The organism is Parabacteroides sp. APC149_11_2_Y6, from assembly GCF_054506995.1.
On sequence record NZ_CP173709.1, the window covers coordinates 346029 to 403699 of the forward strand.

Sequence of the window (57671 nt, forward strand, 5' to 3'; positions counted from 1 at the left end):
GAATAAATGTACGGTTTAAATAATATAATGTGCAACTAAAAAAGTAAGCTTATGAATAAGAATGATACCGGATAGTAAAAGTATATAAAGGAAAGACAGGAAAAAGCGCCAACTTTTTCCTGTCCAAGTCGAGCATCAAATCCGGCGCCAACCGAATTTGATTAATTTTAAAATTATAAATCCATACAAAGTTATGAAAAAAACAAATTGGAACAAAGTATATAAAACGGATTGCTCCTTTATTTATAAATCAATACATATTATGAGAGCTAGTATTGTATTTCTGCTTATTATGATTATGCAGCTCCACGCTGAAGAGTCTTATTCTCAAAAGACTGTTTTATCTTTATCGATGAATGGTGTTTCTGTAGAACAGGTGTTAGACCGGATTGAAAAGGATACGGATTATCGTTTCCTTTTTACAGACAGGTCTGTCGAAGTATCCCGTAAGGTGAGTGTTTCAGTGAATAGTTGCAAAATTACGGATGTGCTGGATTTGCTTTTTAAGGATACAGATGTGGCATATAAAATAGTGGATCGCCAGATTATACTATCCCGGGTTACTGCAGTAGACAAGGAAAGGATAATAACCGGAGTAATTAAAGACTCTAAAGGTGAAACGATTGCCGGAGCTAATGTAATTCAAAGAGGGACCACAAATGGGACTATTACCGATATGAACGGTATGTTTAGTATAAAAGTTCCTCGGAATTCCATATTGGTTGTTTCTTATATCGGCTATATTACAAGAGAAGTTCCTACCGGGAGCAAACAAGTTATGGATATTGTCTTACAGGATGATATGCAGGCTTTGGACGAGGTTGTTGTTGTCAGTTATGGTACACAGAAAAAACGGAATTTGACCGGTGCTGTTGCGAAAGTAAATGGAAAAGAGTTAGCGGACCTGCCAGTCGGACAAATCGGGCAAAAGTTGCAGGGGCAGGTTTCCGGTATTCAGATAAACCAGACAACCGGAACTCCAGGGCAAGGTATATCTTTCCGAATCCGTGGTGCAGCTTCTGTAAATGGAGGAAATGAACCGTTGTTTGTTGTCGACGGAATGCCTATCACAACAGGAATCAATAATATAAATCCGGATGAAATAGAGAGTTTTTCAGTTCTAAAGGATGCAGCAGCAACTTCTTTGTATGGTTCTCGGGCAGCAAGTGGGGTCATTTTGATTACAACCAAACGTGGTAAGTCAGGGCGTACGGAAGTAACTTTTAGTGCAAACTACGGTATTCAGGCTGTTCCTAAAAGTCGTCGTCCGGATGTGATGGATGCTCATTCTTTTGCCCGGTATCAGAAAGAATTTTATGAGGATAAGGCTAAATATGAGGGGTATGCCGATGGTGTTCCGGAACCTTATCAAAATCCTGAACAGTATGGAAAGGGTACAGATTGGTATGATGAAATGATACGTACAGCACCGACTCAGAATTATACCTTGAGTATTACAGCCGGTAAGGACCGATTTTCTTCAGCTATTGTAGCTAGTTATTATAATCAGAAGGGAGTAGTGGATAATACAAATTTTGAGCGCTTTTCATTACGTGCTAATAATGATTTCCAAGTAAATGATAAGATAAAAATAGGATTGAATCTGGCACCTACTTTGCAGCTTACCGATTTGCAAAACACGGATGGTCCTTGGTGTATTATGTCTTCCGGTTTGTTGGCTTCACCGATTTTGAGTCCGTATGAGGAAGATGGTAGCTATAAAATGGCATTGAATGCGCCGGGAATGTTCCCTCAGCCTAACTGGTTGAGAGTATTGAATGAAAGACAGGAAAAGTTTAAGGGGATAACATTATTAAGTAATGCCTTTGCTGAGGTGGAACTGTATAAAGGGTTGAAATATAAAATACAGGCGAATATAGAGTTGCAGGGTAATAACCACAGGCAGTTTATTCCTTCTACAGCCGCTGGTGCAATGTTTGTGGCACCTCCCCAGAAAGCGACCGGATATTATTTTAGTAAGTTCGTATATAACTGGAATGTCGAAAATATGTTGACTTATAACCAACGGTTTGGGCAACATTCGATTGATGCATTGATCGGTTATTCCGCACAGAAATTCCGTGAAGAATATAATGAATTATCTGGTACAGATTATCCAGACGATTCTATTTCGTGGTTGAATGTTGCTGCTACAAAAAATGGTTCGAATTATTTGGAAGAATGGGCTCTGGTGTCGTTAATCGGTCGTGTGAATTATAGTTTTAAAGACCGCTATTTGCTTCAGGCAACTTTCCGTCGTGATGGTTGTTCACGCTTCGGGTCCAGTAATAAATATGCTAATTTCCCTTCTATTTCTGCTGGATGGATTATCTCGGATGAACCGTTTATGGAAAAGGTAACGCCTGTGATGAATTACCTGAAATTGCGTGCCAGTTATGGTTTAACAGGTAATTATAATGTAGGTGGTAATTATAAATATATCCCTTCCATGGGAGATGCCAATTATATATTTGGGGATGCTTTAACACCGGGTAAGGCTCTGAATAGTTTAGGTAATAATAAGCTAACTTGGGAGACGACAAAGCAGTTTGACCTTGGGATTGATTTTAGTTTCCTGAATGACCGTATTTTTGTAATGTATGATTATTATTATAAGTATACGGATGGAATGCTGTTCCGGATTGATATTCCGGTAGGTTCCGGTTTTTCAAATGTAGATGCCAATATCGGAGATTATAAATCGTGGGGACATGAAATCACCATTAATACCAAAAATATGGTGAATGAGTTTAAATGGGATACCAATTTTAATATTTCGTTTAATAAGAATGAAATAATGAAACTGGGCACAAACGATACACCTGTTGGTGGATACACTGCAAACCAGGACTATAATCGCTTACAGGTAGGTCAGCCTATTGGCGTTTTCGTGGGATATGTATTTGATGGTGTTTATATGAATGAAGAAGAATTTGAGTCGCAACCAAAACATGTCACTTCAGAAGTAGGTTCAGTAAGAATGAGGGATGTAAGTGGTCCGAATGGTGTACCTGACGGCGTTATCGATACTAACGACCGTATAATAATCGGTGACCCGAATCCGGATTTTATTTTTGGTATGACGAATGAGTTTTCTTATAAAAACTTTGATTTGAGTATACTTTTGACAGGTTCTGTAGGGGGAGATATAATTGATGAAATGCGCCAGTTTACTGATAATTTGGATGGGGTATTTAATGTTCGCAATGAGGTGGCGGAACGTTGGCGTTCGCCAGAGAATCCTGGTAATGGATTAGTACCCAGAACAAAGTCAGGAACAACGGAATTATATCGTCTGACACATAGTGGGTGGGTGACAAAAAATTCTTATTTGTCTTTAAAGAATATTACGTTGGGGTATACAATCCCTTTCAAGCCGAACGCATATATTTCTAAAGCAAGAGTTTTCTTTAGCGGTCAGCAGTTGGCTGTATGGTCTAAATATAAAGGTATGAATCCAGAAGTTAGTGCCGGTGGTGCCAATTGGCAGTTTTTGGGGGTCGATCGTGTAGCCTATCCAGTACCTCGTACATTTAGCATTGGCTGTAATATTACTTTTTAATTTTAATTTGTAGTAGTTAAATAAGAGCATATTATGAAAAATATATTTGTTATTTTAGCGTTAAGCATGTTAACAGCATGTTCGAGTGATTTCCTTGACATAAAGCCGGAATATTATCCCAATGGCGGTGCTTTTTATGAAACGGAAAACCAGTTTGAGCAGGCAGTAGCGGGTATGTATTCTACCATGAGAGGGACAGTAGGTATTCCTGGATTTATAATGGGAGAGATGCGTTCCGATAATACTCATTACACCCGCTATGAAGCAAACCGGGCATGGGGAGATTATGAAGAAGTTGCAGATTTTACGGACGATAGTGAAGATGTCAATACGAATAGTATGTATACGACTTGTTATCAGGGGATTTCCCGTGCCAATACAATTCTGAACCGTATAGAAGGAAAACCTTTTTCGGAAAATTTTATTCGAGAGGTAACCGGACAGGCTTACTTTTTTAGGGCTTATTATTATTTTTGCCTGGTCCGCTTTTATGGTGGAGTCAGCCTGTATTTGGATGAAGTGAGCGATCCGGAAAGTTCTTTTCTTCCGCGTGCCAGTGTAGATGAGGTATATGAGGTTATTCTTGATGATGCAAAAAATGCTGTATCTTTATTAGATAAACCGGCTTTCCCTCAAAATGGAAAAATTAGTCAAGGAAGTGCACGTATGTTGTTAGCAAAGGTATTGATGACTAAACCTCAGCGGGATTATAGTGAAGCTATCCGTCAGTTGCAGGAAATTATGAAGATGGGATATGATTTGATGTCTACCTATGAAGACGTATTTGATACCAGTAAGAAAAACAATATAGAATCCTTGTTTGAAGTGCAATATCAGCAAGGAAATCAGGGACAGAATAGTGACTGGCTATATCGTTTCATTCCAAAAACAGCGGAGGCCGAATTGATTACCGGTGTTCCTAATTCTAATACAATAGGTGAAGGTGGTTGGAATGTCCCGACTCAGGAAATGGTAGATTCTTATGAATCGGGTGATGAACGATTGCTTTTCTCAATTAAATCTGCCGTGGGAAATACAAACAGTGATGGTTTGTTTGTTTTGGAGGCTGTTTTGAATGTTGATGATTCCCGGATTGGAAATTATAGTTCTTCCTATTATTTCATTAATAAATATCGGCATCCTCACTCAAGACTCATGAACACGGATGATAACTGGCCAATATATCGTTATTCGGATGTACTCCTTTCCTTAGCAGAATGTTATGTGGAGACAAATCAGGCCAACCTGGCGTTACCGTTGGTTAATCAAGTACGGAACAGGGCAGGACTTCCATCTGTATCGACTGTAACGGCAGATTTGGTTGCTGACGAGCGCCGGCATGAATTTGCATTTGAAAATCAGCGTTGGTTTGATTTGGTTCGTACAGGGAAAGCCATAGAGGTAATGACCGAACATGGTAAACGGATGAAGGCTCTTTATCCTTATATTCAGAAAAGAGCTTATAATGTTACAAAGGAGAGACTTGTTTATCCTATACCATATCGGGAGTTACAAATAAATACACAATTGAAACAGAATCAGGGATACAATTAATTTACAGGGAAATTTTTTGGTTAGTTTTTGATGGGCACAGATTTGTAAATAAAAAATCTGTGCCTGTTAATTTGAAGCCTTTAATATGTTTATGTTATGAGTGAAGTCCATAAAATAATATATATATGTTTGATTGTTCTGTCTCTTTCCGGATGTAAAAAAGTTGACAGGATAGAAGTTGTGAATTTACGTTGTGAATATCAAAAAGCACCTTTGGGTGTGGATACCCCTCGCCCCCGCTTTGTATGGAGTTTTGCTGGAAAGAATGGCTTATTTATACAACATGCTTATCAGATTCAGATAGCTTCATCGGTTGGTTTGTTGGAAAAAGGAAAGGCGGATATATGGATTTCCGGCAAAGTTCAGACTTCTGTAGCCAGATGTACATATGACAGTGGGATTTGTTTGGAATCCCATCAACGATATTATTGGAAGGTTATAATTTGGGATAAGCAGGGACAATCAATAGAATCTCCTGTAGATAGTTTTGAAATGGGGAAGATGGGTTTGGCGGATTGGCAGGCTATCTGGATAACTGATTGGCTGGATAAAGATTTCGCTTCGGCTCCTATGTTCAGAAAAGTCTTTGAAGTGAAAGAAAAGCCATTATCTGCCCGTGCCTATGTTTCTGGATTAGGATATTTTGAAATGTTCCTGAACGAAAAGCAAATAGGGAATTCTTATCTGGAACCGGGATATACGCATTTTGACAAACGGGTACTATATTCTGTATATGATATAACTTCGCAGGTTGTAGGAGGAAAGAATGTGGTGGCCGCCGTATTAGGTAACGGTTGGTTTAATATGCAATCCAAAGGTGTCTGGGATTTTGAAAAAGCACAATGGAGAGCGCGTCCACAGTTACTTTGTGAGATACATTTGTTGTATGCGGATGGTTCTACACAAGTTATTTCAACGGATACTGATTGGAAAACTGCAACAGGCCCTTATCTGTTCAATAGCCTTTATAGTGGGGACATATATGATGCAAGGGCTGAAATTGAAGATTGGAAAAAGGTGTCATGTGATGAGACGAACTGGAAACAGGCAAAAGCTGTGTCTGCGGATTTCCAGCCGGTATTACAATCGCAGAATATGCCTCCTGTTCGGATTAAAAAAGAGATTTGTCCGGTTAATATGCACAAGTTTAACGATACATTGTATGTATATGATTTTGGCGAGAATATTTCCGGGGTTTGCCGCCTAGAAGTAAAAGGCGAGCCGGATACTCATGTTTTTATAAAACATGGGGAAATGCTTGATGAAGAGGGACGGTTAGATCAGAGTAACATCGATATCTATTTTACTCCGATAGACTCGGTGGAAAGATTTCAACAGGATGTTTTTATATTGAAAGGGAAAGGGGAAAATGAAGTGTTTATTCCTTCTTTTACGTATCATGGTTTTCAATATGTAGAAATAGAAAGCGATAAGCCTGTTCTGTTGACCATTCAGTCGTTAACAGGGCTGTTTGTTCATACGGATGTTGAACCTGTGGGTATGTTCTGTTGTTCGGATACGGTTTTAAATCGTTTATGGGAAGCTACCAATCGTTCTTATCTGAGTAATTTGCATAGTATTCCTACGGATTGTCCGCAACGGGAAAAGAATGGTTGGACTGCCGATGCATATATTGCCATTGACCTGGCATTGTTGAATTATGACGGTATTTTATTTTATGAAAAATGGATGCGCGATTTTGTTGATAATCAGAGAAATAATGGACGTATTTCCGGAATCATACCAAGTTCTGGGTGGGGATATGACGATTGGATAGGGCCTGTATGGGATGCAGCTTTATTTGTTATACCCTATGCACTTTATATGTATTATGGTGATACCCGTTGTATAGAGCAAGTTTATGAGACTTGCCGGAATTATTTGGAATATCTACAGACTCGTGAAGTGGAGGGGTTACTGACCTACGGATTGGGAGACTGGGTATTTTATAGGGAACAAACGCTGGTAGAATATACTTCTTCCTGTTTTGCTTATCTGGATTATATACGGATGACACAGTTTGCTGAACTATTAGGATATGATTCTGCATATTATAAAGAAAAGGCGGCTGCTTTGAAAAATAGGATTAATGAGAAATTTTTTCATCCGGAAACAGGCATATATGCAAATGGTACACAAACGTCTCAGAGTTTGGCGTTGTATTTGGATATAGTTCCTGAAGAAAAACAATCATTAGTAGCTGAAAAATTGGCTGAGAAAGTGAGAAATAACGGAGGTTCTCTGGATTTTGGCTTACTGGGTAGTAAATATGTTCCGTCTGTGTTATCCCATTATGGCTATACAGAATTAGCTTATCATATGATCGTAAAAGATACACATCCGTCCTGGGGCTATTGGATAAAGAAAATGAATGCTACGACTTTATATGAAACATGGTTGATAGATGAGAATAGAAAGGATGCTTCATTGAATCACGCTTTTTTAGGGAATATAAGTGCCTGGATGTTTAATGTCATAGCTGGGATTAATTATGATGAAAATAATCCGGGGTTTGCACACTTTGTTATTAAACCGCATTTTATACAGGAACTTGATTGGGCTGAGGCTACATATAAGTCAGTTCGTGGACTTATTGTTTCCAAATGGAGACGGGAAGGCGAAACAATTGTGCTTAATGTGACTGTTCCGCCTAATACACAAGCAACTTTGTATACCGATTCTGCCACGGTATTAGGAGGTGGAGAGTATTGCTTCAGGATAAAGAGCAGGTAAGCGGACTGAAACGTGAAATGTAAGTTTATTGAACCTTTTAATGTATTGTTTTGTTTTCTTATAAAATGAAAAATAAAATAATATGTTGAAGATTTATAAATTTTTATTTCCCCAGAAGCCGGATGGAACGGCAATCTCTTTGTTGTTATTAGCTCTTCGTCTTCTTTTTGGAGGACTGTTGTTAAGTCATGGTCTACAGAAGTGGACTAATTATTCGGAAATGTCTGCCACATTTCCAGACCCGTTAGGTGTGGGTAATTCTGTATCTTTAGGCTTGGCTATTTTTGGAGAGATGTTATGTTCTGTAGGATTTATTTTCGGGGCGCTTTATCGTTTGGCTATGATACCGATGATATTTACAATGGGAATGGCTTTCTTTGTTATTCACGGGGCGGATCCGTTTGCCGTGAAGGAGTTAGCTTTCATTTATTTGGTAGTTTTTGTATTGATGTATATAGTGGGACCGGGAAAGTATTCGATAGACCGTATTATATCGGTGCCCTTACACCAAAGACGTTAAAAATAGGGCATAAAAAAAGGACGTGTTATAAAAACATGTCCTCTTTTTTTGTGGGCGTTGACGGATTCGAACCGCCGACCCTCTGCTTGTAAGGCAGATGCTCTGAACCAGCTGAGCTAAACGCCCGAATGTGAAATCCTTTTGGTTATCAGTGGGCGTTGACGGATTCGAACCGCCGACCCTCTGCTTGTAAGGCAGATGCTCTGAACCAGCTGAGCTAAACGCCCAAAAGTGAAATCAATTCGTTATGAAAGTGGGCGTTGACGGATTCGAACCGCCGACCCTCTGCTTGTAAGGCAGATGCTCTGAACCAGCTGAGCTAAACGCCCTTTCATTTTCAGTAAATTTATATGCTTTATCTCTCTAAAGCGCTGCAAAGATACGGCTTTTTTTATTCTCTCCAAATTTTTTGCGAAAAAAGTAGAAAAAAGTTCCAGCTCTGCCCTGTATGTTTAAGAATTATAGTACCTTTGCATCTCTATATTAATAATGTATATGAAATTTTCTACACTAACAGCAATATCACCTGTAGACGGGCGATATAGGAATAAGGCTGAAAATCTGGCTGCCTACTTCTCTGAATATGCACTCATTAAATACAGAGTGCAGGTTGAGATCGAGTATTTTATTACTTTGTCTGAATTTCTTCCGCAATTAAATGCTTTGGCAACAGCGGAAAATAAACAAGCTCTGCGGAAAATTTATCAGGACTTTTCTGTTGAAGATGCAACGCGTATAAAAGAGATAGAGAGCATAACAAATCATGATGTAAAAGCAGTAGAGTATTTTATCAAAGAAAAATTTGATTTACTGTCTTTGCAGGAGTATAAAGAATTTATTCATTTCGGGTTGACATCCCAGGATATAAACAATACATCCGTACCTTTGTCTATCAAAGATGCTTTGAACGAGGTGTATTATCCGGGACTTCAGGAAGTGATAGATCTGTTGAAGCAATATGCTGAAGCATGGGCCGAAATACCTATGCTGGCAAAAACTCATGGACAGCCGGCTTCTCCTACACGTTTGGGAAAAGAAATTATGGTATTTGTGTACCGCCTGGAACAGCAGGTGGCTTTGTTGAAAGCAGTTCCTGTCTCTGCCAAATTTGGTGGTGCGACAGGTAATTTCAATGCACATAACGTTGCCTATCCGGAATATGACTGGCGTGCATTTGGTAACAAATTTGTAAATGAAGTGTTGGGTCTTAGCCGTGAGGAATGGACTACACAGATTTCAAATTATGACAATCTTGCTGCAATTTTTGATGGCATGAAGAGAGTCGATACTATCCTGATTGACTTGTGCCGTGATTTCTGGCAATATGTTTCAATGGAATATTTCAAGCAAAAGATTAAGGCTGGTGAAGTCGGATCTTCTGCAATGCCTCATAAGGTAAACCCGATTGATTTTGAAAATGCAGAAGGTAATTTGGGAATGGCGAATGCCATCTTAACGCATTTGGCTATGAAATTGCCTATATCTCGTTTGCAGCGGGATTTAACAGACTCTACAGTGTTACGTAATGTGGGTGTCCCGATGGCTCATATTGAAATAGCATTCAAAAGCTTAACAAAAGGCCTGGGAAAATTGTTATTAAATGAGAAAGCTTTGTATCAGGACTTGGATCAATGTTGGGCTGTGGTAGCCGAAGGTATCCAAACTATTTTGCGCCGGGAAGGTTATCCGAAACCTTATGAAGCGTTAAAAGCTTTGACTCGTACAAATGAAGGAATTACATCTGAATCGATACGTAGTTTTATTGATACATTGCAGGTGAGTGATGCTGTTAAAGCTGAATTAAAGGCGATTACGCCTCATAATTATACAGGAATTTAGAGAGAAACAGGTGGTAGCCGTGAGGCTACCGAATTATTTAATTATCATTTAATTCGTAGCAAATGAGTACAGAAGAAAGAGATGAAACTCAACCGCGTCCAAGGAAAGTGATACCAAGTATCAGACGAGAAAACACAGACCAGGATTCTGAACGGAGACCTTACAACCAAGGTTATAACAGACCTGAAGGAAACAACTATGAACGGAGATCGTATAACCGTCCTAATTGGGAAGACCGTGGCGGTTATAATTCTTATGGTGACAGACCAAGTCGTCCGCGTACGTACGATAACAACCGTGAGGGTGGTTACAACAAACCTTATAACCGTGACAATGGCGGAAACCGTAATTATGGAAACCAGGGTGGTTATAACAATTCACGGTCGTCTTATGGAAACAACCGGTCGTATAATCAGGGGGGATATGGCAACAATAATGACCGTCCTCATGGTAATAATAATTATTATGGGAATGACCGTCCATCGTATAACCGTCCTTCCCGTCCGAATTATGAAGACCGTGGAAAAGCTTATTCTGCAACTCCTTCAGGTGAAGGTGTTTCAGGAGATGGCATGAAAAAAAGAAGACCTCGTGTTGGTGATGCTCGTGTAACATCATTCGATCGTAATGAACATCGCGATAACAACAGAGGCTATGGGAATAATAACCGTTATGGTAATAGTGGAGGTTATGGCAATAGCGGAGGCTATGGTAATCACAGAGGCTATGGCAATAATGGTGGTGGCTATGGAAATCGTCGTCCGAGCAATAATAATCGTTCCGGAGACTATAATCCAAATGCCAAATATAATTTCCAGAAACAGTTAAAGTATAAGGAAGTCTTGGCAGATCCGAACGAACCAATTCGTTTGAACAAATTTTTGTCAAATGCCGGTGTTTGTTCACGTCGTGAAGCTGATGAATTTATCCAGTCGGGGGTAGTTAAAGTTAACGATGCAGTAGTAACTGAATTGGGAACAAAGATTACGCGTCAGGATAAGGTTACATTCCAGGATCGTCCTGTCCAGATTGAAAGCAAGATCTATATCGTCTTGAATAAGCCGAAGAATTGTGTAACAACATCTGATGATCCTCAGGAACGTTTGACGGTAATGGATTTAGTAAAAAATGCATGTCAGGAACGTATTTATCCGGTAGGACGTTTAGACCGTAATACAACAGGTGTCCTGTTATTGACTAATGATGGAGATTTGGCTTCTAAATTGACTCATCCGTCTTATAAGAAGAAAAAGATTTATCATGTATGGTTGGATAAGAATGTAACGGTTGAAGATATGGAAAAGATTGCAAATGGATTGGAACTTGAAGATGGTGAAATCCACGCAGATGCAATTAGTTATGCCAGCGAAGAGGATAAAAGCCAGGTGGGTATTGAAATCCATTCCGGTCGTAATCGTATCGTTCGTCGTATTTTCGAATCATTGGGCTATCACGTGATTAAACTTGATCGTGTATACTTTGCCGGACTGACTAAAAAGAACCTGGGACGCGGAAAATGGCGTTATCTGAATGAAAGAGAGGTTAATACTCTCCGAATGGGAGCTTTTGAATAAGAAATATAGAGTTAGCCGGTTGAGATGCCGGCTAACTTGTTTTGATTATCTAAGATTAAAAATATAAACATGGAAGCAATTAAAAGAACAAAAATTGTAGATGTACTGAAGAGTGAGGCTTACGGTACGACCGTTAATGTTAAGGGATGGGTTCGTACCCGTCGTGGTAGCAAACAAGTTAGCTTTATAGCTTTGAATGACGGTTCTACAATTAATAATGTTCAGATCGTTGTAGACGTGGAAAAATTAGGGGAGGAATACCTTAAGCCTATTACAACGGGTGCCAGCATAAATGTAAACGGAATATTGGTACAATCTCAGGGAAAGGGACAGAATGTAGAAATTCAGGCTACCGAGATTGAAATTTATGGGACTGCCGATGTGAATACATATCCTTTGCAGAAGAAGGGGCACTCTATGGAGTTCTTGCGTGAGATAGCTCATTTGCGTCCCCGTACGAATACATTTGGTGCAGTATTCCGTATCCGTCATAATATGGCTTATGCAATTCATAAATTTTTCCATGACAGAGGTTTCTTTTATTTCCATACACCTATTGTTACAGCATCCGATTGCGAAGGTGCCGGACAGATGTTTCAGGTAACAACAATGAACTTATATGATCTGAAGAAGGATGAAAACGGCTCAATTATTTATGATGACGACTTCTTTGGAAAACAGGCAAGTTTAACAGTTTCCGGACAGCTTGAAGGTGAATTGGCAGCAACAGCATTGGGACAGATTTATACATTTGGGCCGACTTTCCGTGCTGAAAACTCAAATACTCCGCGGCACTTGGCTGAGTTTTGGATGATTGAACCGGAAGTTGCATTCAATGATATCCTTGATAACATGGATCTGGCAGAAGACTTTATTAAATATTGTGTTCGCTGGGCGTTGGATAATTGTATGGATGATATTAAGTTCTTGAACGACATGTTCGATAAGGAATTAATAGCACGTCTGGAAGGTGTATTAAAAGATGAATTTGTACGTTTGCCATATACCGAGGGTATTAAGATTCTTGAAGAGGCAGTAGCTAAGGGGCATAAATTCGAATTCCCTGTTTATTGGGGTGTTGATTTGGCTTCTGAGCATGAGCGTTTCTTGGTCGAAGACCATTTTAAACGTCCGGTTATCCTGACAGATTATCCGAAAGAAATCAAAGCGTTCTATATGAAGCAGAACGAAGATGGAAAGACTGTCCGTGCAATGGATGTTCTATTCCCGAAAATCGGAGAAATTATTGGTGGATCTGAGCGTGAAGCTGATTATGATAAGCTGCAAAACCGCATCAATGAATTGGGCATACCCATGAAGGATATGTGGTGGTATTTGGATACCCGCCGTTTCGGTACAGTTCCTCATTCAGGGTTTGGCCTGGGATTTGAACGTTTGCTGTTATTCGTAACAGGAATGACAAATATCCGCGACGTCATACCGTTCCCGCGTACCCCGAAAAATGCAGATTTCTAAAATAGAACTGTATAGAATAAAACTTTAGTTGAAAAAGAGGATAGTGGAGTGAATTATATTTACTTTACTTTCCTCTTTTCTGTTTTATTTTTTCCTGACTTCGTCAATGTATGCCCCGGAACTTTTCATCGAACGCTTGTTCAATCTTTTGATGGCGTTTCATGACTATTATTCTGGTCACGTACTTTTATTGGCATAAAGCTTCGTGTTACAAATTTATCTGTCATAACTATCATAATGCATGGTAAAATGCTGTATACAAGATGGTTGTAGTTATGATAGTTCAAAAATCAACTATCATAATTGTCATCATACTATCATAAGGGGAAAATATCAAAATATTGTTTGTCAGGTGTTTATCTGTTCTTCATAAGAACAAGAACCTCGCGTGATCTGCTTATTAGATACCTTATTTCGCTTCAAAAGTTTACTAAAATTGAATATCATCTTCCGTCTCCGCCTTGCCTGATATTTCATGAACAACATAGAAATGTACCATAAATAGTCTGTTTTTTACATTAAATCACTACATATTCATCCCCAAATGCCCATTTAGAGCCAGTTTATACCCAGGTCTGAACGATGCCGACACCTGGGCCTCCAGTAGCTCGACACCCGGGTGCCGAGCACTTTTTAGTACTGCTAATGCAAGAAAAATATACTGCTAATACAAAGATTATCAATGCTTTTTATCAAATGGTGCAGTGATTTATTCTCCCTTGTATTTTGGTTCATTCTTTTACATGAATTTTTACATTATAATGGACTCCATAGCCCCCCTTTTCATATGTGCTTCCTTTTTTGACATAGAGATTGTAGGTGCCATCAATTCCATAATAAAGATCACTTAATTTGGGATTATTTGTAATGTCTAATTCTTTTAAGTACATGTTTCGGCAATGTAATGTTTCCAGATTTTTCGCATTTGTAATATTCAATGATTTGATAAGTGTATTTTCACATTCTAAATAGATTAATTGAGTTGCAGAACTTATATCCAGAGTGTCAATATAATTAACGCCGCATTCAATTGCTTTTAAATTCGTGCATTTTCCAATATTTAAATACTTCATTTTATTGGCACGGCAATCCAGCCATTCCATATTTGTACAATTACTTAAATCTAAAGAATCAGTTCCGATACCACTACAGGATAAGTAACGTAGATTGTTGCAGTTTTTTAGTTCCAGATTTCCTCTTGTAGAAGCAAGTGCGAAGTCTAAAGACATTAATGTCGGACTCTCTATAGTGAAGGTCTTAATCCAATTCATTGCAGAATAATGCCCTTGTGGCCAATCTAATTTTAATCTGTATAAATTCTTGGCTGTTACAGTAACTGCATAGGTCCCTTGCTGTTTATAATTATGTTTGTTTGTAGTGCTGTCTTGTGTCCCGTCTCCCCAGTCTATATATAGAGTCTCAGGTTCAGGACAAGTGTCGTACTGGGTTAAGATTTTATCCCATAAATTAGTTGGGGAATGAGCTGCATTCCATATTTTCTCTGTTTTGAGCAGTAGGGGAGATCTGGGGTTGGCAATGTCTACAGTCATCTTAATAGTTGTAATGTCTTTGTTTATCGCTTGATTTCCAAACTGTGAACAAGCGGTAATCAGCATAAATAATAGCATTAAATAGATAGGCGTCTTTTTCATTTTCATTTATTTTTGTTATTCGTAATAAGTAATTACTTTTCTGTACCGAATCAATAAGTAGCCTTACCGTGATGTCATGTAATATTGTGTTCTTGTTCTACGTCGTGAGAGCTTTCTTTAATGTTAAGTAGGGTTTTGCTAATTCTGCTTTATATCCCGCTTTTATCTGTTTTTAATTAGCAAATTGGTGTAATTTATTTCTATCACTTACTCTCTTTGTTGTGATGTGAGGCAGAGAGTAAGTGATGGTTTTTTATTCTTCATCTTCCAGATTAATCGGAATTTGTTTTTTAAATGCTTCTTTAAAGGATATCAGCGACTCTGTCCGTGCTAATCCTAATGGTTGTAATTTTTTATGGATAATGCTGAGCAGGTGCTGGTTGTTTTTTGCATATATCTTGATAAATAAATCATATTGTCCTGTAGTATAATGGCATTCCACTACTTCCGGTATTTGCCTCAATGCCTCTGTCACAGAGGGAAATTGTCCCGGTGATTTGAGGAATAATCCCATATAGGCACATGTCTCATAGCCTACTTTCGTATTATCGACAATAAATTCGGAACCTTTTATTACTCCCAGATTAGTCAACTTTTGTATGCGTTGATGAATAGCGGCCCCCGATACATTACATTCTCTTGCCACTTCGAGGAAAGGCATGCGGGCATTTCCGATAATTAGTTTTAGTATCTTTTCGTCTAATTCATCCAGTTGATGATGTGCCATAATTTCTGTATATTTGTATATATGTAGTATAGAATCTTACATTCTAAATACAAATATAACTAATCTCTAATGATTAATGGATATTGTTTGGATAAATATTTTAGTTTGTAAGTTTCTTTTTTAGTAATCATTAAAATTGACGTTTTATGAGTTTGAAGCCATCAGTTGTTTGTGTACCGGTGAAGGATGTATCGGATCCGTTGTTGAATCGGATAGAGAAGACTTATAATGATTCTTTTCCGGAAGTAGAGCGCCGTGATTTTGCTCTTGTGCGTGATCTGTTGTCGGACGAACCCCGTTTTGTAATATATGCATTGTTAAGAGGCGATGAATATGTAGGTTTTATCACCAAATGGACTTTTGATGATTTTGCTTATATCGAACATTTTGCTATTGATGCGGCAGCCCGTAATGGAGGTATTGGTGCTAAGGCTATGGAGCAATTTCTTGCCATCTGTGGTTCTCCTATAGTTATAGAGGTAGAAATCCCCGAAGATGAAATGAGTAAGCGTAGAATTGGCTTTTATGAGCGTTTAGACTTTGTTTTGGATTCTCATGTATATTATCAGCCTCCATATCGTCAGGGAGAAGATGGGCTTGAAATGCGCCTGATGAGTTATGGCCAAATAGATCTGTCGGATTCTTTTGATGGAGTCAAGCAAATTATTTACAAACATGTATATGGTGTCAATATATAAAATAAAAAAGGCGGGATCTAAAATCCCGCCTTTTTTAGTAAGTATTTCTCCGGTTAATCAACACGTTGACGTGCAGAATAACTGATCTTCAATGCGTATGCTTCACGAAGAGCCTGTTTTACGTCCGTAATAATACCCATCTTAGTTTCTTTATCAGCTTTGATAGATACAGTCATGAACGGCTGGTCTTCTTCTTTCATACTGGACTTTTCCTGAGCGATGTAATCCTGAATTTCTGATATTTCAGCGAAATTATCATTCAACTGCAAACGAGTTTCAGAACCCATCTTAGCTCTCATTTCCTGAGTCGGTTTACCTACATAGATGAATGTAACCAATGATTTCTTTTCCAACTTCTGAAGTTCAGTTGCTTCCGGAGCACGAAATTCTACTTTCAAAGTTACTTCACGCATTGTTGTAACCATCATGATGAAGAACAAGAAGGCGAACACCAAGTCAGGTAATGAAGAGGTATTTAATTCGGGCATTTCCCTTCCGCCCGCTTTACTAAACTTTCCCATTACTTTTTATCTCCTCCATAATTTTTAGGTTCTGCTTCTGATATCTTCTGCGGATAAATCATCTGCACAGCCTTTTGTTGTTCATCATTCAAATCAGCAAATGCCTTTCCGAATTTTTCTTTAGAAACATCATCTCTCAGTTCGTTATAAGCCTTAGCCAATTCGTTCTGAACGCTGATGTATGACTGGTATTCAGTACCACGGTCATTCTGTAAAGAAATTACGTGATTCTTAGTAACCATTCTTTTTCCGTAAAAAGGAACGTCTACTTCAACCTTTTCAGGTTTATGTTCGTCGTTATAAGGATTTTCAATAAAATCTTTAACCTTATCTTTCAATTGCTTGATGTCGGTGTATTCTCCACCGCAAGAGATTTGGTTACTACTGTTGATCAGTACAACCAGCATATTTCTCTTTTTAACATCAATTTCTTCATTCTTTTTCTGGTCTTTAGGTACAGGAGGCGGCAAACGTCTAGCCAAACCTTTATCTGTGTCCATTGATGTAGTAATAAGGAAGAAGATAAGCAACATGAAAGCAATATCGGCTGAAGAAGTCGCGTTCATAGCGGGTACTTTTCTCTTTTTTCCCATATAGCTTCTTGTTTTATCGATTCGTTATTACTAGATTATTTACCTAAAGCTTTTTTTACAGTTCCTGCAATAACAGCAATGACGATCAAAAAGAACAATACGATTGTTGAGTTGATCCACATATCTGTTACTTTCAGCCAAAATGAAGTATTGTAACTCTGAGAATCAGCATTTAATCCCTGTAAAGGAGTGCCATCACCCATAGAATAAGTAACAAACAGCATGACTGCGAATAAGGCTACTACACCCAGTGACATAAGGGCTGATTTAGGATTAGACTTCAGCACTGTAACAAATTGCCATAATGCGAAGGCTATCATACAAACGACTGTAACAACAAAGATTACATATGTCCAGTCAAGCAAGAGTCCTGTATTTACATACTCTTTATTTTCAGCAGAAGGATCTACGACCCCTCCTCCGAAGAACATACCCAGAACTATGATGGTAATGATAGATGTTACCAATAATGTCCAGCTGGATATTTTTCTTATCTTAGTAACTGCCATAATTCTAAACTATTTTTTGAATTTAAGGTTGTATTTGATAACCAAATCAAGCAATGTAATAGAAGCGTCTTCCATCTGGTTCAGGATAGCTTCCAGTTTGCTCAACAAATAGTTATAGAATATCTGAAGAAGTAATGCTACGATCAAACCACCTACAGTTGTGATCAAGGCCACTTTCATACCACCTGCTACAACCGTCGGGCTGATATCACCAACCTGTTCGATTTTATCGAACGCCATAACCATACCTACTACAGTACCCAAGAATCCCAGAGACGGTGCCATAGCGATAAACAATGTAATCCATGACATGTTCTTTTCCAAAAGACCACCCTGAACACCACCGTAAGAAATGATAGATTTTTCAACCACGTCCAAACCCTGGTCAATTCTCATTAAACCTTGATAAGCGATAGAAGCGATAGGACCTCTTGTGTCGCGAGCGATAGCTTTTGCACCTTCTACATCCCCTTTATCCAAAGCATCTTCTATACCAGACAATAATTTTTTAGTGTTAGTTTCTGCTAAGTTAAGATAAATAATTCTTTCAAGACAGAATGCCAAACCTAAGATCAAAGCGATAGCAATTGTACTCATGAAGTCGGCACCACCTTCGATGAACTTAACTTTCAAAGCTTGGTACAGACCACTTTCAACAACTTGTCCCGCTCCAGCGGCAGCGTCCTGTGCGAATGCTACAGAAGAGATTCCAAGGGCACATAAACCCATGAATGTTTTTGCAAAATACTTTTTCATTGTGTGTTTAATTTTTAAGATTAATAATTCTCTTATTTATTTTATTTTTTGTTATTAATAATATCCATGGTATCAATTGAATATGCGGAGAAAGCGGGATTCGAACCCGCGAAACCCTTTAGGGGTTTACACGCTTTCCAGGCGTGCCTCTTCAACCACTCGAGCATCTCTCCAAAAATCAATCTTAGTCTCCTCTAAAACGAGTGCAAAATACGAAAAAAATCGCATATGCAAACGTTTCAGTGCACAAATCTATAGTTTTTGCCCGACATATGCACAATATCTGGCGCAATAAATTCTACCATACTTAAGAAATTCTTAAACTACATGGGTTTATTGACCTTTTTGAACAAATTCAAGGCGTTATTGCGAGTTTTTTTTACTGTTTCTTCGAGTGCCAATCCGTATGTTTCAGCTACCTTTTCGGCTGTTTTCCAAATGTAGGTCGGTTCATTCCTTTTTCCTCTGTAAGGCACGGGAGCTAAGTAAGGTGCATCAGTCTCTAAAACAATTTTATGTATACCGGTATATCGGATTGTTTCGGATAATTTGGAATTTTTAAATGTAATCACTCCGTTTATACCGATTTTGAAATTTTCCAGTTTGTCTATTTCTTTTAAATCTTCTTCAGTTCCGGTGAAGCTATGGAATACCCCTTTTAAATCGGGTGAATAAACTTTATAAATAGAGTCAAAAACTTCAGCAAAAGCATCCCGGGTATGGATAGCGACCGGAAGGTCCAAGGCAATACTCCATTTCAACTGTTCTTCAAATACAATTTTTTGCTCTTTCAAGTAGGTTTTATCCCAATATAAATCGATACCGATTTCACCAATTCCGCAGTAGGACCTTTTATCTAGGTAAGACTCGATCTGTTTAAGTTGTTCCGTATAGTGTCCGTCCACACTGGTCGGATGCAGTCCCATCATCGGATAGGCAAAATCTGGATAACGGTCGCAAAGATTATGCATTCTTTCAACTGTAGTAAGGTCTACATTCGGAAGAAGCAGGGTATCTATACCGGATTCTTTGGCTTTGATTACCAATTCATCCTGTTCTGGATCGAAATCCTCCAAGTACAGATGGTTATGTGTATCTATGAGTTTCATTTCAGGATTGCCGGTTCATTAAATGAGAGCAGACCTCTTTCAATATATTCAGTTTTTCCGGTTTCACCTGCAATGCTTGAATATGTTCCATTGCACAATTGTAATAATTCTGCATTTTGGCTTCGGAAACCGATTTGAGATTCAATTCGTTATAAATGGCTGTAACAGCTTTGATTTTCTCTTCAGGATTGAATGTCTTTTTGCCGATCCAGGTATCCAGTTCCGTTCTTTGAGACGGATTTGCCATTTTTAATGCATTGATCAGCATAAATGTTTTTTTGTTGCATAATATGTCACCACCTATATTTTTGCCGAAAGTAGCGGTGTTCCCGTAAACATCCAGTAGATCGTCCTGTAGCTGGAAGGCTAGCCCGATATTGATACCAAACTGGTATAGATGTTCTGCATCATCTCTGGAAGCCTCTGCAAGGATTGCACCCATTTTTAATGCGCATGCCAGTAAAACTGCCGTTTTTAGACGGATCATTTCAATGTATTCTTCTTCCGTTACATCGGAACGTGTTTCGAATTCCATATCGTATTGTTGTCCGCCGCAAATTTCAAGTGCAGTAACGGTGAACAGGTCCAAAGCTTCTTTTAATGCATTAGCTTGTGTTTCTCCGATTAGCTGATAGGCAACAATGAGCATAGCATCACCGGATAGGATCGCTGTATTGTCGTTCCATACTTTATGAACTGTCGGTTTGTTTCTTCTTTTATCCGCTTCATCCATCAGGTCATCGTGGAGAAGGGTGAAGTTGTGAAATACTTCCAATCCCAATGCAGGCTTTAATGCTTTTTCGACATCGTCTTTGTATAGGTTATAAGCCATTAAAACTAATGCCGGACGGATCCTTTTTCCCCCTAAAGAGAGAATATATTCAATGGGGTCGTACAAGCTTTTGGGAGGGCAAGTAAATTGAAGCTGGGCAATTTCATGTTCAAGCTTCTGTAAAATCTCATTAAAAGATAACATAGGATTGATTGTATAAATGGAAATAAAAATGGGATAAATAAAAAAAGGCTGCTAATGAAAACAGCCTTTTTATAAATATTTACATGTTATTATTGTAATCTGAATGTTACAGGCACAGTATATTTAACACGTACCGGTTTACCTCTTTGTTTTCCAGGACTCCATTTAGGCATGGTGTTGATCACACGAAGAGCTTCTTTGTCCAGTGATGGGTCTACACCACGGATAACTTCTGCATCAACAATGGAACCGTCTTTATTTACCACGAAAGTACAGGTTACACGACCTTGGATACCGTTTTCCTGTGCAATAACCGGATATTTGATGGATTTGGCAAGGTATTGCAACAAAGCTCCTTGTCCACCCGGGAATTCCGGCATTGTTTCTACTACGGTAAAGATCTGTTGTGAGGATTCTTCTTCTTCTTCAACTACTGCTGGAGGAGTATAAGTCTGAGCCTGTGCAGCCGCCTGGTCATCTTCAGAAGAGAGGATGTCTACATCGTCCAATTGCACATTATCGTCTACTACGTTTAATACTTCGGCAGCAGCCGGTGCTGGAGGAGGTGGAGGAGGTGGAGGAGTGTTCTCCTGTCTTGTAATTTCCACTTCTTCTTCCGCGATGATGTCAGCAACGCCGTCGTCGGTGACAACTTTAATATCACGGTTGCTCCATTCGAAGCCTACGAACAGGATTGCAAGACCCACAATAACTCCCATTAGGAGGCTGGTGAGCTTACCTTTTTCCAGGTCCGCTTTTGGTGATTTCTTAATTTCCATATATTATAATGTTATAAAAATGTGTTTCCCAATGCCGCAAAAATACGAATTATTTTCAATCTCATCCTATGGCAGTGAAAAAATACGTACTTTTTTTTACTTTTTTTGTTGTTATGTGAAGAATATAAGGATATGCAGACTTTTTCATGGCTTTTAATTTCTTTGTTCTGATTACTTGGCGTAATTTTTTGTAGAATTTCCTTTATATCACGCAAAAACGTATAGACTAATATGGTTTGTGTGGTATATTTGCAGGAAAATGATGTTTTATATTAAGAGAAAATCAGAATGAAAAAGATTATAATTGCAATAGATGGCGTTTCGTCGACAGGAAAAAGTACGATGGCGAAAGATTTAGCAAAGGAACTTAGTTATACTTATATCGATACGGGAGCTATGTATCGGGCTGTTACATTATATTGCATACAACATGATTTCTTTAAAAACGGGCAAATTGATGAAGATAAGCTGAAAATGGCGATAGGGGATATTCGTATCTCTTTCCAATTTAATGCGGAAACCGGACGTCCGGATACTTATTTGAATGGTGTGAAAGTCGAAAAGGAAATCCGCGGTATGGAGGTTGCCAATTGGGTGAGTCCCGTGGCTGCATTGGGTTTTGTCCGTCAGGCTATGGTTGCACAGCAGCAGGAAATGGGAAAATCCAAAGGGATAGTAATGGACGGGCGAGATATCGGGACCGTGGTGTTTCCTGATGCTGAACTTAAAATTTATGTAACAGCAAGCCCTGAAGTCCGTGCCCAGCGTCGACTGGATGAGTTAAAAGCAAAAGGGGATACAGTTTCTTTCGAAGAGGTATTAGAGAATGTGAAAAAGCGTGATTATATAGATATGAATCGCGAAGAAAGTCCGCTTCGTAAAGCAGATGATGCGTTGGAATTGGATAATTCCCATATGACAATACCTGAACAAAAAGCATGGCTTTTAGAACAATATAAGAGAGTTGTTTTTGATTAGATTATGATGGAAATAGAAATAGATAAGGGTTCTGGTTTTTGTTTCGGTGTGGTTACTGCTATCGAAAGTGCCGAACGTGAACTGAAAAGTACGGATGCATTATATTGCCTGGGTGATATCGTACATAATAGTCTTGAGGTAGAACGTCTGGAAGCTTCAGGGTTGCGTACCATCGGTCATAAGGAATTAGCTCAACTCCGAAATGAAAAAGTATTGCTTCGTGCTCATGGGGAACCTCCTTCCACATATGAGATAGCAAAGCGGAATAATATAACGATTGTAGATGCGACCTGTCCGGTCGTCTTGCAATTACAAAGAAAGATACATAAATGGTATGAGTCGACCCGTGACAGCAATACTCAAGTAGTTATTTATGGGAAAAAAGGTCATGCAGAGGTTAACGGATTGGTAGGCCAAACGGAAGGTACTGCTATCGTGATAGAGAAAATAGAAGATTTGAGCAAGTTGGACTTTAATCGGAATATCTGTCTGTTTTCCCAAACAACCAAGTCGTTGGAAGGTTTCAGGGCGGTCGTTGCAGAGATACAAAAGCGGATAACAGATGGTATAAAATTTGAATATTTTGATACAATCTGTCGCCAGGTAGCAAGCCGTTTACCCAATATTCAGGCATTTGCTTTGAAACATGATTGGATTTATTTTGTGGCAGGGAAGAAAAGTTCCAATGGAAAGATGCTTTTTGATATTTGCCGGAAGACAAATCCAAATAGTATTTTTATTTCAGACGTGGAAGAAATAACAGAGCCTTTGCCTCCGGGAGTTAAAAGTGTCGGAGTATGTGGAGCGACCTCTACACCCAAATGGTTGATGGAAAAAGTTGCAGTGCGTATACGGGAACTGAATGCATTATCATAATTATGATTTTTCAAAACCATAGTTATGAATTGGGAAAATGATAACTATGAAATATTTTGAAGATGGATACATTTAGTTTTAATACTGCCTTTACTTATGACGAACTGTTGAATATTATGTGAAGTTCTGATAAAAAAGGAATACGTTGACAAATAATTATTACATTTGCTTCGAAAATAAAATTTAGACCGTTATGTCTGCAGTTAAATGTATTGGTATATTGACTTCCGGAGGTGATGCTCCGGGAATGAACGCAGCTATTCGCGCGGTGACGCGTTCTGCTATTTATAACGGGATGTCCGTAAAAGGGATTTACCGTGGTTATAAAGGTTTAATCACTAATGAGATTGAGGAATTTAAGACTCAGAATGTAAGTAATATAATCCAGCGTGGCGGAACAATTCTGAAAACGGCACGTTCCATGGAATTTAAAACTCCGGAAGGCCGCAAACAGGCACACGATAGATTGGTAGAGCATGGTATCGATGCATTGGTTGCCATAGGTGGTGACGGGACATTGACCGGTGCGCGTATTTTTGCCCAGGAGTTTAATATCCCTATTGTAGGACTTCCCGGAACAATCGACAACGACCTGTTTGGCACGGATGTTACGATTGGTTATGATACGGCCTTGAACACCATTATGGAATGTGTGGATAAAATCCGTGATACGGCGACTTCACACGACCGTCTTTTCTTTATAGAAGTAATGGGACGTGATGCCGGTTTCCTTGCCTTGAACGGAGCGATCGCTTCCGGTGCTGAAGCAGCTATTATTCCTGAAATCTCGATGGAAAAAGACCAGTTGGCAGAAATGATAGAGAATGGTTTCCGCAAATCCAAAAACAGCAGTATCGTGTTGGTAGCCGAAAGCGAAGTTACCGGTGGTGCTATGGGGGTTGCCGAACGTGTGAAAAAAGAATATCCTCAGTTCGATGTCCGTGTATCCATTCTTGGTCACTTGCAGCGCGGTGGTTCTCCTACGGCGCAGGATCGTATTCTTGCTACCCGTATGGGAGTTGCAGCAATCGATGCTCTGTTGGATGACCAGCGTAATGTAATGATGGGCATTCAGGATGATAAAATCGTTTATGTGCCTTTCTCAAAAGCAATTAAGAACGATAAGCCGATAAACCGTGATTTATTGGATACATTGCGAGTATCTTCTATTTGATTTGAAGTAGAATTGTTTATTTATAGGGGCTTGATTCTGTACTATATCAGAGTCAAGCTTTTTTTGTGTTAAATTAACAGCTTTCGTGTCAACATTTCTGCCCTTAGATGCGTCTTATTAATATAGAAGTAGATATTAGTATTGTAAGTGTTTAGTTTTAAGATTATATGAAGAACGTCAGATTATTAATTCTAATGGGTATTGTCCTTCTATTTGGAGGGCAATCCCTTTTTGCTCAGAATAATAAGAGCGGAAAAGAGCAATTGGGAGCGGAAGTAAAAGAGATGATAGATAGTAAGCAATTCACTATTGATGTGAATCGTGCCTTGCCGATGGGTGGCAACTCGGTCAACCTGACCAGCAGCTATTCATTTGAGTTGAAGGGCGATTCTGCAATCTCTTACCTGCCTTATTACGGAAGGGCATATTCGGTTCCTTATGGTGGTGGAGACGGGTTACGTTTTGAAAAACCAATTGCAGAGTACGAATGTACTTACGACAAAAAAGGAGTTGCAAATATCAAGTTTGTTACCCGGACTGATGATGACCGGTACCGTTTCAGTATACAGATATACCCGGGTGGTTCCGCTTACATCAATGTTTCACCGACGAATAAGCAGAGCATTTCTTTTCAGGGCGAGTTAGCTCCTAAGAAAGAAGAGAAGAAGTGAATAAGCGTCCTTGTCGGGCGTTCCTTTCGAAAATGCGCTTGTTTACCTTGGCAGTGAACTCGTAATTCTTAAGCCCCCAGTCCGGTGCTATCAGCAACTCTTTGGGGGATTGCGATACAAACCTCTCTACCACAATGGAGGGGTTTAATCGTTCTATAAAGTCAATAACTAATTCAATATATTCATCTGCCGTGTAAAGATGGAACCATTCCGGGTGCTCTGTCTGCTCTTTTGCCATACGGGTGTTCTTTATCAGTTGCAACTGATGCAGTTTTAATGTAGTTAGAGGCAAAGTGGATAATATGTCTGCATGGTGTAATATTTCTTCGCGGCTTTCTCCCGGAAGGCCTAAGATAAGATGGGCACCGGTATAAATACCCTTTCCGGCTGTCCGCCGGATAGCATCTTCCGATTCAGCATGTGTATGCCCTCTGTTAATGCGTTCCAATGTACGGTCGAGTGTGCTTTCTAATCCGTATTCTATCAGAACGAATTTCTTCTCGGCCAGCTTGGCGAAATAATCCAATAAATCGTCAGGCATGCAGTCCGGGCGGGTACCTACTATCAAACCGGCAATATCCTGATAAGAGAGGGCTTCTTCATATTTGGCAATGAGCTTTTCAAGTTCATCATACGTATTAGTGTACGCCTGGAAGTATGCAAGATATTTCATGTCCGGATATTTTTGGGAGAAGAAACGGACGCCTTCTTCCAGTTGCTCCGTTACGCTTTTCTCCGTATGGCAATATTCGGGGCTGAATGTCTGGTTATTGCAATAGGTGCATCCGCCAAAGCCTTTCGTACCGTCCCGGTTGGGGCAGGTAAAGCCGGCATTGATTGATATTTTCTGGACTTTAAAAGGAAACAGTTCTTTTAAAAAGTTCCCGAAATCCCGGTATGGTTTGTTGTTTTGCATATATGCAAAGGTAATTTATAATGGTTAAAGCCCAAGGTGTGGTGGTTAATAATTTGATAAAATGCTATGTGTCTTCCTGTAAACTACACAAATATCCTTTAATAGTAAGCATATTGCTACTGAATAAAGCAAGAAAATACTACCTTTGTATCCTATTCAACACAGAAGTATTAAGATAAATAAAAGTATACATGAGACGATTGGGGTTTGGTGTTTTGCTTTCGTGTTTGCTGGTTGGCGGTCTTTCCGCTCAGAACGGAAGTAAACGTGTTAATTTAAAGGAGATAACAGACGGGCAATTCCGTCAGGTGACAGATGTTGGCGAGATGCGTTCTTTACCGGATGGCGAGCATTATACAGCCATGAATAAAGAGCGGAATATGATTATCAAGTATTCTTACCGTACCGGAAATCCTGTAGATACATTGTTTAATGCCTCCAAAGCACGTGAATGTACGTTTGATGATTTCGAAGGGTATGAAATCAGCAGTACCGGGCATCATATTCTGGTGTGGCGCGATACGGAACCTATCTACCGCCGTTCATTTAAAGCAAATGTATATGATTATGATGTACGTCGTAATTATGTAAAACCGATATCCGATTCCAAAAGTAAACAGATGATACCGACGTTCTCGCCGGACGGGCGTATGTGTGCTTATGTGGCAGACAATAATATCTGGATACGTAAGTTCGATTATGACACGGAAGTCCAGGTCACTAAAGATGGGGAATTGAATAAGATATTAAACGGTATTACGGACTGGGTATATGAAGAAGAATTTGCCGTAACCAACCTGATGTCATGGTCACCAGACAGTGAATATCTGGCATTTGTACGCTTCGATGAGTCGGAAGTGCCCGTATATCATATGCAAACGTTTGGCAGTGGGTTGTATCCAGGATTTTATGATTATAAATATCCGAAAGCCGGTCAGAAAAACTCGGCGGTAACCCTACATTCGTATAGTGTTGCAACTAAAGATACCAAAACATTGAAGATACCTTCCCCGGAAGATTGTTATATCCCGAGAATCGTATTTACCAATAATCCGGACCAGTTGGCTGTAATGACATTGAACCGTCACCAGAATATATTCAATATGTATTATGCAAATCCGAAGAGCGGTGTATTCCGTTTAATTCTTCGTGATGAAAATAAAGCATATATTGAACCGGATTGGTTGAACTCTATCCATTTTACAAATTCCGGATTTACTTATGTGAGTGAGCAGGATGGGTATTCCCATGTATACCTGTATTCTCCGACAGGAGTAATGCAGCGTCAGGTAACTAAGGGTAACTGGGATGTGACGAATTTATTGGGCTACGATGAGGCGACAAAAACTGTTTATTATGAATCAGCTGAAGAGAGCCCGATGCGTCGTGCTATCTACAAAATAGATGCTAAAGGCGTAAAAACGAAGCTTTCTAAGCAGGAAGGAACGAACAATGCCACATTTAGCAGCAATTTCGCTTATTATGTAAATAATTATTCGAATGCCAATACTCCGGTAAAGATTACGGTAAATGAAACCAAATCGAATAAAGTATTACGGGTATTACAGGATAATGCCCGTTTGATAGAAAAGTTGGCTGGTTATTCATATGGGAAAAAAGAGTTTTTTACTGTTCATACGGCATCAGATATCGAACTGAATGCATGGATTGTTAAACCTGCCAATTTTGACCCGTCTAAAAAGTATCCGGTGCTGATGGTGCAATATAGTGGCCCTAATTCACAACAGGTATTGGATAAATATGGATTTGATTGGGAACATTATCTGGCAGCTAATGGCATCTTGGTCGTTAGTGTGGACGGTCGTGGTACCGGTGCACGTGGAGAAGCTTTCCGTAAATGTACTTATCTGCGGATGGGAGACCTCGAATCCAGAGACCAGGTGGAAGCGGCACAGGCATTGGGTAAATTACCCTATGTAGACAAAAACAATATTGCTATCTGGGGATGGAGTTTCGGTGGATATAACACATTAATGGCTTTAAGTGTAGGCAACGGCACTTTTAAGGCAGGTATTGCCGTCGCACCGCCGACCGATTGGAAATATTATGATTCGGTATATACGGAACGTTATATGCGTACTCCGCAGGAAAACTTTGAAGGGTATGCAGCAACCTCTCCGATTCGCCTGGCAAAGAATTTACAGGGAGAATTGCTGATTGTTCATGGAACTGCCGATGATAATGTTCATTTCCAACAGACAATGGATTATGTAGCTTCACTGGTTGAGGCTAACAAACAATATCAAATGTTGGTTTATAAGGACAAGAATCACAGTATCTACGGTGGCAATACCCGCTATCATTTATATACTGCAATGTCTAATTTCTTATTTAAAAATTTATAATGTCAGAACACTTGAGAAAGCCGGATTGGCTGAAAATCCGGCTTGGTGGTAATGAGCAGTTTACAAAGACGAAAAGTATTGTAGAGTCTCATTGCCTGCATACAATATGTACCAGTGGAAAATGCCCGAATATGGGTGAATGCTGGAGCCGGGGAACGGCAACATTTATGATTGGGGGTGATATATGTACACGCTCATGCCGTTTTTGTAATACATTAACGGGTAAGCCGCTTCCATTGGACCCCAAGGAGCCGGCGAATGTGGCAGAAAGTATCCGTCTGATGAATTTGAAACATGCAGTAATCACTTCTGTAGACAGGGATGATTTGCCGGATTTGGGTGCACAGCACTGGGTGGATACGATCCGTTCCATAAAAGAAGTAAATCCGGGAACAACAGTGGAAGTCCTGATTCCTGATTTTCAGGGGCGGCTGGAACTGGTGGATAAAGTAGTAAATGCCGCACCGGAAATTATTTCGCATAATATGGAAACGGTTCGCCGTATTACACCTTTAGTTCGTAGTGCAGCAAAATACGATGTTAGCCTATCGGTTTTGAAACGTATCGCGGAAGGTGGTGTTACTGCCAAAACCGGTATCATGGTCGGTTTGGGGGAAACTCCGGAAGAAGTACATGAACTAATGGATGATGTATTGGCAGCAGGAGTATCGGTATTGACTATCGGACAGTATTTACAACCCAGCCGGAAAAATATTCCGGTATCTGCATATATTACGCCTGAACAGTTTGAAATCTATAGAATAGAAGCATTGGAGAAAGGGTTTAAGAAAGTGGAAAGCGCCCCTTTGGTTCGCTCATCCTATCATGCGGAGAAACATGTATAAATTAGGTAAGAACATTTCCCTCTTATGTATTGTTATGTAGTAAAGGGAAAAACGGGGAATGGAAATGAATAAAGTTAAAAGAAGCCTGGATAATCAAGCCGTGGGGCTGGTGCCATTGCTGCTTTTTATGTTTCTGGATAATTATATCTCTTATTTATTATCCTTTATCATCGGAGTAGCATTTTGTTTCGTTTGTATTTTTTTATTTCAGGTGTTGAAGAAGGACAAGGTCTATCAGTTTTTGTTGTTGCCGTCGGCTGCAACATTAGTGCTCTATTCTATATTTTTGTGTCTTCGGCTCGAACCGGTATTATTTATATACTCTCCGTTGATTACGGAAGTATTGCTGGTTTTTGTGTTGGCTATTTTGGGATTTGCCAAAAGGAGTGTTTTGCGGGCTATCCGGACATCCGAACATCCGAACTACAAGCGTACTTTGATGCGTACAACGTTAAATGAATTTTTCTTTGTCGCGCAGTTGGTGCAGAATCTCTATACTCTTCATCTATTTATTATATTGGTATATAGTATTTTGCCGGAAACAATGCAAAGTGTCCGTATGGACCGCTTTTTGTATAGGGAATTGGGTGTCTTGATCGGTTTGCTTCTTATTATATATGAACAGATACGTATTTATATGATGAGAGGCAGTCTGCGGAAGGAGATGTGGTTGCCTGTTTTAAATGACGGAGGAAAAGTGATAGGATGCATAGCACGTTCGGTAAGCCGTTCTCTGCCTAAAAAATATTATCATCCTGTAGTACGCATCGCTGTGGTTTATGAAGGGAAACTGTATCTGGTAAAGCGTAACAAGGCTGCTTTTGTATCGCCGGATATGATAGACTATCCTTTTACAAGTTATGTCCTGTTTCGTCATACATTAGAAAGTACGGTACGTGAGGCTATAGGCGATCCGGATGGAAAGAAAGAGGTAAATCCCCGGTTTCTGGTCCGGTATACATTCGAGAATGAAAAGGTAAAACATCTGGTTAGCCTTTATGTAATCTGTATTCGTACGGAAGAAGATATGGAGCGCTTTAAACAGCCGGAAGGAAAATTGTGGACTTCAAAGCAGATAGAGGAAAATATGGATTCCGGTATTTTTAGTGAGTATTTTGAGCAGGAATTTCCTTATCTCCAAAATACAATATTACTTGCTGAGAATTTCTGCTGTGTGGATTGTTCTTAGAAATAAATACCGGAAAATGCGCCTATCTGTGTCCTAATTCAATAACCTCCAGGTCCTTTATCTGTTGTCCGTCGATAACAAAACGTAGCAAGGTACGGACCTGGTGGAATCCGCTTTTTCCTGCTGCTCCCGGATTCATATATAAGCAATTCAGGCTCCTGTCATAACAAACTTTCAGTATATGTGAATGTCCCGCTATGAAAAGATTGGGACGTGTATTATACAGGTCTTCCCTGATTGCCGGATTATAACGTCCCGGATAACCTCCTATATGTGCCATCATAACCTCTACCTCTTCCACTTTGAAATGGGCAATCTCCGGATATTGGATACGGAGGGATTGTCCGTCGATATTTCCATATACGGCGCGAAGCGGTTTCAGTGCTGCTAATTTGGCTGCAACCAAGTCGGAACCGATATCTCCGGCATGCCATATTTCGTCACATGTTGAAAAGTATTCCGCATATTTATCATCCCACCAGGCGTGGGTATCCGAAAGAAGTCCTATTTTAAGCATAACAATTTTTTTATTCTGCAAAAGTATTTATATTTACGCACCTAAGTGAAAAATACGATGAATAATTCGCATAAATACTTTAAGCGTGATATAAGTTGGCTCTCCTTTAATTATCGTGTTCTGCTGGAAGCTGAAGATGATACATTGCCTGTGTACGAACGGATAAAATTCCTTTCTATCTATTCATCAAATCTTGAAGAGTTTTATGAAATACGGGTGGCTGAGCATCGTGGAGTCATTATGAAAAAGAATTATACCGACGAGAGTGGGGCGGAGGCGGAACAAACTTTGGCCGAAATAACCCATGAGGTGAACCGGCAACAAAGGGAATATTATCGTATTTTTTCAGAAAAAGTTTTACCGGAATTAAACCGGCAGAATATTTATCTTTATCAGGATAGTGCACCGGAACCATTCCATGAAGAGTTTGTCCGTAATTATTTTAATGAAGAGATTTTTCCTTTCCTTTCTCCCGTGATGATACAGGCGGGCGATATCCGGACTTTCATACGCGATCGCCGCCTATATCTGGTTATTCGCATGATAAAGAAAAGCAAACACTTGTCGGAACCCGGTTTTGTCCCGGAATATCATTATGCATTGATGAAGATACCTTATGCGAAGGTGCCTCGTTTTATCGAGCTGCCGCCTCATGAAGGTAAGTTTTATATTATGTTTATAGATGATATGATACGTGCCAACTTATCCAGCGTTTTTCCGGGGTATATAGTCAAAGGTTGCTACAGTATAAAAATATCCAGGGATGCTGATATCTATTTAGACGATGAGAAGCGTGAAAATATTGTGGAGAATATCCGCAAGAAGGTAAAGAAGCGGAAAATAGGCGCACTCAGCCGTTTCATGTATGATAGCTCCATGCCGGAAGATTTTCTTGCTTTTGTATGCAGTGCATTCGGCATTACATCGGACGATTTGGTGTTGGGGGGAAGATATAATAATTTGCAGGACTTGATAAAATTGCCAAATCCGAAAGGAAAGGAATTGGAACGTCCTGTACCTTCACCGATGCGTATTCCGTATCTGGATGAAATGGGTTCCATGTTCCGTGCCATAAAGAAAAGGGATGTATTCCTGCATTTCCCTTATCATTCGTTTGACTATTTACTTCGTTTGCTGATGGAGGCAGCTTTCGATCCGAAGGTGGCTGAAATAAAGATTACCCAATATCGTGTAGCAGAAAATTCAGCAGTTATTAATACACTTGTCAGCGCTGCCCAAAATGGAAAGAAAGTAACGGTTTTCGTGGAGTTGAAAGCCCGTTTTGACGAAGAAAATAATATGAGTACGGCAGAGCGGATGGAACAGGCTGGTATACGGATTATTTACAGTATTCCGGGCTTAAAGGTACATGCCAAAGTAGCTGTTATACTTCGTAAAGATACGGAAGAGGGGGCAAAGCGGCGTGATTTTGCATATCTCAGCACCGGCAATTTTAATGAGAAGACTGCGCGTATTTATTCGGATATGGCACTTCTTACTTCAAATGCTGAAATAATAACAGATATAAACAAAGTGTTTGCCGTATTGGAAGGAAAGATGTCGGAGCCGACATTCCATCATCTGTTAGTTGCCCGTTTCAACATGGTACCGGAACTGATTCGCATGATACGCCGGGAAATCGAACATGTAAAAGCAGGAAAGAAAGGACGTATCATTCTGAAGATGAACGGACTTCACGATCAGAATATGATAGAAGAATTATATAATGCCAGTGAGAACGGAGTGGAAATAGATTTGATTGTACGAGGTATTTGTTGTCTGGTACCGGATCAGCCTTATAGTGCCAATATCCGTATTACCCGTATTGTGGATATGTTTCTGGAGCATTCCCGTATCTGGTATTTTTATAATGACGGAGCGGAAGATTTATATCTGACTTCTGCCGACTGGATGAGGCGCAACCTGAGCCGGCGCATTGAAACGGCATTTCCTATTCTTGTTCCGGAGATCAAACAGGATATTGTCCATATTCTGAACCTGCAATTGCAGGATAATGTGAAAGCTTGCCGGATAGACGAGAACCTGCATAATAATTTCAAATCTGATAATAATCCTGTAAAAGTACGTGCCCAGTTGGAAATTTATGAATATTTGAAGAAGAAAACGGAGGCTATAAAGTGATTTGGTTTTCAGTAAGTTAATTTAGTTAAGGCTTGTGTGCATTTATTTTGTCCTTTTTAGAAAGAGAATGTCATTGTTAAGAAATAGATAAAAATGTTTTTTTGTTTGTTGGAAAACCATATCTTTGCGCCCGTTTAAAATAGAGATATATAAAATGAGGAAAATTTTAGCTTTAGTAGCTCTATGTATTGTTACATGGACAACTACAAGTGCCCAGGAATTAATTAAGGGCAGCAAGTTTACAGACAATTGGTCTGTTGGTATCAACGCAGGTGCAGTATCTCCTTTAAGTGTCCACACTTCTTTTTTCAAGGACATGCGTACTACAATGGGGGTTGAAGTAAGCAAGCAATTGACACCGGTGTTCGGTTTAGGTTTACAAGGTATGTGGAGTGTTAACACAAGTTCAAGTAGTACAGCTTTTGACCATTCAAATGTAAGTGTCCTCGGTAGAGTAAATATGAACAACTTGATTTGTGGCTATAAAGGTGCTCCCCGTTTATTCGAGGTAGAAACTGTGTTGGGTGCAGGTTGGCTTCATTCTTATGTAAATGGTATTGGCGATGGTAACTTCATTTCCAGTAAATTCGGTTTCAATTTCAACTTCAATTTGGGTGAGCAGAAAGCATGGACTGTTGCTTTTAAACCTGCTTTCTTATACAAATTAGAGGATGACAGACATGTCGGTGGTTATTTTAACTCTAACAATGGTGCAGTGGAATTATTAGCCGGAGTTACTTATCACTTTAAAGGCAGTAATGGTTCTCGCTACATGACATTAGGCAGAGAGTACGATCAGGCTGAAGTTGATGGATTAAACGGTAAGATTAATTCATTGCGTTCAGAACTGGATCAAGAAAAAAACAACGTAAATGCTGCCAACGATAGAATCAATGAACTGGAAGCTGCATTGAACGACTGTCGTAACCGTGAGCCGGAAGTGAAAACTGTGACAACAACTGTAACAAAGACGAGCCAGACCCTGGAATCTGTCGTTACTTTTGGTCAGGGAAGAACTACTGTAGATGCATCACAGTTGCCTAACGTAGAACGTATTGCTACTTATATGAAGAGCCATCCGGAATCTACTGTTTCCATCAGAGGCTTTGCTTCACCGGAAGGTAATGCTGATGTAAATGCCAGAATTGCACAGCAACGTGCCGATGCGGTTAAAAATTTGTTGACGAAAAAGTATCGTATCGCAGCAACACGTATCACAGCAGAAGGCCAGGGCGTGGGTGACATGTTCTCTGAACCGGATTGGAACCGTGTCAGCATCTGTACATTAAATGAAGAAGGAACAAAATAATAGTAATCTTCTATAATTAAAAACGAATAGCCCCGGTCATGATTTAGTACCTAACCGGGGCTATTTTTATGTATATACAGTTACTTTTTATTCGAATAACCGGATGGTTTCCGGTAGATACCCACTTCGTATCCGCCATTCCTGAGGGTATAAATTGTTTGCCCGGTTTCCCAGATTTTTCACAAAGCCTAAAGGAAAACCTTTATAGCGAAGCAATACATATCCTTTTCTTGTGTTTTCGTGTAAAGGAAAGGCTTCTTTTCTCAGATATTTGATAGCATCTTCCCATTCAAGTTCTATAGAAGGAAATACATCCGGATTAAGTTCGGTACTTAAGGCAAGTCCCTGGGTTGGAACTAAATCTTTTCCTTTGAGCTCTCCAAGGCAGATACCGGAGGAGAGAACCTTTAGCCGTTCTTCACATAAGGCAAATACTTCCGGGTAAATCTTCGGATATGCCTGAATAAAATTCTCTTTCCATCCGAGCGTAAATGAATTTATATCCGAAAGAAATCCGAATGCTTCTTGGGGAATAGGAAGGGCTGTTTTCCCTTTTTCTTTTTTCCCTTTGGATTTGATACGTATTTCTTCCACTTCCCCTTCTTCTTTACGGAGGACTGCAAGAAAAAAACCTTCTCCTTTGGTTTTATGAGGAAAGAATCGATAGACCGGAAAATCGAAGCGTAAAGCTCCGGTGATTTGCCATTCGTCTTTTATAGAGACCGGCAATACTTCTGCTCCCAGTTCTTCTGTAATATAATGTATGTTTTCTTCGTCTTCTTCTGTATTGTAAGTACAAGTACTGTATATCAGTATGCCGCCTGGTTTGAGCGCATTCCATATATCATGGATGATACGGCGGCTTCGGGCGGCGCATAAATTTACATTTGCAATACTCCACTCTCCTGTGCTGTCAGTATCTTTACGGAACATTCCTTCACCGGAGCAGGGGACGTCGGTGACGATTACATCAAACATATGGGTCAGGCCTCCGATTTCTTCCGGATCGTTGTTGACAACGATATGGTTCGGATTTCCCCATTTGGCAATATTTTCCGATAAGATGTAACTGCGGCTACGAATGACTTCGTTGCTAACCAAAAGACTGTCTTTAGGAAGTAAGCTTAACAAATGGGTGGATTTTCCTCCGGGAGCTGCACATAAATCGAGACATTTCACCGGGGCAGAAACGTATTGTTGTATAGCCTGTTCTAAAAACATGGAAGATGCTTCCTGTACATAATAGGCCCCGGCATGAAACAGGGGGTCGAAAGTGAAGGACAAACGTTCAGGAAGATAATAACCTGTATGGCTCCATGCTACCGGCTTGCCATTTGCAGGAGGAATTGTCCCTTTAGCCTGGTTAATACGGACACTTACAGGCACATCTGCCTGTAAAGCTGTTTCAAATTGTTCATATTCCGAACCTAACAAGGCGCGTGTACGGGTGATAAAATCTGTAGGAAGTGCCATCTGTTTTTGTTTTCTGTCTGCAAAAATACATAATCCCGGCCTGTAAAGTTGAATAGTATAGTACAAATTTATCATTCCGGATGGTTTAAATAATGAATATCTTGATGATAATCAGGTTTTAACACGATGTTCTTATTCTTAATGTTCAAGTTTCGGAGCTTTTTTATATATTTGCGGAAACACCCGGTTTTGAATATTTATTTAAAATAACAACTATATGAAAACGAAGTTGATTTCTATTGTAGGATTGTGTCTGATGGCGATTCTTACGCTTAATGGATGTAGTAAAGATGATCCCCAGGAAAATCCGGTGAAAGTGACAATATCCGGTACCTCTTTTACTTTTGATGACAAGTACGAATTGGAAATACCTTTTCTGGTATCTCCTTCTGATTATGATGCTTCTTCTGCCGTATTGGTGTATTCGGGGAATGTTAATTTTGTTGGAAGTGGATCGATTGAAAATACTCTTTTTATGCCACCATCAGTGGCAACATCAGTAAAAAGGGATACTTCTGCTGACGGGAAATGGATTATGTCTTGTAAGTTGAAAGATGGCGTAACGGGGAAAGATTTTGCTCCGGGAGATTCTAAATTCTCATACTCTGCAACGGTTTTTTTACGTATCGATGGGGTTGATTACGGTTCGTTTGGTATTTCTGCTTCGAAAAAATAAGCAATGAAAAATCTTTTAGGTCTATTTTTATTTATAATGGTTGTCTTGGCATCCTGTACAAAAGGATTGAAAGACGATGTGGATGCTTTGCAGAAACCGGTACCGTCGGGATTGGTTCTGTTGGAAGATTCAGTCCATAAGGTGGTTAAAGGAGAGGAGTTTGAAATCTATTTCCGAATTAACCCGACCGGCATTGAATTGACAAAAGAGAATATCGAATTGGATTTTATTGAAAGCGATACGTATTTGCAATATACGCCGGAGTTTGGTGAACTGATACCAATTTCCAAAGCCTCTTATGTAACTCCTTCCGGATATTACGAATGTGTAGCATTGGAAGCCGATAAGAATGAAGCAGGAGAAGTTCTGGACGGACAGTGGGTCCTGACTGTTAAAACAAAAGGGGAAGCGAACTTTATGAATAAGTCGAGCTTTTTCCTTGTCTTGAACTATACGGATGCAACCGGACAGAAAAGGCTTATTTCTTCTTCAACAAAGGTAAATGCGCAGATTTTTCCAACGATAGATGAAGGCCTGGTTATTGGTTATTCAAAAGGACAGACCTATCGTGGTGCTGCATCTGGGGACATATTACCCTATCAGATATTGCTGGATGCCAATTATTATAAGAACGATGCCGGGAAATTCTGGGAATACGACCGGAGTTTGATAGCTCAGGTAGATGTAACTCCCGGTGAGCCTGATATATTCGCAGTAGAAAGTGGTTCGACCAGAGCTTACATCACATTAACACCTACTACCCATGATAAATGGACTACTTTTGAGCAATCGGAAGATTTTTCTGTTTCTTCGTCCGTGGGAGTAAAATTAACCGATGTGGCAGGGACAACTAAAGAGGAGGATGTGGAAATTAGTTATTATAAGTCGGAAATTGTGGAACCGCTGGTTGTATCGGCTTCTGAATTAAAGGCTAATGGAAACTTATTGCAGAAAAATCTGAAGGAATGGTTGGATAAATTAGGTATAACGGAGGATTTTAACAAGAATTTGCATCGGACTATATGGGGAAAGCGCATAGATTCTCCGGATTTGATACTTTATTTAACTATGAATATTGATGAAGATGCTAAGCCGTTGTTTAAATGTATTATGAATATTCGTGGTATAGGAATCAAACCTGGCGAAGAAACAGAAGAGGGTAAAGAGACGATGTTGTTTATGACGTGGAATACAACTCCTCAAGAAGACAATGGAAAAGGATTGTATCTTTATGATGTAAAAATTAAAGTACCGATTAAGATAGTAGAGTAACAGTTTAGAGGGTTTTTAATGGAATTGTCCAGATAAGGTTGCGTTAACAGGAATATAATCCGGTGTTGGCGCAACCTTTATTTTATGTCCTTTCCGGTAAAAGTATTACTTTTGCCGGAAACTTAATCAAATGCAAGCATCTTTATACCTTATACCGGTAACCTTGGGCGAAACCGAACATCGGAGAGTACTTCCGGAATATAACCGTGAAGTCATATTATCTATCAAGCATTTCATTGTAGAGAATGTGCGTACTGCACGCCGTTTCCTGAAAAAGACGGAACCTTCTATTGTGATAGATGAACTTACCTTTTATGAATTGAATAAACATACCTCTCCGGAAATGGTTGCCGGTTACTTGCAGCCGTTGGCAAAAGGAGAAAGTGTCGGTGTTATTTCAGAAGCCGGTTGTCCGGCAGTTGCCGACCCGGGAGCTGATGTTGTAGCTATCGCACAAAAGAAGAACTATCCGGTAGTTCCGTTGGTCGGACCTTCATCTATATTGATGTCGGTAATGGCTTCTGGTTTCAACGGACAGAGCTTTGCTTTCCACGGTTACTTGCCAATAGATGCTTCAGAGCGAACGAATGTAATAAAGAAGCTGGAGGGACGTATCTATTCGGAAAACCAGACACAGCTTTTTATAGAAACTCCTTACCGGAATAATAAGTTGGCAGAAGAATTAATTCGTACCTGCCGCCCTTCAACAAAGATGTGTATAGCTTCAAATATAACCTGTGAAGATGAATATATCCATACCCGTCCGGTGAAAGAATGGGCGGGGAAAGTGCCCGACTTGGGAAAGAAACCCACGATATTTCTGATTTACAAGTAAGAAACGAAACAGGTGACAAGTGACAGTTGACAGGTGACAATTGGTGGGATTTTGTCATTTTGACAAAATGACAAAATAACCTGCCGATATGCGGCTTGTATGGGTATAGGCACGGGATGCGTTGCAAATATGCGATTCTCGTGAGGTTTGTATTTGTCGATTTGTAGATGTGGAAGGTAAAATGCTTGCTAATTGATATAGGATGAAAATTGATTTATTAGGCACGGATTTCACGGATGACACGGATTAATAAAGATAGAAAATGTATTAATCCGTGTCATCCGTGAAATCCGTGCCTAATAATATTGTTGCGTTTTTCGAAAAATAACAATCTATTTGATATCTGTGTAAGGTTCGGTTTTCTAACCATTCTGGATCTGCGTCCCTGCCAAATAGCGTCTAAAAATGAAACATATATGCTTTGAAATCGAAACATATATGTTTTAAAGTTAAAATACAGGTGTTTTGCCGCGCAGATTATTGGATTTTTATGCGCAGATAGTTGGAATTAGTACCGCTACTAATTGAAATTACCCTCCGAGTAAATGTAAAAAGTTACCGGATTTTCCCATAAAAGTCCTTTTTACTCCGATAAAGCAGCCCTATTTATCCTAAAAAGCCTTTTATGCTGATTGCTTAGGTCAGCATAAAAGGCTTTATTTTGTAAATTTGTTATGTCTTTTCCTTAAAGACGAACATTTTGTAATATTATAGCCCGGCCATATCTTCCAGCCTAACTGTCAACTGTCACTTGTCAACTGTCACCTGTTTCAACACGCCTTTAAGCTCATGTCCAAGCTCTTAACCGAATGAGTCAGTGCACCTACCGAAATGTAGTCAACTCCACATTCAGCATAATCGCGTAAGGTGTCGAAAGTGATACCGCCGGATGATTCTGTTTCAAAACGTCCACCAATCATCTCGACTGCTTTCTTTGTATTTTCGACATTGAAGTTATCTAACATGATGCGGTCGATACCTCCCACATTCATGGCTTGCTGTAACTCATCGAAGTTGCGGACTTCAATTTCTATTTTCAGGTTTTTACCTTTTTCTTTCAGGTAGTTCTGAGCACGTGTAATCGCCTGTTCGATACCTCCGGCAAAATCAACGTGATTATCTTTCAGCAAAATCATATCGAAAAGACCGATGCGATGGTTCACTCCTCCGCCAATCTTAACCGCTTCTTTTTCGAGCATACGCATGCCCGGAGTCGTCTTACGGGTATCTAAAACATGCGTTTTTGTACCTTCCAGCGCTTTCACATATTTGCGGGTAGTTGTAGCAATACCGCTCATGCGCTGCATGACATTCAGCATCAAACGTTCGGTCTGTAATAATGATTGGACTTTTCCTTCTACGGTGAAAGCAATATCGCCTTTTTTAACTTCAGTTCCGTCATGGATGAAAATGTTCATTTTCAGTTCCGGGTCGAAGTAATGGAAAATACGTTTTGCCATTTCCACACCAGCCAATACGCCATCTTCCTTGATGATTAACTGGCTTTTACCCATAGCTGTTTCAGGAATACAACACAAAGTTGTATGGTCGCCGTCACCTATGTCTTCTGCAAATGCTAATTTAATTAAGTCGTCGATTAGTTGATCCATTTTTTTATTCTATTCTGATTGATTGTATGATTGCTTTGTTTCCGTCTGCCCGGTAAGTAATGTTTACACGGTATTCACCCGAAGCTGTAGGCAACTTTCCTACAAAGAAACCACTATCGTTCTTATCTGCATGATGAACAACCGTAAACCCGGTGGGTTTATTTTTATTGAAAAATGCATTTAAAATCGAAACAGCTTCGTTACCATCACATTTTTTTGATGTACCCGGGAGAGCTACATCCACTTCTGTATCCATTGATCCGTTAAGCGAAGAGGCATTACCTCCTTTGAAAGCATTCGATATCGGGATAATATCAGCTGCCATTACACTAAGGAATGAAAGAAACAATGCCAACGTGAGAAATAATCGTTTCATAAGTTTTCTCCTCTTTTTGTTAGTATTATGATGCAAAGGTATGTATTTTTTCCTGTAACTTAGCGCTTTCAATCTCTAAATGTGAATGGATGAAGATAGCACTGATTGTAATAGGAAAGACGGACGCCGGTTATTTTGTGGATGCCATTAATGAATATAAGAAACGTTTGGTTCATTATATACCTTTCGAAATGGAGGTAATTCCGGACATAAAGAACGTAAAGAATATGTCGGAAATCCAGCAAAAAGAGAAAGAGGGGGAGTTGATTCTCAAATTTTTGCAACCGGGGGATTATCTGGTTTTACTGGACGAGAAAGGCAAAGACTTTACTTCCCTCCAATTTGCCGCTTATCTTGAAAAGAAGATGCATACAATACCAAAAAGGCTTGTCTTCATCATTGGTGGCCCTTATGGGTTTAGTGAGGCTGTTTATGGTGCCGCTTCCGAAAAAATATCGTTAAGTAAGATGACTTTTTCCCATCAAATGGTGCGCTTGATTTTTATAGAGCAGATTTACAGGGCAATGACGATACTGAATAATGAGCCTTACCATCATGAGTGAATCTATAGAGGAATAAGCCAAACAAAAAGAAACCTTTATTTGTTTCTCTCCTGAAACTGAATAAATTAAACAAAGAAACACGTATGGCTTTTTTTACTATTATCTCAATTATTTCTTTGGGACTGGCATTATTAAGTGCTGTGATAGTACTGTTCCACGTCAGTCGCCACAGCCAACCGATGGTTATAATGAATGTGGTCTGGCCTTTGACTGCTTTATGGAGCGGCTTGGCTGGTTTATGGTGTTATTTCTCTTTTGGCAAAACATCTAAAGGCATGGCAAAACAAATGGATATGCCGGAGGATGATATGTCTGCGATGGATATGCCGGATATGAATATGTCTGGTAATATGAAAAGTATGGATATGGAGCCGACTGGTTTTAGGCAAAAGGTAATGTTATCTACTTTTCATTGTGGAGCAGGGTGTACTTTAGCTGATATTTTTGGAGAGAGCTTTGGACATCGTGTTTTAGAAGCGGCAGGTTTATCGGGTATAGGGTGGAACTGGGGGCTGGATTATTTGCTGGCTTTAATTATCGGAGCTTTTTTTCAATATGCGGCAATTCGTCCGATGATGAAGCAGCAATCAGTACCCAAGGTGTTTATAAAAGCGTTTCGGATTGATTTTTTGTCGCTGACCGTGTGGCAAATCGGTATGTACCTGTTTACTTCATTCATATTCTTTGTCGTATTGCCACAACCTTTAGTTTGTAATGATTGGAGATTTTGGTTTGTTATGCAATTGGCAATGTGCGCAGGTTTTATCCTTGCTTATCCGATGAATGGATATTTGATAAGGAAAGGGATAAAACCTGCGATGTAATATCTTTTAGAATAAGCTCCATGCAACCGTAAGTCCTGCCATTACGATGGCAACCATACTCATCAGCTTGATCAGGATGTTGAGGCTCGGGCCGGAAGTATCTTTAAACGGATCGCCAACGGTATCGCCGACAACCGTTGCTTTGTGGGTTTCACTTCCTTTTCCTCCATGGTTACCTTCTTCTACATGTTTCTTAGCGTTATCCCATGCGCCACCGGCATTCGCCATAAAAATAGCAAGGACAAATCCGGTGCTTAAACCACCGATTAACAGACCGACAACTCCCGGTACACCGAATATCAGTCCGGTAACGATCGGGGCGATAATAGCAAGAAGGGATGGTACGATCATTTCCTTTTGGGCTCCTTTGGTGGAGATACCTACGCAGCGTGCATAGTCCGGCTCTGCTTTTCCTGTCAGGATACCGGGGATTTCTTTAAATTGACGGCGTACTTCTTCTACCATATGGCCTGCCGCGCGTCCTACTGCATTCATGGTAAGCCCGCAGAACATAAAAGCCATCATGGAACCGAGGAACATGCCGGAAAGGACTTTCGGATTCATAAGTGTTACATCATAGTAAATCATGAAATCCGGGAAAGAAGCTTTGCTTATGTCGATAGTCCGTCCATCGGCGAAGGATAAAACCGTTTCACCCAAGCGGATTAGTCCTATTTTTATTTCTTCTATATAAGAAGCTAATAAAGCAAGTCCGGTGAGGGCTGCTGAACCGATGGCGAAGCCTTTGCCTGTTGCTGCCGTTGTGTTACCCAGCGAATCGAGGGCATCCGTACGTTTACGTACTTCTTTGCCTAATCCGCTCATTTCTGCATTACCTCCGGCATTATCGGCTATAGGCCCGTAAGCATCGGTAGCCAAAGTAATACCTAAGGTAGAAAGCATGCCGACTGCTGCAATACCAATTCCGTAAAGTCCCATACCAACATTTCCGAAATCAAATCCGGAAGCAAACAGGAATGAACAGATGATTCCGAGAACAACAGCAATAACGGGGATTGCCGTAGACAGCATACCTAATCCGAGTCCGGAAATGATTACGGTAGCAGGGCCTGTAAGCCCGGCTGCTGATACACGCTGAGTCGGTTTATAAGATTGTGAAGTATAATATTCCGTAGCTTGTCCGATTATAATGCCGACTATTAATCCGGTAATAACGGAACAGCTGATCCAGAACCAGTTGTCCAGTCCTAATAAATAAAGGATACCGAATGTGCAGATAGCTATCAATACCGAACTAAGGTTTGTTCCGATAGAAAGAGCTTTCAATAATTGCTTGATTGTGGCATTTTCATTTGTACGGACGGCAAATATACCGATGACTGAGAGTATAATACCAACGGCTGCAATCAACATGGGTGCGATAACGGCCTTGTACTGCATTTCCACATTCCCGGAGGATACGAATGCCGCAGCTCCCAATGCAGCGGTAGCAAGAATAGAACCGCAATACGATTCGTATAAGTCGGCTCCCATGCCGGCTACATCACCTACATTATCACCTACGTTGTCGGCTATGGTTGCCGGGTTGCGAGGGTCGTCTTCCGGAATACCGGCTTCAACTTTACCAACGAGGTCTGCTCCGACATCCGCCGCTTTTGTATAGATGCCACCACCTACACGGGCGAAGAGCGCTTGTGTGGATGCTCCCATACCGAAAGTAAGCATGGTTGTCGTTATGATAGTCAGTTTATGTGTAGGGTCCATGGCTTCCGGAGGAATGCAGGCATTCAATAAAAGATACCAGAACGAAATATCCAGTAATCCGAGTCCTACTACTACCAATCCCATAACAGCACCGCTACGGAATGCAATTTGTAGTCCGCTGTTTAGGGAATTACGTGCGGCATTTGCTGTGCGTGCCGAAGCATAAGTAGCCGTTTTCATGCCTAAAAAACCTGCTAATCCCGAGAAGAAACCACCGGTTAGAAATGCGACGGGCACCCACTCGTTTTGGACTTTAAAACCATATGCCATGATTGAAAACAGGATTACCAGCACAAGGAAAACGGAAGCCACTACCTTATACTGCTGCTTCAGGTATGACATGGCTCCTTTTCGTACGTGCAAGGCAATTTTAGCCATTAACTCAGTTCCTTCACTTTCTTTCATCATTTGCCTGAAGAAAAACCAGGCGAATACCAGCGCAATCAGGGAGGCTGCCGGTATGATCCAAAAAATAGTAGTAATCATAGCAATGAGATTTAAAATTAATGGAAATTTAAACACTTTGACATAAAGCTCTTTAAGGAATAATGAACTTTATCCGTAAATGTAACAAAAATAAAGAGGTAGAGAAACTTTTTCGGAAATAATAATGTTTCATTTTAAAAAAAACAGCATATTTGTCAATATAAAAAGAAACAAAACGCAAATGACGGAAGAAACGAACCATAAAACCTATAAATTAGGATTGGCTCTTAGCGGAGGAGGTGCGAAAGGTTTTGCTCATATCGGGGTTTTTAAATTATTGGAAGAATGCCGTTTGTCGCCGGATATAATTGTTGGAACAAGTGCCGGCTCATTAATGGGTGCGCTTTTTGCCGACGGGTATACTGCGGATGAGATTAAGGAACTTTTCACCGGGCGTGAGTTTTCTGAGTTTGCACAGTTGCAAATACCGAAATCCGGTTTGTTCGACAGTAAACGTTTTCGTTATTTCCTTAAACGCCATTTAAGGACTAAAAATATTGAGGATTTGAAAATCCCTTTGGTTGTAATGGCTACAGATCTGGATAATGGGGAAAGCCATGAATTTCGTAGTGGCCCTATCGTAGACGCAGTAACTGCTTCTTGCAGTATTCCGATAATTTTTAGTCCGGTTGTGATAAATGGCGTACATTATGTGGATGGAGGTCTTTTCCATAATTTCCCGGTATCGATAATCAGGGAAGAATGTGAGAGAGTAATAGGTGTGAATGTGAGTCCGCTTGTACCGCAAAAATATAAACAGACGATTTTTCATATAGCAGAGCGTTCTTACCATTATATGTTCCGGGCTAATACATTGGAAGACCGTGAAATGTGCGATGTGCTCATTGAAGCTGAAGAATTTGGGGATTTCAAAACTTTTGACCTGGAAAATGTGGAGAAAATAGTCAATGTAGGCTATGTTGCTGCATTTCGGTCGTTTGAGGTTGTTGTGCAGGAAAATAAAGATGAAACATTGGTGAAGGCTATTATGGCAAGGACAAATAAAGCGTTGATGCCATAGTAATTACGGTTTTGCTCCGAATTCACCCCTTAATAATTAATAAGTTGATAGTTAAAGCGATGAAACAGACAAATAAAATGGTTATTTACCAGGTCTTTCCCCGCTGGTTCGGGAATTTAAAGTCGTCCCTTGTAAAAAACGGAAGTATAGCAGATAACGGAGTTGGGAAATTTTCAGCTTTTACCTCTGTGGCATTAAATAAAATCAAAGAGCTGGGTATTACTCATGTCTGGTATACCGGCGTTATCGAACATGCAACAACTACAGATTATACGGCCTATCAGATACGCAAAGACCATGCGGCTGTTGTAAAAGGACATGCCGGTTCTCCTTATGCCATCAAGGACTATTATGATATAGACCCTGATCTGGCTGATAATGTAACCAAGCGTATGAATGAGTTCGAAGATTTGGTGAAACGTACACATGATTCCGGATTGAAAGTGATTATTGATTTTGTTCCGAACCATGTGGCACGCCAATATTATTCGGATGTGCGTATGTCGTATGTGGAAGATCTGGGACAGCATGATAATACGTCAAAGGCATTCGATCCTAATAATAATTTCTATTATATACCGGGAAATCCTCTCCAGTTGCATTTTGGTGCCCAGGAAGAAGATTTTGAATATAGTGAATTTCCTGCAAAAGCAACCGGAAACGATCATTTCGATCCTTGTCCCGGAAAGAATGACTGGTATGAAACAGTGAAACTGAATTATGGAATCGACTATGTGAACGGCCATACCCGCCATTTCGATCCTATACCTGATACTTGGACGAAGATGTTGGATATTCTGTTGTTCTGGGCTGGTAAAGGTGTGGACGGTTTCCGTTGTGATATGGCGGAAATGGTTCCTGTCGAGTTCTGGAACTGGGTAATTCCGAAAGTAAAGCAAATGCATGATGTTTGTTTTATTGCCGAGGTTTACAATCCGGCGGAGTACCGTAATTATATTTTTCAGGGACATTTCGATTATTTATATGATAAAGTCGGGTTGTATGATACATTGCGTGCAATCATGTGTAATCAAGCTCCGGCAAGTACTATATCTGCGTGTTGGCAATCGTTGGAAGGTATCCAGCATAATATGCTGAATTTCCTCGAGAACCATGATGAGCAACGAATCGCTTCTTTGTTTTTTGCTAATGACCCGCGTCCGGGTATTCCGGGCATGATAGTGGCTGCTACAATGAATTCAAATCCGGTCATGATATACAGCGGGCAGGAACTGGGAGAGCCGGGCATGGATGAGGAAGGCTTCAGCGGACTTGACGGGCGTACGACTATTTTTGATTATTGGAGCCTCGCTTCTTTGAGGAACTGGATTAATGACGGTGCGTTTGATGGCGGTAAGTTGACTCCGGAGCAACGAACTTTGCGTGAGACTTATAAGAAGCTTTTGAATATAGCAAAGAAAGAACCTCTTATCATAGAAGGAGCTTTTTATGATTTGATGTATGCAAACCAGGGTAATCCGTATTTCAATCCGCATCGGCAATATGTCTTTTTACGTAAATGGAAAAATGAAGTCTTGCTGGTTGTTGTCAATTTTGACAAGGCTGAACAGGCTGTCCGGATTAAAATACCGGCGGAAGCATTTACGGCCCTTGGCTTTGATGATAATAAAGCCGCTATGCTGACTGACCTGTTGACAGGTGAAACCAATATCAGCACACTGACGGAAGCTTGTCCTTATCAGGTCGTGATTCCTGCATATTCAGGAAAATTGCTGAAGTTTACCTACAAGGAATAATAATACAAAGTTATCGCCTTATCTTTCCGGACTTTAAAGTTTTCGGATGATAAGGCGATTATTGTAAATAAGTTTTGTACTTTTGCACCCACAATCAATCTATTTACTTTAAGATAAATATTCGGATAATGAGTGCACAAACTCCTTTCTTGGTGTTTTCGGGAACCAACTCCCGGTATCTTGCAGAGAAAATTTGCAACAGTCTTGGTTGTCCTCTGGGACAGATGAATATCCAACATTTCGCTGATGGTGAGTTCTCCGTATCTTATGAAGAATCAATTCGCGGACGTGACGTATTCCTGGTACAATCCACATTTCCTAATTCTGACAATCTGATGGAACTTCTCCTGATGATCGATGCTGCTAAGCGTGCTTCTGCACATTCTATCATCGCCGTTGTTCCTTATTTCGGCTGGGCTCGTCAGGACAGAAAGGATAAACCACGTGTTTCCATTGGAGCAAAATTAATCGCAGATATGTTGAGTACGGCAGGTATCAACCGTTTGATTACAATGGACCTGCATGCAGACCAGATACAGGGATTCTTCAATGTTCCTGTTGACCACCTTTATGCTTCATCTGTGTTCCTGGATTATATCAAGGGAGAATTGCCTTTGGATAATTTGTGTATCGCAACTCCTGACGTAGGGGGTACAAAACGTGCCAGCAGCTATTCCAAATATCTGGGCTTGCCGATGGTAATTTGCCACAAATCCCGTCTGCGTGCTAATGAAGTAGCAGAAATGCGTATCATTGGTGATGTGGAAGGTTTGGATGTTTTGCTGGTAGATGATATGGTGGACACGGCTGGAACAATTACAAAAGCTGCCAACCTGATGATGGAAAACGGAGCGAAGTCCGTTCGTGCTATCGCCAGTCATGCAGTGATGTCAGACCCTGCTTCTACACGTGTTGACCAGTCTGCTTTGACTGAAATGATTTTCACTGACTCCATACCTTATGCTAAGAAATGCGAGAAAGTAAAAGTATTGTCTGTAGCCGATATGTTTGCTGAAGCTATCCGCCGTGTATGCAGTGGGGAGTCCATCAGCTCTTTGTATGCTATTTAAGTAGAATACGATTATAATTTATATGGAAAAAGGCTGTTTCGAGAGTGAAACGGCCTTTTTGTTTTTGAACTTTTCCATTAATGAATATGCAAGCCTGATGTTTTGTGAGATGTGAAGTTGGTGAGATTCTATTTTATAAGTTTATTTTCTCAATTTGCACAGTATTACTCATGTACTTAGAATAAATGCTTATAAATCAAGGATACTAACCTGTTAAGCATGTTCTGTTTTCATAAAAATTTCACTCTCTGATATAACTTTTTAGTGCCTGTACATATTCCTCGAAAGCCTTTCTCCCGGCAGATGTAATCCTGCAGACCGTGCGGGGCTTTTTCCCTACAAAACTCTTTTCTACTTCTATATAGCCCGCCTCGTTCAGTTTGTCTATCTGTACGCTCAGGTTGCCGGCGGTAGCCTGAGTTTTTTCTTTCAGGTAGACAAATTCCGCTTCTTCCACGGATAGAAGAATGGACATGACGGCGAGCCGGAGCTGGGAATGGAGTAATGGGTCTAATTCTTTAAACATTGTTTCTTGGCTTTATGATTTACGATATGTCCGGGAATAATCATCATAAACACGAACGATAAACCGAAGTAAAGATACCACAAAATTGTAATTTTACCATCCAGTGTGAACATTGTTAGCATATAAATCGCTACTACAAAGGCAACTAAAGGTGTATAAGTCATCCAGCGTTCTTGAACGATAATGCCCGTAATCGAAACGCCGAGTCCGGCATAAATCAGAGACAGAGGCAACATAAGAATGAAATCCACATGATTGGCAAAAATTATTTCGACGGCACCTGTTGTCAGGAATGTGAGGATAAACATACAACCCATCACCTGCCATACCTGGGAAATCACTTTATCCGTATAGGTAATCACCCTCGGCGGTTTTTGTTTCTGTTTATAAGCGATTATCGGCCACATGGCAAACATTAGCATCCATCCCCAGGACCAGATATGGTTTTGAGTAAAGTGAACCAGGGCAAATAAGAGGATAGATAATGCAGCGGTGAAGTATCCCCAAAACAAGAGATAGTTGCCTTTGCCTATTTCCATGTTTTCTTTACTGGAGTTTATCATTCGGGCGATAAGTTCCAGGCTCTCTTTTTCGTTTAATTTTTTTTCTTCCATGGCTTTATTTGTTTTTGTTTTATACGTTGAATATGTTTGTTCAAAGATAACGTCATTGCCTTTAATCATCAATCGTTCCGGCTTATTTTTCATCCAGCCGGTTTCTTTCTGAACCGGAGCTTCGTTCGATGGTTGCCTTTTTTATTTTTTTGCCACTGTTGAAGTTCCAGGTTAAAGAAATTTTGAATGTCCGTCCGATACTCCCGCTCTCATAATGGCTTTGTGTCGTGTAGGCTTCGATATGGCTTGCAAAATCATTATAACGATTCAAGATATTATTGACCGAGGCAGTAATCAGAAAACGGTTTCCGGCAAGTTTTTTCCTGACGAACAGGCTGAGGATATGTCGTGGAGCGATTTCACTGTTTCCTGAGTAAAGGCGGCTTGCTCCATTGTATTGAGCTTCCAGGGTGAACTCTTCCGGTAACTTGAAAGAAGCATTCACATAGGCAAATGCCAGGTAATGATGTGCAAAAGCAGCTTTGCCTGTCATCCGTATATCCTGTTTGACTCCAACGACATTGGCAGTCAGGCTACACCATGAAGTTGGTTGCATAGGAATATTGATTGCAACGAACCAATGGTTTTCGATGTCATGGTTTTCGTAAGTGATATAAGAGACATCCGGGTTGATAGCATCCTGCTTGCAAAATTCACGAATCAGATTGTGATGCAAGTTCCCTCCTATACTTAGTACATACCGGTAATTATAAATAACGGTTGTGCTGAAACGGTTGATATAAGTCGGTTTCAGATACGGATTTCCAATGTTGTAGCTGTAGTCCGATGTTTGCAGGCGGTTCGGATTAAGCATATAGAAAGGCGGGCGTTCGATATTACGGGCATATTGTACGGCGAGCATCCATGTTTTCAGGTTGTTGAAAGCATACCTGATACTTACATTTGGGAATAGGTCGAAATAATCCAGTTTGAGATGGTCGCTCCGGTTAGAGGTCCGGGTATATTCTCCTCTTAAACCTGCGATAAAAGCCCATCTATTGATTTCCGTCGAGAAGGAGGAATATATTCCCATAATGTTTTCTTTGTATTTCAGTGCGTATCCATAAGCCGGAATTATATTCCATTGCCCGTTACCCGATAAGCCTTCATAATTCGAATTATCATCCATAAATGTATAGGTATATTTCACCCCTGCATTCAGGGATGTGCCTTTTTTAAAAGACTTTATAACCGATATATCCGACGTTATCATATCATAGGCCGCATCAGCTTGGCTTCGGTAAGTGCTGTCTTTGTTCCAATTTTTTATTTTTTGCAGGATATGATAGTCATTTTTTCCTGTTGACTTTTTATTGGCATAATCGACTATTACTTTGAAAATGCCCCTCCGGCTATCAAATTTATGAAGATAATTGGCTGTAGCGGCAAATGTATTGTATTTGTTTTTTAAGAAATAATCGCCGTTGCTGTTTATCTGAATCCCTTTTTGGGACAGTTCTGTCCGGCTATCGGAGCCGCCTTTGGACGTTTGCCCGATATATTCGATTTCCGCTCCGAAACTGTTGAGTGTATCCATCTCAAAAACAGTTCCGATACGTCCGGTTCCATACTTGGAATGAACATTAAAATCGGAAAGGCTCGAGAAGTGATTTTCAGTATCCGGATATTCCCGGATAGAAGTCATTACGCTATTGTCTTTCGGGCTGAATGTTGCTGAGGCTGTCGCATTAATCGTCCATTTGCCGGTACGCGCATTGAGTGTTCCGGAAGGGAGATAATTGTTTAAAGAGGAAGACAGAGCCGTTCCCATCATCAGGTTTCCTTGAACACCGTCATTAGGACGTTGCCGGAGTGAGATTTTGATGATACCTCCCCGTGAACTTGCTTCGTATTCGACCCCTGCTATCGGAATAACTTCTATTTGTTTTATGTTTTCCGATTTCAGCGAACGTAAATAGGAGAGAAGCTCTTCACCTGTCCATTTGATTTCGCGATTATCGACAAAAACTTTGGTGCCTTGTGCCCCATTGATGGAAATATTGTTTTCCGTAAGCCATACTCCCGGTGCTTGCGATAATAGTTCGGTTCCGTCTTTTCCGGTAGAAAGAGGAACGGATATAACGAACCGGTCCGCTTTGCGTTCGATATTTTTGGCTTGTACCACAACTTCTTTCAGTGAATAGGCAGAAGATTTTAATGAAAGGGTATCACAAACAGATGAGGATAGCGATATGCTTTTTTGTTCCGGTTCGTATCCGAGGCACTGGGCTATGAATGTATAGGTTCCGCCGGGTATTTCCATTGTAAAATTGCCTTGATCGTCAGTTATCGTTCCTGCTTTTTGTTTGCCGTCCTGTAGTAATATGACCGTTGCATATTCTACTCCGTTCCCCCGGGCATCAGCAAGGTGCCCGGAGTATACCACCGTTTCCTGTTTTTGGGCAATGCCCGGAAAGCAGGTCGTGAGGATAAGTGTGAGGAGTAGCAATCCTTTCATGGTTTTATTCGTTGGAAGGATAATACAATTTCAATTTGATAGTTTCTTCCTCTTTCCGGGTTTTACAATTCTTCATGGCATATCCTTCTGCCGGTCTTTTATCTTCGGTAAAATCCATTTGGTAATTACCGTTTTCATCATGGACGACAGAGAGGTCGAATTGTTCCCATTCGATATTTTCCAGTTTGACAGTTACTTCGCCGTTGTTTGGTTTTGCCATCCCGTAAACCGGTTTGCTCTCTTTTCCGGATTGGGCCATAACCAGGATATTCCCTTTTTCTCCCCGGATATTACTAATCTTTACAATAATAGTGCGCGCTCCGATTTGGCTGCAAATAGAAATCATAGCCAGCAGGCTTAGTAATATGATCCGTTTTATTTTCGGCTGAGCCGGAAATGAACTGTTTTTTTGATTTGAATGAGTTGTTGCTTCCATTGTTTTTTCTGTTTTTAGAATTTATAGCAAACAAGTTTATAATATAAACTACGTGCGGATAAAAAAAGTACGAGAAGCTGCGCATATCTTACTCGTACGCTGCAAATATAAATAAGTTTATATTATAAACCAAGCGAAAGTCCAATTTTTTTGTAATAGAAAGGAGGCCTCTGCGAAGATATTCGGAGTGCGGGGGTAGATGCGTTTTTCAGGTAATTTATATGATATGGAGGGGGAAACTTATATTTACGGGATTTTGAACTCATAACTATCATTTTTGAAATTCATAACTATGATTTCGGAAAATGATAGTTATGAGTTCTTTTTTTACCTGTTTATTTATCTTCATCGATAATCATTCCGCTGCCGAAACAGAGATGATGTTCTTTGTCGTATATAACGCCATATTGCCCGGGGGCTATACCTTGTATTTTATTTTCAGATTCAATACGGTAAAGGTCGCCGATACGGCGGATGCGTCCGGGAGTAAATTCCGGGGTATGGCGAATCTTGAATGTGATTTCTTTTTCACCGGTAAATTCACCCCAAGGATCTTCCGTAATAAAATCGAAGCCGTGCAGGTTGATTATCTTCCCATACTGGGTTTCCGGGTCATAGCCATTGGAAACATAGATGATATTCCGTTTGATATCTTTCTTGATAACGAACCACGGTCCTCCGCTAAGTCCGAGCCCTTTTCTTTGTCCGATGGTATGGAACCAGTAACCATTGTGTTTGCCCAATACTTTACCCGTTTCCAGCTCTACAATCTTTCCGGTACGTTTGCCCAGATAACGTTCGATAAAATCATTGTAATTGATTTTTCCCAGGAAACAGATGCCTTGGCTGTCTTTACGCTTTGCACTGGGCAGTTTTTGTTGTTCGGCAATAGCTCGTACTTCGCTTTTCATCAGATGCCCGATGGGAAACATGAGTTTCTGTATTTGCAAACGGGTAATCTGTCCTAAAAAGTCAGTCTGGTCTTTTACCGGGTCTTTGGCTGTGGAAAGCCACACTTTGCCGTTTATTTCTGTCGTCGTAGCATAATGGCCGGTTGCGATTTTATCGAAATCTTTCCCCCATTTTTCTTCAAAACAACCGAATTTGATGTATTTATTGCACATCATGTCCGGGTTAGGAGTAAGACCGCGCTTTACAGAATCTATCGTATAGCTTACCACACGGTCCCAGTATTCTTCGTGCAGTGAGACGATTTCGAAGCGGCATCCATATTTTTTTGCGATATAAGAGGTTATTTCAATGTCTTCTTCGGCAGGACAATCGATATACCCGTCTTTATCTTCCATTCCGATACGGATATAGAAGATTGTCGGATCATATCCTGCTTCTTTCAGTTGATGAACAACAACGGAGCTGTCCACCCCTCCTGATACTAATGCTGCTATTTCCATGTTTATATATAATTATACGTTGCAAAGGTACGGCATTTTTTTCAATTATGAGGGGGATTGTTTATCGGGCTAAAGTAGGAGAAGAGAGGATATTTCTTTATTTTTGCAAAAAGATAAAATCAAAATAATGAAGAATTTAATAATAACAGTTATGACAGCTATGACTATGACTGCCTGCTCCGGGCAGAAGGCTGGGAATACCAAAACTGAAACAGATGATTTCAATTATGTGGTTGACCAGTTTGCAGATTTGCAGATTTTACGTTATAAAGTGCCGGGTTTCGAAGATTTATCATTGCAACAGAAGCAATTATTATATCATCTGTCGGAAGCCGCCCAGATGGGAAGGGATATTTTGTATGACCAGAATTGCCGGTATAATTTACCGATACGGCGAACCTTGGAAGCTATTTATAAAGGATATAAGGGCGACAGGAAGGATGCACAGTTTGTCGCTTTGGAAACTTATTTGAAACGGGTGTGGTTTGCTAACGGCATTCATCACCATTATGCCGAGGATAAATTTGTTCCGGGCTTTACCCCTGAATTTTTTCAGCATTGCGTAGTACAGTTGGATGCTTCGGAACTGCCGCTTCGCGAAGGTCAGACAGTGGCACAGTTTATGGAAGAAATCAGCCCTGTTATTTTTGATCCTACCGTATTGCCGAAGCGGACGGTACAGAGTGGAGATGCCGATTTGATACTGGCTTCTGCCAACAATTATTATGGGGGTGGTATTACGCAAAAAGAAGTGGAACACTTTTATGCCGGGATGAAAGCCGGAAAAGATACAATTGCTCCGATATCCTACGGATTGAATAGCCGCTTGGTAAAAGAAAACGGCAAAATCGTAGAGAAAGTATGGAAAGTAGGAGGATTATATTCCCCGGCGATAGAGAAAATTGTTTCTGAATTGCAACAGGCTATCCCTTTTGCAGAGAATGCTATCCAGAAAGCGATTATCGAAAAGTTGATTGCTTACTACCAGAGCGGTGATTTAAAGACATTTGACGCTTATTCTATCCTTTGGGTGGAAGATGTTGTTTCGGATGTCGATTTTGTAAATGGTTTTATTGAAACCTATGGCGATCCGCTGGGGATGAAGGCCAGTTGGGAGTCTACCGTGAATTTTATTAATAAAGAGGCAACCAAACGTACAAAAGTGATTAGCGACAATGCCCAATGGTTTGAAGACCATTCTCCGGTGGACAGTCGTTTTAAAAAAGAAAAAGTAAAAGGGGTAAGCGCTAAGGTAATTACGGTTTCCATGTTGGGCGGCGATTGCTATCCGGCAACTCCGATAGGTATTAACCTGCCGAATGCGGACTGGATACGGCGTGATTTCGGTTCCAAATCGGTAACCATTGAAAATATTACGGAGGCTTATGATAAAGCTTCGCAGGGAAATGGCTTTAATGAAGAGTTTGTATGGAGCGACGTAGAACGCGAAGGGCTTGCCAAATATGGTTTTATTACGGATAATCTGCATACGGATTTGCACGAATGTCTGGGACACGGTTCCGGAAAACTGCTTCAGAATACGGACCCTGATGCGTTAAAAGCGTATAGTTCGACTTTGGAAGAAACTCGTGCGGACTTATTCGGCTTATATTATTTAGGAGATGCCAAACTGGTTGAGCTGGGACTTGTGCCGGATGCGGAAGCATACAAGGCGGAATATTATAAATATATAATGAACGGCTTGATGACACAGTTGGTCCGTATCGAACAGGGCAAGAATGTGGAAGAGGCACATATGCGCAACCGCCAGTTGATAGCTAAATGGGTATATGAGAGAGGAAAATCCGATAATGTAATCGAACTGAAAAAGAAAGACGGCAAAACGTATGTCGTAGTGAACAATTATCCTAAACTGCGGGAACTGTTCGGCAATTTATTGGCAGAAGTTCAACGGATTAAGAGTGAAGGCGATTTTGCTGCCGGAAAGAAGCTGGTAGAAGATTATGGAGTGAAAGTAGACCCTGTGTTGCATGCGGAAGTTCTCGGGCGTTATGCCAAACTGAATCTGGCACCCTATAAAGGATTTGTTAATCCTGTAATGAAAGAAGTGAAGGATAAAGCGGGAGAAGTGACGGATGTCGTACTGGATTATACGGAAGGATATGCAGACCAGATGTTGCGTTACAGTGAGAATTATTCATTCCTGCCTTCTTATAATGATTAATGGCTTATGGTTGAAGATACGATAAGAGAAATCCGGAAGCGCCTTCGTCTGGCTATGAATGGCGTTATCTCCACCAGCATGCGGGAGAAGGGGATTACCTATAAGCTGAATTTCGGAGTGCCTTTGCCTGAAATTAAACAGATTGCCGCTTCTTTCGAACCCGGGACGGAACTGGCATCGGCTCTTTGGAAAGAAGATATAAGGGAGTTCAAAATACTGGCAACTTTTTTGCAGCCGGTAGATGATTTCCCTTTAGAAAAGGCCGAACAGTGGACGGCAGAAATACCCTATTTGGAAATTGCGGAACAATGCAGCAGAAATTTGTTTTGTAAATTGCCTTATGCGGAAGACCTTGTATTGGGACTGATATTTAATACACGTGAGGAGTATGCACGGACAACCGCATTCCTTGTTTTAGGTGAGTTGTTTAAAGCAAATAAAAATGTGATTGCTCCGGTGAAAGCGGCTTTTATGATAGAGGCGATGCGTTCTTTGGCTAAACCATTGTTTGCCGCAACCTTTAAAGAGCGGCAGTCTGCCGTGAAGGCCATGAAATTCTATGGGCGGCAGTCCGTGGAACAGTCCGGGCAAATACTGAATGCTTTTGAAACTTATCCGGATTTTGAGAGCCGGCCGGACTTGAAGGAAATCTATAATGATTTGAAATTTGAATTTGATTATTACCGCTAAGGTTTTGCGTTTAAAATAAATGCGCTAACTTTGTCGGTCGCGTGAAGTCGCAACAAGAGAGAGATGGATGCAAAAAGGTACATAGAAATGCAGGAACTGTTAACCCGGTACCTTGCAGAGAAAAAACTACGAAAGACAGAGGAACGTTATACCATATTAAAATGTATATGCACTTTCCCCGGTCATTTCGACATGTGCCTGCTTGCGCAGAAATTGGAAGAAACGAATTTTCATGTCAGCAAGGCAACGCTTTACAATACTTTGCAGGTACTGGAAGATTGCCGCTTGATTGTTCGCCACCAGTTGACGCCTCAGTCTGCCCAATATGAATTGCGTATTTTGGCTGAGACCCATCAGCATTTGATTTGTACGAAATGCGGGGCAATCAGGGATTTGAAAGACGTAACACTGCGGAACGATCTTAGGAATCTGAAAATATCCCGTTTTACTCCGGAGTATTATGCCTTATACATATATGGCATTTGCAGCAAATGTAAGTACCGGCTTCAGCAGAAAAACGGAAAATGAGAATATTAACAGCCTATTATATAAAAAGATGAAAGTAGATGTTTTATTAGGATTGCAATGGGGTGACGAAGGCAAAGGTAAAGTTGTCGACGTGCTGACTCCGAATTACGATGTGATAACTCGTTTTCAGGGAGGTCCCAATGCAGGACATACTTTGGAGTTTAACGGTGAAAAGTATGTATTACGTTCAATCCCTTCCGGTATTTTCCAGGGAGGAAAGGTGAACGTTATCGGTAACGGTGTAGTACTGGATCCGTTGTTGTTCCAGCAGGAAGCAGAAGCGTTGGCTGCCAGCGGTCACGATTTGACAAAACAGCTTTGTATTTCCAAGAAAGCTCATTTAATCCTGCCTACTCATCGTATATTGGATGCAGCTTATGAAGCTTCCAAAGGTTCCGGTAAAATCGGAACTACCGGTAAAGGTATCGGTCCGACTTATACGGATAAAGTGAGCCGTAACGGCCTGCGTGTAGGCGATTTGCTTCATAATTTCGATGAAAAATATGCGGCAGCTAAAGCACGGCATGAAGCTATTCTGCGTTCTTTGAATTATGAGTATGATGTGACGGAGCT

At 40.3% G+C, this 57671-nt stretch carries 50 protein-coding genes and 4 tRNA genes (2 of these 54 cut by a window edge); 30 read left to right on the top strand and 24 right to left on the bottom strand.

Features of this window, described 5'->3' with window-relative positions; all coding sequences use genetic code 11:
- From ACGE0T_RS01435 to ACGE0T_RS01455, 5 genes are all read left to right on the top strand, one after another.
- Nucleotides 1-23, top strand: partial view of a FecR family protein gene (locus ACGE0T_RS01435; RefSeq protein ID WP_459188785.1) — the end only. It extends 916 nt beyond the left edge of the window; 23 of the gene's 939 nt are visible here — the last part of the coding sequence; its start codon lies off the left edge, out of view; it ends in the stop codon at nt 21-23.
- 239 nt (nt 24-262) lie between these two features.
- Nucleotides 263-3562, top strand: a complete 3300-nt coding sequence (locus tag ACGE0T_RS01440; protein WP_459188786.1) for a TonB-dependent receptor — start codon at nt 263-265, stop codon at nt 3560-3562.
- A gap of 33 nt (nt 3563-3595) precedes the next feature.
- On the top strand, nt 3596-5116 hold the full coding sequence (locus ACGE0T_RS01445) for a RagB/SusD family nutrient uptake outer membrane protein (protein WP_459188787.1): 1521 nt from the start codon (nt 3596-3598) through the stop codon (nt 5114-5116).
- A 96-nt stretch (nt 5117-5212) separates the two neighbouring features.
- Complete coding sequence (locus tag ACGE0T_RS01450) at nt 5213-7849, top strand: alpha-L-rhamnosidase (protein ID WP_459188788.1); 2637 nt, start codon at nt 5213-5215, stop codon at nt 7847-7849.
- Between the two features lie 82 nt (nt 7850-7931).
- On the top strand, nt 7932-8369 hold the full coding sequence (locus tag ACGE0T_RS01455; RefSeq protein WP_459188789.1) for a DoxX family protein: 438 nt from the start codon (nt 7932-7934) through the stop codon (nt 8367-8369).
- Between the two features lie 51 nt (nt 8370-8420).
- Here ACGE0T_RS01455 and ACGE0T_RS01460 read toward each other — a convergent pair.
- From ACGE0T_RS01460 to ACGE0T_RS01470, 3 genes are all read right to left on the bottom strand, one after another.
- Nucleotides 8421-8495, bottom strand: a tRNA-Val gene (locus ACGE0T_RS01460).
- Between the two features lie 26 nt (nt 8496-8521).
- Nucleotides 8522-8596: transfer RNA gene (locus tag ACGE0T_RS01465), tRNA-Val, on the bottom strand.
- 27 nt (nt 8597-8623) lie between these two features.
- A tRNA-Val gene (locus ACGE0T_RS01470) sits at nt 8624-8698 on the bottom strand.
- 166 nt (nt 8699-8864) lie between these two features.
- Here ACGE0T_RS01470 and purB point away from each other — a divergent pair.
- The 3 genes from purB (at nt 8865) to asnS (ending at nt 13258) form a co-directional block, all read left to right on the top strand.
- Nucleotides 8865-10208 (top strand): adenylosuccinate lyase, encoded by a 1344-nt coding sequence (gene purB / locus ACGE0T_RS01475; protein WP_459188790.1) that lies wholly within the window; start codon nt 8865-8867, stop codon nt 10206-10208.
- A 62-nt stretch (nt 10209-10270) separates the two neighbouring features.
- Nucleotides 10271-11782: a pseudouridine synthase gene (locus ACGE0T_RS01480; protein WP_459188791.1), complete on the top strand. Its 1512-nt coding sequence runs from the start codon at nt 10271-10273 to the stop codon at nt 11780-11782.
- 69 nt (nt 11783-11851) lie between these two features.
- Nucleotides 11852-13258 (top strand): asparagine--tRNA ligase, encoded by a 1407-nt coding sequence (asnS, locus tag ACGE0T_RS01485; RefSeq protein WP_459188792.1) that lies wholly within the window; start codon nt 11852-11854, stop codon nt 13256-13258.
- A 731-nt stretch (nt 13259-13989) separates the two neighbouring features.
- On the opposite strand, the gene ACGE0T_RS01490 is transcribed toward asnS, so the two are convergent.
- Nucleotides 13990-14910: a PKD domain-containing protein gene (locus tag ACGE0T_RS01490; RefSeq protein WP_459188793.1), complete on the bottom strand. Its 921-nt coding sequence runs from the start codon at nt 14908-14910 to the stop codon at nt 13990-13992.
- A 253-nt stretch (nt 14911-15163) separates the two neighbouring features.
- On the bottom strand, nt 15164-15637 hold the full coding sequence (locus tag ACGE0T_RS01495) for an Lrp/AsnC family transcriptional regulator (RefSeq protein ID WP_459188794.1): 474 nt from the start codon (nt 15635-15637) through the stop codon (nt 15164-15166).
- Nucleotides 15638-15783: 146 nt separating this feature from the next.
- Here ACGE0T_RS01495 and ACGE0T_RS01500 point away from each other — a divergent pair, with 146 nt between their 5' ends.
- Complete coding sequence (locus ACGE0T_RS01500) at nt 15784-16335, top strand: GNAT family N-acetyltransferase (protein WP_459188795.1); 552 nt, start codon at nt 15784-15786, stop codon at nt 16333-16335.
- 53 nt (nt 16336-16388) lie between these two features.
- Here the strand turns inward: ACGE0T_RS01500 and ACGE0T_RS01505 are convergent, their stop codons facing one another.
- The 8 genes from ACGE0T_RS01505 to ACGE0T_RS01540 form a co-directional block, all read right to left on the bottom strand.
- The gene (locus ACGE0T_RS01505) at nt 16389-16856 is read right to left on the bottom strand and encodes an ExbD/TolR family protein (protein ID WP_459188796.1); all 468 of its coding nucleotides are present in this window, start codon (nt 16854-16856) and stop codon (nt 16389-16391) included.
- Nucleotides 16856-17449, bottom strand: a complete 594-nt coding sequence (locus ACGE0T_RS01510) for an ExbD/TolR family protein (RefSeq protein ID WP_459188797.1) — start codon at nt 17447-17449, stop codon at nt 16856-16858. Before ACGE0T_RS01510 ends, ACGE0T_RS01505 begins: the two co-directional genes overlap by 1 nt.
- 35 nt (nt 17450-17484) lie before the next feature.
- The gene (locus tag ACGE0T_RS01515; RefSeq protein ID WP_459188798.1) at nt 17485-17958 is read right to left on the bottom strand and encodes a hypothetical protein; all 474 of its coding nucleotides are present in this window, start codon (nt 17956-17958) and stop codon (nt 17485-17487) included.
- A 9-nt stretch (nt 17959-17967) separates the two neighbouring features.
- A complete protein-coding gene (locus ACGE0T_RS01520) occupies nt 17968-18714 on the bottom strand; it encodes a MotA/TolQ/ExbB proton channel family protein (protein ID WP_459188799.1) in 747 nt (248 codons plus the stop codon).
- Nucleotides 18715-18799: 85 nt separating this feature from the next.
- A tRNA-Ser gene (locus tag ACGE0T_RS01525) sits at nt 18800-18887 on the bottom strand.
- 150 nt (nt 18888-19037) lie between these two features.
- Nucleotides 19038-19823 (bottom strand): TatD family hydrolase, encoded by a 786-nt coding sequence (locus ACGE0T_RS01530; protein WP_459188800.1) that lies wholly within the window; start codon nt 19821-19823, stop codon nt 19038-19040.
- 1 nt (nt 19824) lies between these two features.
- Nucleotides 19825-20799: a polyprenyl synthetase family protein gene (locus tag ACGE0T_RS01535; protein WP_459188801.1), complete on the bottom strand. Its 975-nt coding sequence runs from the start codon at nt 20797-20799 to the stop codon at nt 19825-19827.
- Nucleotides 20800-20888: 89 nt separating this feature from the next.
- Nucleotides 20889-21578 carry an energy transducer TonB gene (locus ACGE0T_RS01540; protein WP_459188802.1) on the bottom strand — a complete coding sequence of 230 codons (690 nt, stop codon included), beginning with the start codon at nt 21576-21578 and terminating at the stop codon, nt 20889-20891.
- Nucleotides 21579-21866: 288 nt separating this feature from the next.
- Here ACGE0T_RS01540 and cmk point away from each other — a divergent pair, with 288 nt between their 5' ends.
- The 4 genes from cmk (at nt 21867) to ACGE0T_RS01560 (ending at nt 25277) form a co-directional block, all read left to right on the top strand.
- On the top strand, nt 21867-22556 hold the full coding sequence (cmk, locus tag ACGE0T_RS01545; protein ID WP_459188803.1) for a (d)CMP kinase: 690 nt from the start codon (nt 21867-21869) through the stop codon (nt 22554-22556).
- A gap of 3 nt (nt 22557-22559) precedes the next feature.
- A complete protein-coding gene (locus tag ACGE0T_RS01550) occupies nt 22560-23432 on the top strand; it encodes a 4-hydroxy-3-methylbut-2-enyl diphosphate reductase (protein ID WP_459188804.1) in 873 nt (290 codons plus the stop codon).
- Between the two features lie 193 nt (nt 23433-23625).
- Complete coding sequence (gene pfkA, locus ACGE0T_RS01555; protein WP_459188805.1) at nt 23626-24606, top strand: 6-phosphofructokinase; 981 nt, start codon at nt 23626-23628, stop codon at nt 24604-24606.
- Between the two features lie 167 nt (nt 24607-24773).
- A complete protein-coding gene (locus ACGE0T_RS01560) occupies nt 24774-25277 on the top strand; it encodes a DUF4251 domain-containing protein (RefSeq protein ID WP_459188806.1) in 504 nt (167 codons plus the stop codon).
- Here ACGE0T_RS01560 and ACGE0T_RS01565 read toward each other — a convergent pair.
- On the bottom strand, nt 25255-26193 hold the full coding sequence (locus ACGE0T_RS01565) for a TIGR01212 family radical SAM protein (RefSeq protein WP_459188807.1): 939 nt from the start codon (nt 26191-26193) through the stop codon (nt 25255-25257). The two genes, ACGE0T_RS01560 and ACGE0T_RS01565, sit on opposite strands and share 23 nt — an antisense overlap.
- A 191-nt stretch (nt 26194-26384) precedes the next feature.
- Between ACGE0T_RS01565 and ACGE0T_RS01570 the strand changes: the two genes are divergently transcribed.
- The 3 genes from ACGE0T_RS01570 to ACGE0T_RS01580 all read left to right on the top strand — a co-directional run bounded on the left by ACGE0T_RS01570 (nt 26385) and on the right by ACGE0T_RS01580 (nt 30593).
- A complete protein-coding gene (locus ACGE0T_RS01570; protein WP_459188808.1) occupies nt 26385-28559 on the top strand; it encodes a S9 family peptidase in 2175 nt (724 codons plus the stop codon).
- Nucleotides 28559-29404: a lipoyl synthase gene (gene lipA / locus ACGE0T_RS01575; RefSeq protein ID WP_459188809.1), complete on the top strand. Its 846-nt coding sequence runs from the start codon at nt 28559-28561 to the stop codon at nt 29402-29404. The genes ACGE0T_RS01570 and lipA overlap by 1 nt, the downstream gene beginning before the upstream one ends.
- 64 nt (nt 29405-29468) lie before the next feature.
- Nucleotides 29469-30593: a hypothetical protein gene (locus tag ACGE0T_RS01580; protein WP_459188810.1), complete on the top strand. Its 1125-nt coding sequence runs from the start codon at nt 29469-29471 to the stop codon at nt 30591-30593.
- A gap of 22 nt (nt 30594-30615) precedes the next feature.
- On the opposite strand, the gene ACGE0T_RS01585 is transcribed toward ACGE0T_RS01580, so the two are convergent.
- Nucleotides 30616-31110, bottom strand: a complete 495-nt coding sequence (locus tag ACGE0T_RS01585) for a metallophosphoesterase family protein (RefSeq protein WP_459188811.1) — start codon at nt 31108-31110, stop codon at nt 30616-30618.
- A gap of 57 nt (nt 31111-31167) precedes the next feature.
- Between ACGE0T_RS01585 and ACGE0T_RS01590 the strand changes: the two genes are divergently transcribed.
- A complete protein-coding gene (locus ACGE0T_RS01590) occupies nt 31168-33252 on the top strand; it encodes an RNA degradosome polyphosphate kinase (RefSeq protein ID WP_459188812.1) in 2085 nt (694 codons plus the stop codon).
- A 154-nt stretch (nt 33253-33406) separates the two neighbouring features.
- Nucleotides 33407-34561 carry an OmpA family protein gene (locus ACGE0T_RS01595; protein ID WP_459188813.1) on the top strand — a complete coding sequence of 385 codons (1155 nt, stop codon included), beginning with the start codon at nt 33407-33409 and terminating at the stop codon, nt 34559-34561.
- A gap of 87 nt (nt 34562-34648) precedes the next feature.
- Here ACGE0T_RS01595 and ACGE0T_RS01600 read toward each other — a convergent pair whose 3' ends face one another.
- Nucleotides 34649-36034, bottom strand: a complete 1386-nt coding sequence (locus ACGE0T_RS01600) for a methyltransferase RsmF C-terminal domain-like protein (RefSeq protein ID WP_459188814.1) — start codon at nt 36032-36034, stop codon at nt 34649-34651.
- A 217-nt stretch (nt 36035-36251) separates the two neighbouring features.
- Here ACGE0T_RS01600 and ACGE0T_RS01605 point away from each other — a divergent pair, with 217 nt between their 5' ends.
- From ACGE0T_RS01605 to ACGE0T_RS01615, 3 genes are all read left to right on the top strand, one after another.
- Nucleotides 36252-36710 (top strand): hypothetical protein, encoded by a 459-nt coding sequence (locus ACGE0T_RS01605; RefSeq protein ID WP_459188815.1) that lies wholly within the window; start codon nt 36252-36254, stop codon nt 36708-36710.
- Between the two features lie 3 nt (nt 36711-36713).
- A complete protein-coding gene (locus ACGE0T_RS01610; protein WP_459188816.1) occupies nt 36714-37982 on the top strand; it encodes a hypothetical protein in 1269 nt (422 codons plus the stop codon).
- Between the two features lie 130 nt (nt 37983-38112).
- Nucleotides 38113-38817 (top strand): SAM-dependent methyltransferase, encoded by a 705-nt coding sequence (locus ACGE0T_RS01615; RefSeq protein WP_459188817.1) that lies wholly within the window; start codon nt 38113-38115, stop codon nt 38815-38817.
- A gap of 770 nt (nt 38818-39587) precedes the next feature.
- Here ACGE0T_RS01615 and nadC read toward each other — a convergent pair.
- Nucleotides 39588-40427 (bottom strand): carboxylating nicotinate-nucleotide diphosphorylase, encoded by an 840-nt coding sequence (nadC, locus tag ACGE0T_RS01620; RefSeq protein WP_459188818.1) that lies wholly within the window; start codon nt 40425-40427, stop codon nt 39588-39590.
- 4 nt (nt 40428-40431) lie between these two features.
- Entirely contained in the window at nt 40432-40803 is a 372-nt protein-coding gene (locus ACGE0T_RS01625; protein ID WP_459188819.1) for a DUF4783 domain-containing protein, read from the bottom strand.
- An 89-nt stretch (nt 40804-40892) separates the two neighbouring features.
- On the opposite strand from ACGE0T_RS01625, the gene rlmH reads away from it, so the two are divergent.
- Complete coding sequence (rlmH, locus tag ACGE0T_RS01630; RefSeq protein WP_459188820.1) at nt 40893-41366, top strand: 23S rRNA (pseudouridine(1915)-N(3))-methyltransferase RlmH; 474 nt, start codon at nt 40893-40895, stop codon at nt 41364-41366.
- An 83-nt stretch (nt 41367-41449) separates the two neighbouring features.
- The gene (locus tag ACGE0T_RS01635; RefSeq protein WP_459188821.1) at nt 41450-42190 is read left to right on the top strand and encodes a DUF4396 domain-containing protein; all 741 of its coding nucleotides are present in this window, start codon (nt 41450-41452) and stop codon (nt 42188-42190) included.
- A 6-nt stretch (nt 42191-42196) separates the two neighbouring features.
- Here the strand turns inward: ACGE0T_RS01635 and ACGE0T_RS01640 are convergent, their stop codons facing one another.
- Entirely contained in the window at nt 42197-44401 is a 2205-nt protein-coding gene (locus ACGE0T_RS01640) for a sodium-translocating pyrophosphatase (RefSeq protein ID WP_459188822.1), read from the bottom strand.
- Nucleotides 44402-44582: 181 nt separating this feature from the next.
- On the opposite strand from ACGE0T_RS01640, the gene ACGE0T_RS01645 reads away from it, so the two are divergent.
- The 3 genes from ACGE0T_RS01645 (at nt 44583) to ACGE0T_RS01655 (ending at nt 48249) form a co-directional block, all read left to right on the top strand.
- A complete protein-coding gene (locus ACGE0T_RS01645; protein ID WP_459188823.1) occupies nt 44583-45422 on the top strand; it encodes a patatin-like phospholipase family protein in 840 nt (279 codons plus the stop codon).
- Between the two features lie 59 nt (nt 45423-45481).
- A complete protein-coding gene (locus ACGE0T_RS01650; RefSeq protein WP_459188824.1) occupies nt 45482-47179 on the top strand; it encodes an alpha-amylase family protein in 1698 nt (565 codons plus the stop codon).
- Between the two features lie 128 nt (nt 47180-47307).
- Nucleotides 47308-48249 (top strand): ribose-phosphate pyrophosphokinase, encoded by a 942-nt coding sequence (locus ACGE0T_RS01655; protein WP_459188825.1) that lies wholly within the window; start codon nt 47308-47310, stop codon nt 48247-48249.
- A 241-nt stretch (nt 48250-48490) separates the two neighbouring features.
- Here ACGE0T_RS01655 and ACGE0T_RS01660 read toward each other — a convergent pair whose 3' ends face one another.
- From ACGE0T_RS01660 to mnmA, 5 genes are all read right to left on the bottom strand, one after another.
- Nucleotides 48491-48775 carry a winged helix-turn-helix domain-containing protein gene (locus ACGE0T_RS01660; RefSeq protein ID WP_459188826.1) on the bottom strand — a complete coding sequence of 95 codons (285 nt, stop codon included), beginning with the start codon at nt 48773-48775 and terminating at the stop codon, nt 48491-48493.
- A complete protein-coding gene (locus ACGE0T_RS01665) occupies nt 48760-49389 on the bottom strand; it encodes a hypothetical protein (RefSeq protein WP_459190394.1) in 630 nt (209 codons plus the stop codon). Before ACGE0T_RS01665 ends, ACGE0T_RS01660 begins: the two co-directional genes overlap by 16 nt.
- Nucleotides 49390-49471: 82 nt before the next feature.
- Nucleotides 49472-51847: an outer membrane beta-barrel protein gene (locus ACGE0T_RS01670; protein WP_459188827.1), complete on the bottom strand. Its 2376-nt coding sequence runs from the start codon at nt 51845-51847 to the stop codon at nt 49472-49474.
- A gap of 4 nt (nt 51848-51851) precedes the next feature.
- A complete protein-coding gene (locus tag ACGE0T_RS01675; protein ID WP_459188828.1) occupies nt 51852-52283 on the bottom strand; it encodes a DUF2141 domain-containing protein in 432 nt (143 codons plus the stop codon).
- A 335-nt stretch (nt 52284-52618) separates the two neighbouring features.
- The gene (gene mnmA / locus ACGE0T_RS01680) at nt 52619-53695 is read right to left on the bottom strand and encodes a tRNA 2-thiouridine(34) synthase MnmA (protein WP_459188829.1); all 1077 of its coding nucleotides are present in this window, start codon (nt 53693-53695) and stop codon (nt 52619-52621) included.
- A gap of 127 nt (nt 53696-53822) precedes the next feature.
- Between mnmA and ACGE0T_RS01685 the strand changes: the two genes are divergently transcribed.
- The 4 genes from ACGE0T_RS01685 to ACGE0T_RS01700 form a co-directional block, all read left to right on the top strand.
- A complete protein-coding gene (locus ACGE0T_RS01685; RefSeq protein WP_459188830.1) occupies nt 53823-55880 on the top strand; it encodes a dipeptidyl-peptidase 3 family protein in 2058 nt (685 codons plus the stop codon).
- A gap of 6 nt (nt 55881-55886) precedes the next feature.
- Complete coding sequence (locus ACGE0T_RS01690) at nt 55887-56570, top strand: DNA alkylation repair protein (RefSeq protein ID WP_459188831.1); 684 nt, start codon at nt 55887-55889, stop codon at nt 56568-56570.
- Between the two features lie 63 nt (nt 56571-56633).
- Complete coding sequence (locus tag ACGE0T_RS01695) at nt 56634-57098, top strand: Fur family transcriptional regulator (protein WP_459188832.1); 465 nt, start codon at nt 56634-56636, stop codon at nt 57096-57098.
- A 28-nt stretch (nt 57099-57126) separates the two neighbouring features.
- Nucleotides 57127-57671, top strand: the start of a protein-coding gene (locus tag ACGE0T_RS01700) for an adenylosuccinate synthase (protein WP_459188833.1). It continues 727 nt past the right edge of the window; only the first 545 of its 1272 coding nucleotides appear in the window; its start codon is at nt 57127-57129; the stop codon falls past the right edge of the window.

What these genes read in the sequence shown, in the direction of transcription:
- ACGE0T_RS01515 (WP_459188798.1), bottom strand. Translation starts at nt 17,958, where the DNA reads ATGGCAGTTACTAAGATAAGAAAAATATCCAGCTGGACATTATTGGTA.
- asnS (WP_459188792.1), top strand. Translation starts at nt 11,852, where the DNA reads ATGGAAGCAATTAAAAGAACAAAAATTGTAGATGTACTGAAGAGTGAG.
- ACGE0T_RS01645 (WP_459188823.1), top strand. Translation starts at nt 44,583, where the DNA reads ATGACGGAAGAAACGAACCATAAAACCTATAAATTAGGATTGGCTCTT.
- ACGE0T_RS01660 (WP_459188826.1), bottom strand. Translation starts at nt 48,775, where the DNA reads ATGTTTAAAGAATTAGACCCATTACTCCATTCCCAGCTCCGGCTCGCC.
- ACGE0T_RS01520 (WP_459188799.1), bottom strand. Translation starts at nt 18,714, where the DNA reads ATGAAAAAGTATTTTGCAAAAACATTCATGGGTTTATGTGCCCTTGGA.
- ACGE0T_RS01605 (WP_459188815.1), top strand. Translation starts at nt 36,252, where the DNA reads ATGAAAACGAAGTTGATTTCTATTGTAGGATTGTGTCTGATGGCGATT.
- ACGE0T_RS01530 (WP_459188800.1), bottom strand. Translation starts at nt 19,823, where the DNA reads ATGAAACTCATAGATACACATAACCATCTGTACTTGGAGGATTTCGAT.
- ACGE0T_RS01510 (WP_459188797.1), bottom strand. Translation starts at nt 17,449, where the DNA reads ATGGGAAAAAAGAGAAAAGTACCCGCTATGAACGCGACTTCTTCAGCC.
- ACGE0T_RS01565 (WP_459188807.1), bottom strand. Translation starts at nt 26,193, where the DNA reads ATGCAAAACAACAAACCATACCGGGATTTCGGGAACTTTTTAAAAGAA.
- ACGE0T_RS01665 (WP_459190394.1), bottom strand. Translation starts at nt 49,389, where the DNA reads ATGGAAGAAAAAAAATTAAACGAAAAAGAGAGCCTGGAACTTATCGCC.
- ACGE0T_RS01690 (WP_459188831.1), top strand. Translation starts at nt 55,887, where the DNA reads ATGGTTGAAGATACGATAAGAGAAATCCGGAAGCGCCTTCGTCTGGCT.
- ACGE0T_RS01670 (WP_459188827.1), bottom strand. Translation starts at nt 51,847, where the DNA reads ATGAAAGGATTGCTACTCCTCACACTTATCCTCACGACCTGCTTTCCG.
- ACGE0T_RS01490 (WP_459188793.1), bottom strand. Translation starts at nt 14,910, where the DNA reads ATGAAAAAGACGCCTATCTATTTAATGCTATTATTTATGCTGATTACC.
- ACGE0T_RS01480 (WP_459188791.1), top strand. Translation starts at nt 10,271, where the DNA reads ATGAGTACAGAAGAAAGAGATGAAACTCAACCGCGTCCAAGGAAAGTG.
- ACGE0T_RS01495 (WP_459188794.1), bottom strand. Translation starts at nt 15,637, where the DNA reads ATGGCACATCATCAACTGGATGAATTAGACGAAAAGATACTAAAACTA.
- cmk (WP_459188803.1), top strand. Translation starts at nt 21,867, where the DNA reads ATGAAAAAGATTATAATTGCAATAGATGGCGTTTCGTCGACAGGAAAA.
- ACGE0T_RS01580 (WP_459188810.1), top strand. Translation starts at nt 29,469, where the DNA reads ATGAATAAAGTTAAAAGAAGCCTGGATAATCAAGCCGTGGGGCTGGTG.
- ACGE0T_RS01570 (WP_459188808.1), top strand. Translation starts at nt 26,385, where the DNA reads ATGAGACGATTGGGGTTTGGTGTTTTGCTTTCGTGTTTGCTGGTTGGC.
- ACGE0T_RS01625 (WP_459188819.1), bottom strand. Translation starts at nt 40,803, where the DNA reads ATGAAACGATTATTTCTCACGTTGGCATTGTTTCTTTCATTCCTTAGT.
- purB (WP_459188790.1), top strand. Translation starts at nt 8,865, where the DNA reads ATGAAATTTTCTACACTAACAGCAATATCACCTGTAGACGGGCGATAT.
- ACGE0T_RS01695 (WP_459188832.1), top strand. Translation starts at nt 56,634, where the DNA reads ATGGATGCAAAAAGGTACATAGAAATGCAGGAACTGTTAACCCGGTAC.
- rlmH (WP_459188820.1), top strand. Translation starts at nt 40,893, where the DNA reads ATGAAGATAGCACTGATTGTAATAGGAAAGACGGACGCCGGTTATTTT.
- ACGE0T_RS01500 (WP_459188795.1), top strand. Translation starts at nt 15,784, where the DNA reads ATGAGTTTGAAGCCATCAGTTGTTTGTGTACCGGTGAAGGATGTATCG.
- ACGE0T_RS01590 (WP_459188812.1), top strand. Translation starts at nt 31,168, where the DNA reads ATGAATAATTCGCATAAATACTTTAAGCGTGATATAAGTTGGCTCTCC.
- lipA (WP_459188809.1), top strand. Translation starts at nt 28,559, where the DNA reads ATGTCAGAACACTTGAGAAAGCCGGATTGGCTGAAAATCCGGCTTGGT.
- ACGE0T_RS01685 (WP_459188830.1), top strand. Translation starts at nt 53,823, where the DNA reads ATGAAGAATTTAATAATAACAGTTATGACAGCTATGACTATGACTGCC.
- ACGE0T_RS01610 (WP_459188816.1), top strand. Translation starts at nt 36,714, where the DNA reads ATGAAAAATCTTTTAGGTCTATTTTTATTTATAATGGTTGTCTTGGCA.
- ACGE0T_RS01455 (WP_459188789.1), top strand. Translation starts at nt 7,932, where the DNA reads ATGTTGAAGATTTATAAATTTTTATTTCCCCAGAAGCCGGATGGAACG.
- ACGE0T_RS01450 (WP_459188788.1), top strand. Translation starts at nt 5,213, where the DNA reads ATGAGTGAAGTCCATAAAATAATATATATATGTTTGATTGTTCTGTCT.
- ACGE0T_RS01655 (WP_459188825.1), top strand. Translation starts at nt 47,308, where the DNA reads ATGAGTGCACAAACTCCTTTCTTGGTGTTTTCGGGAACCAACTCCCGG.
- ACGE0T_RS01540 (WP_459188802.1), bottom strand. Translation starts at nt 21,578, where the DNA reads ATGGAAATTAAGAAATCACCAAAAGCGGACCTGGAAAAAGGTAAGCTC.
- ACGE0T_RS01560 (WP_459188806.1), top strand. Translation starts at nt 24,774, where the DNA reads ATGAAGAACGTCAGATTATTAATTCTAATGGGTATTGTCCTTCTATTT.
- ACGE0T_RS01535 (WP_459188801.1), bottom strand. Translation starts at nt 20,799, where the DNA reads ATGTTATCTTTTAATGAGATTTTACAGAAGCTTGAACATGAAATTGCC.
- pfkA (WP_459188805.1), top strand. Translation starts at nt 23,626, where the DNA reads ATGTCTGCAGTTAAATGTATTGGTATATTGACTTCCGGAGGTGATGCT.
- ACGE0T_RS01440 (WP_459188786.1), top strand. Translation starts at nt 263, where the DNA reads ATGAGAGCTAGTATTGTATTTCTGCTTATTATGATTATGCAGCTCCAC.
- nadC (WP_459188818.1), bottom strand. Translation starts at nt 40,427, where the DNA reads ATGGATCAACTAATCGACGACTTAATTAAATTAGCATTTGCAGAAGAC.
- ACGE0T_RS01615 (WP_459188817.1), top strand. Translation starts at nt 38,113, where the DNA reads ATGCAAGCATCTTTATACCTTATACCGGTAACCTTGGGCGAAACCGAA.
- ACGE0T_RS01585 (WP_459188811.1), bottom strand. Translation starts at nt 31,110, where the DNA reads ATGCTTAAAATAGGACTTCTTTCGGATACCCACGCCTGGTGGGATGAT.
- ACGE0T_RS01595 (WP_459188813.1), top strand. Translation starts at nt 33,407, where the DNA reads ATGAGGAAAATTTTAGCTTTAGTAGCTCTATGTATTGTTACATGGACA.
- ACGE0T_RS01600 (WP_459188814.1), bottom strand. Translation starts at nt 36,034, where the DNA reads ATGGCACTTCCTACAGATTTTATCACCCGTACACGCGCCTTGTTAGGT.
- ACGE0T_RS01505 (WP_459188796.1), bottom strand. Translation starts at nt 16,856, where the DNA reads ATGGGAAAGTTTAGTAAAGCGGGCGGAAGGGAAATGCCCGAATTAAAT.
- ACGE0T_RS01650 (WP_459188824.1), top strand. Translation starts at nt 45,482, where the DNA reads ATGAAACAGACAAATAAAATGGTTATTTACCAGGTCTTTCCCCGCTGG.
- ACGE0T_RS01635 (WP_459188821.1), top strand. Translation starts at nt 41,450, where the DNA reads ATGGCTTTTTTTACTATTATCTCAATTATTTCTTTGGGACTGGCATTA.
- ACGE0T_RS01675 (WP_459188828.1), bottom strand. Translation starts at nt 52,283, where the DNA reads ATGGAAGCAACAACTCATTCAAATCAAAAAAACAGTTCATTTCCGGCT.
- ACGE0T_RS01445 (WP_459188787.1), top strand. Translation starts at nt 3,596, where the DNA reads ATGAAAAATATATTTGTTATTTTAGCGTTAAGCATGTTAACAGCATGT.
- mnmA (WP_459188829.1), bottom strand. Translation starts at nt 53,695, where the DNA reads ATGGAAATAGCAGCATTAGTATCAGGAGGGGTGGACAGCTCCGTTGTT.
- ACGE0T_RS01640 (WP_459188822.1), bottom strand. Translation starts at nt 44,401, where the DNA reads ATGATTACTACTATTTTTTGGATCATACCGGCAGCCTCCCTGATTGCG.
- ACGE0T_RS01550 (WP_459188804.1), top strand. Translation starts at nt 22,560, where the DNA reads ATGATGGAAATAGAAATAGATAAGGGTTCTGGTTTTTGTTTCGGTGTG.